General features: G+C 67.9%; 68 protein-coding genes, 3 pseudogenes and 1 riboswitch (2 of these 72 running past the window's edge). Of the genes and pseudogenes, 46 read left to right on the forward strand and 25 right to left on the reverse strand.

Annotated elements, in window-relative coordinates; all coding sequences use genetic code 11:
• From ACIQWR_RS19050 to ACIQWR_RS19080, 7 genes are all read right to left on the reverse strand, one after another.
• A protein-coding gene (locus ACIQWR_RS19050; RefSeq protein ID WP_404010619.1) for a hypothetical protein crosses the window boundary here: on the reverse strand, positions 1 to 460 show its 5' portion. 89 nt of this gene lie to the left of the window's left edge; the window shows 460 of its 549 coding nt (coding positions 1–460); it begins with the start codon at positions 458 to 460; its stop codon lies beyond the left edge, outside the window.
• A gap of 63 nt (positions 461 to 523) precedes the next feature.
• Positions 524 to 2,026 (reverse strand): phage portal protein, encoded by a 1,503-nt coding sequence (locus tag ACIQWR_RS19055; RefSeq protein ID WP_404010621.1) that lies wholly within the window; start codon positions 2,024 to 2,026, stop codon positions 524 to 526.
• 22 nt (positions 2,027 to 2,048) lie between these two features.
• Positions 2,049 to 3,059, reverse strand: a complete 1,011-nt coding sequence (locus tag ACIQWR_RS19060) for a hypothetical protein (RefSeq protein ID WP_404010624.1) — start codon at positions 3,057 to 3,059, stop codon at positions 2,049 to 2,051.
• Positions 3,060 to 3,095: 36 nt separating this feature from the next.
• The gene (locus tag ACIQWR_RS19065) at positions 3,096 to 3,659 is read right to left on the reverse strand and encodes a hypothetical protein (protein ID WP_404010627.1); all 564 of its coding nucleotides are present in this window, start codon (positions 3,657 to 3,659) and stop codon (positions 3,096 to 3,098) included.
• A gap of 34 nt (positions 3,660 to 3,693) precedes the next feature.
• Positions 3,694 to 4,131: a hypothetical protein gene (locus tag ACIQWR_RS19070; RefSeq protein ID WP_404010629.1), complete on the reverse strand. Its 438-nt coding sequence runs from the start codon at positions 4,129 to 4,131 to the stop codon at positions 3,694 to 3,696.
• The gene (locus ACIQWR_RS19075; RefSeq protein WP_404010630.1) at positions 4,131 to 4,316 is read right to left on the reverse strand and encodes a hypothetical protein; all 186 of its coding nucleotides are present in this window, start codon (positions 4,314 to 4,316) and stop codon (positions 4,131 to 4,133) included. Before ACIQWR_RS19075 ends, ACIQWR_RS19070 begins: the two co-directional genes overlap by 1 nt.
• Positions 4,317 to 4,349: 33 nt before the next feature.
• Positions 4,350 to 4,652 carry an HNH endonuclease gene (locus tag ACIQWR_RS19080; RefSeq protein WP_404010632.1) on the reverse strand — a complete coding sequence of 101 codons (303 nt, stop codon included), beginning with the start codon at positions 4,650 to 4,652 and terminating at the stop codon, positions 4,350 to 4,352.
• 699 nt (positions 4,653 to 5,351) lie between these two features.
• Between ACIQWR_RS19080 and ACIQWR_RS19085 the strand changes: the two genes are divergently transcribed.
• Entirely contained in the window at positions 5,352 to 5,837 is a 486-nt protein-coding gene (locus ACIQWR_RS19085) for a hypothetical protein (RefSeq protein ID WP_404010635.1), read from the forward strand.
• A 91-nt stretch (positions 5,838 to 5,928) separates the two neighbouring features.
• Here ACIQWR_RS19085 and ACIQWR_RS19090 read toward each other — a convergent pair whose 3' ends face one another.
• Together ACIQWR_RS19090 and ACIQWR_RS19095 are read right to left on the reverse strand one after the other, a co-directional pair.
• The gene (locus ACIQWR_RS19090; protein WP_404010638.1) at positions 5,929 to 6,333 is read right to left on the reverse strand and encodes an acyl-CoA thioesterase; all 405 of its coding nucleotides are present in this window, start codon (positions 6,331 to 6,333) and stop codon (positions 5,929 to 5,931) included.
• A gap of 31 nt (positions 6,334 to 6,364) precedes the next feature.
• Positions 6,365 to 7,213 carry a helix-turn-helix transcriptional regulator gene (locus ACIQWR_RS19095; protein ID WP_404010639.1) on the reverse strand — a complete coding sequence of 283 codons (849 nt, stop codon included), beginning with the start codon at positions 7,211 to 7,213 and terminating at the stop codon, positions 6,365 to 6,367.
• A 537-nt stretch (positions 7,214 to 7,750) separates the two neighbouring features.
• Here ACIQWR_RS19095 and ACIQWR_RS19100 point away from each other — a divergent pair.
• From ACIQWR_RS19100 to ACIQWR_RS19220, 25 genes and pseudogenes are all read left to right on the forward strand, one after another.
• Positions 7,751 to 8,095 (forward strand): hypothetical protein, encoded by a 345-nt coding sequence (locus ACIQWR_RS19100; protein ID WP_404010641.1) that lies wholly within the window; start codon positions 7,751 to 7,753, stop codon positions 8,093 to 8,095.
• Complete coding sequence (locus ACIQWR_RS19105; protein ID WP_404010644.1) at positions 8,092 to 8,934, forward strand: RecB family exonuclease; 843 nt, start codon at positions 8,092 to 8,094, stop codon at positions 8,932 to 8,934. Before ACIQWR_RS19100 ends, ACIQWR_RS19105 begins: the two co-directional genes overlap by 4 nt.
• A gap of 31 nt (positions 8,935 to 8,965) precedes the next feature.
• Positions 8,966 to 9,787, forward strand: a complete 822-nt coding sequence (locus ACIQWR_RS19110; protein WP_404010646.1) for an AAA family ATPase — start codon at positions 8,966 to 8,968, stop codon at positions 9,785 to 9,787.
• Between the two features lie 35 nt (positions 9,788 to 9,822).
• Complete coding sequence (locus ACIQWR_RS19115; protein WP_404010649.1) at positions 9,823 to 10,281, forward strand: endonuclease VII domain-containing protein; 459 nt, start codon at positions 9,823 to 9,825, stop codon at positions 10,279 to 10,281.
• Positions 10,278 to 10,526, forward strand: coding sequence for a hypothetical protein (locus tag ACIQWR_RS19120; RefSeq protein WP_404010652.1), 249 nt, complete (start codon positions 10,278 to 10,280; stop codon positions 10,524 to 10,526). Before ACIQWR_RS19115 ends, ACIQWR_RS19120 begins: the two co-directional genes overlap by 4 nt.
• 1 nt (position 10,527) lies before the next feature.
• A pseudogene (locus ACIQWR_RS19125) lies at positions 10,528 to 10,698 on the forward strand (CHC2 zinc finger domain-containing protein); the annotation flags it as partial.
• Between the two features lie 46 nt (positions 10,699 to 10,744).
• Positions 10,745 to 11,431, forward strand: a complete 687-nt coding sequence (locus ACIQWR_RS19130; protein WP_404010875.1) for a toprim domain-containing protein — start codon at positions 10,745 to 10,747, stop codon at positions 11,429 to 11,431.
• An 11-nt stretch (positions 11,432 to 11,442) separates the two neighbouring features.
• Entirely contained in the window at positions 11,443 to 11,694 is a 252-nt protein-coding gene (locus ACIQWR_RS19135) for a DUF3310 domain-containing protein (RefSeq protein WP_404010654.1), read from the forward strand.
• A 54-nt stretch (positions 11,695 to 11,748) separates the two neighbouring features.
• The gene (locus ACIQWR_RS19140; RefSeq protein WP_404010657.1) at positions 11,749 to 12,504 is read left to right on the forward strand and encodes a hypothetical protein; all 756 of its coding nucleotides are present in this window, start codon (positions 11,749 to 11,751) and stop codon (positions 12,502 to 12,504) included.
• A complete protein-coding gene (locus ACIQWR_RS19145) occupies positions 12,501 to 13,067 on the forward strand; it encodes a hypothetical protein (RefSeq protein ID WP_404010660.1) in 567 nt (188 codons plus the stop codon). Before ACIQWR_RS19140 ends, ACIQWR_RS19145 begins: the two co-directional genes overlap by 4 nt.
• Entirely contained in the window at positions 13,064 to 13,252 is a 189-nt protein-coding gene (locus ACIQWR_RS19150) for a hypothetical protein (protein WP_404010662.1), read from the forward strand. The genes ACIQWR_RS19145 and ACIQWR_RS19150 overlap by 4 nt, the downstream gene beginning before the upstream one ends.
• Before the next feature lie 10 nt (positions 13,253 to 13,262).
• Positions 13,263 to 15,266, forward strand: coding sequence for a ribonucleoside-triphosphate reductase, adenosylcobalamin-dependent (nrdJ, locus tag ACIQWR_RS19155; RefSeq protein ID WP_404010665.1), 2,004 nt, complete (start codon positions 13,263 to 13,265; stop codon positions 15,264 to 15,266).
• 58 nt (positions 15,267 to 15,324) lie between these two features.
• A complete protein-coding gene (locus tag ACIQWR_RS19160; RefSeq protein ID WP_404010667.1) occupies positions 15,325 to 15,846 on the forward strand; it encodes a hypothetical protein in 522 nt (173 codons plus the stop codon).
• 72 nt (positions 15,847 to 15,918) lie between these two features.
• Positions 15,919 to 16,059 (forward strand): hypothetical protein, encoded by a 141-nt coding sequence (locus ACIQWR_RS19165; RefSeq protein WP_404010669.1) that lies wholly within the window; start codon positions 15,919 to 15,921, stop codon positions 16,057 to 16,059.
• Between the two features lie 17 nt (positions 16,060 to 16,076).
• A complete protein-coding gene (gene thyX, locus ACIQWR_RS19170; protein WP_404010859.1) occupies positions 16,077 to 16,760 on the forward strand; it encodes an FAD-dependent thymidylate synthase in 684 nt (227 codons plus the stop codon).
• Positions 16,757 to 16,903, forward strand: a complete 147-nt coding sequence (locus tag ACIQWR_RS19175) for a hypothetical protein (RefSeq protein ID WP_404010671.1) — start codon at positions 16,757 to 16,759, stop codon at positions 16,901 to 16,903. The genes thyX and ACIQWR_RS19175 overlap by 4 nt, the downstream gene beginning before the upstream one ends.
• 133 nt (positions 16,904 to 17,036) lie before the next feature.
• Positions 17,037 to 17,471 (forward strand): hypothetical protein, encoded by a 435-nt coding sequence (locus ACIQWR_RS19180; protein ID WP_404010673.1) that lies wholly within the window; start codon positions 17,037 to 17,039, stop codon positions 17,469 to 17,471.
• Positions 17,461 to 17,589, forward strand: coding sequence for a hypothetical protein (locus ACIQWR_RS19185; RefSeq protein ID WP_404010676.1), 129 nt, complete (start codon positions 17,461 to 17,463; stop codon positions 17,587 to 17,589). The genes ACIQWR_RS19180 and ACIQWR_RS19185 overlap by 11 nt, the downstream gene beginning before the upstream one ends.
• A complete protein-coding gene (locus tag ACIQWR_RS19190; RefSeq protein ID WP_404010679.1) occupies positions 17,589 to 17,816 on the forward strand; it encodes a hypothetical protein in 228 nt (75 codons plus the stop codon). Before ACIQWR_RS19185 ends, ACIQWR_RS19190 begins: the two co-directional genes overlap by 1 nt.
• A gap of 36 nt (positions 17,817 to 17,852) precedes the next feature.
• Positions 17,853 to 19,676 (forward strand): DNA polymerase, encoded by a 1,824-nt coding sequence (locus ACIQWR_RS19195; protein WP_404010682.1) that lies wholly within the window; start codon positions 17,853 to 17,855, stop codon positions 19,674 to 19,676.
• A complete protein-coding gene (locus ACIQWR_RS19200; protein ID WP_404010684.1) occupies positions 19,673 to 19,906 on the forward strand; it encodes a hypothetical protein in 234 nt (77 codons plus the stop codon). The genes ACIQWR_RS19195 and ACIQWR_RS19200 overlap by 4 nt, the downstream gene beginning before the upstream one ends.
• Positions 19,903 to 20,091 (forward strand): hypothetical protein, encoded by a 189-nt coding sequence (locus tag ACIQWR_RS19205; RefSeq protein ID WP_404010687.1) that lies wholly within the window; start codon positions 19,903 to 19,905, stop codon positions 20,089 to 20,091. Before ACIQWR_RS19200 ends, ACIQWR_RS19205 begins: the two co-directional genes overlap by 4 nt.
• Positions 20,088 to 20,339, forward strand: a complete 252-nt coding sequence (locus ACIQWR_RS19210; RefSeq protein WP_404010690.1) for a thioredoxin family protein — start codon at positions 20,088 to 20,090, stop codon at positions 20,337 to 20,339. The genes ACIQWR_RS19205 and ACIQWR_RS19210 overlap by 4 nt, the downstream gene beginning before the upstream one ends.
• On the forward strand, positions 20,336 to 20,755 hold the full coding sequence (locus tag ACIQWR_RS19215) for a deoxycytidylate deaminase (RefSeq protein WP_404010693.1): 420 nt from the start codon (positions 20,336 to 20,338) through the stop codon (positions 20,753 to 20,755). The genes ACIQWR_RS19210 and ACIQWR_RS19215 overlap by 4 nt, the downstream gene beginning before the upstream one ends.
• 42 nt (positions 20,756 to 20,797) lie before the next feature.
• A complete protein-coding gene (locus ACIQWR_RS19220; protein ID WP_404010696.1) occupies positions 20,798 to 21,178 on the forward strand; it encodes a histone-like nucleoid-structuring protein Lsr2 in 381 nt (126 codons plus the stop codon).
• 60 nt (positions 21,179 to 21,238) lie between these two features.
• On the opposite strand, the gene tgmC is transcribed toward ACIQWR_RS19220, so the two are convergent.
• The 7 genes from tgmC to ACIQWR_RS19255 all read right to left on the reverse strand — a co-directional run bounded on the left by tgmC (position 21,239) and on the right by ACIQWR_RS19255 (position 24,838).
• Positions 21,239 to 22,369, reverse strand: a complete 1,131-nt coding sequence (tgmC, locus tag ACIQWR_RS19225; protein WP_404010699.1) for an ATP-grasp peptide maturase system methyltransferase — start codon at positions 22,367 to 22,369, stop codon at positions 21,239 to 21,241.
• A complete protein-coding gene (gene tgmB / locus ACIQWR_RS19230; RefSeq protein ID WP_404010702.1) occupies positions 22,366 to 23,316 on the reverse strand; it encodes an ATP-grasp ribosomal peptide maturase in 951 nt (316 codons plus the stop codon). Before tgmB ends, tgmC begins: the two co-directional genes overlap by 4 nt.
• Positions 23,313 to 23,612 carry a putative ATP-grasp-modified RiPP gene (tgmA, locus tag ACIQWR_RS19235; protein ID WP_404010705.1) on the reverse strand — a complete coding sequence of 100 codons (300 nt, stop codon included), beginning with the start codon at positions 23,610 to 23,612 and terminating at the stop codon, positions 23,313 to 23,315. The genes tgmB and tgmA overlap by 4 nt, the downstream gene beginning before the upstream one ends.
• 241 nt (positions 23,613 to 23,853) lie before the next feature.
• Positions 23,854 to 24,120 (reverse strand): hypothetical protein, encoded by a 267-nt coding sequence (locus tag ACIQWR_RS19240; RefSeq protein WP_404010707.1) that lies wholly within the window; start codon positions 24,118 to 24,120, stop codon positions 23,854 to 23,856.
• Between the two features lie 51 nt (positions 24,121 to 24,171).
• Positions 24,172 to 24,411: a hypothetical protein gene (locus ACIQWR_RS19245; protein WP_404010710.1), complete on the reverse strand. Its 240-nt coding sequence runs from the start codon at positions 24,409 to 24,411 to the stop codon at positions 24,172 to 24,174.
• Positions 24,408 to 24,602, reverse strand: a complete 195-nt coding sequence (locus ACIQWR_RS19250) for a hypothetical protein (RefSeq protein WP_404010712.1) — start codon at positions 24,600 to 24,602, stop codon at positions 24,408 to 24,410. The genes ACIQWR_RS19245 and ACIQWR_RS19250 overlap by 4 nt, the downstream gene beginning before the upstream one ends.
• A complete protein-coding gene (locus ACIQWR_RS19255) occupies positions 24,599 to 24,838 on the reverse strand; it encodes a hypothetical protein (RefSeq protein WP_404010714.1) in 240 nt (79 codons plus the stop codon). Before ACIQWR_RS19255 ends, ACIQWR_RS19250 begins: the two co-directional genes overlap by 4 nt.
• 56 nt (positions 24,839 to 24,894) lie before the next feature.
• Here ACIQWR_RS19255 and ACIQWR_RS19260 point away from each other — a divergent pair, with 56 nt between their 5' ends.
• Complete coding sequence (locus ACIQWR_RS19260; RefSeq protein WP_404010717.1) at positions 24,895 to 25,773, forward strand: helix-turn-helix transcriptional regulator; 879 nt, start codon at positions 24,895 to 24,897, stop codon at positions 25,771 to 25,773.
• Positions 25,770 to 25,958 (forward strand): DUF397 domain-containing protein, encoded by a 189-nt coding sequence (locus ACIQWR_RS19265; protein WP_404010720.1) that lies wholly within the window; start codon positions 25,770 to 25,772, stop codon positions 25,956 to 25,958. The genes ACIQWR_RS19260 and ACIQWR_RS19265 overlap by 4 nt, the downstream gene beginning before the upstream one ends.
• Before the next feature lie 272 nt (positions 25,959 to 26,230).
• On the opposite strand, the gene ACIQWR_RS19270 is transcribed toward ACIQWR_RS19265, so the two are convergent.
• The 3 genes and pseudogenes from ACIQWR_RS19270 to ACIQWR_RS19280 all read right to left on the reverse strand — a co-directional run bounded on the left by ACIQWR_RS19270 (position 26,231) and on the right by ACIQWR_RS19280 (position 29,653).
• Positions 26,231 to 28,012, reverse strand: a complete 1,782-nt coding sequence (locus ACIQWR_RS19270) for a recombinase family protein (RefSeq protein WP_404010723.1) — start codon at positions 28,010 to 28,012, stop codon at positions 26,231 to 26,233.
• Positions 28,013 to 28,089: 77 nt separating this feature from the next.
• Positions 28,090 to 28,251 (reverse strand): annotated as a pseudogene (locus ACIQWR_RS19275) (nitrate reductase); the annotation flags it as partial.
• A gap of 175 nt (positions 28,252 to 28,426) precedes the next feature.
• Entirely contained in the window at positions 28,427 to 29,653 is a 1,227-nt protein-coding gene (locus tag ACIQWR_RS19280; RefSeq protein ID WP_404010725.1) for an MFS transporter, read from the reverse strand.
• Between the two features lie 139 nt (positions 29,654 to 29,792).
• Between ACIQWR_RS19280 and ACIQWR_RS19285 the strand changes: the two genes are divergently transcribed.
• Positions 29,793 to 30,890, forward strand: a complete 1,098-nt coding sequence (locus tag ACIQWR_RS19285) for an ROK family transcriptional regulator (protein WP_404010862.1) — start codon at positions 29,793 to 29,795, stop codon at positions 30,888 to 30,890.
• Positions 30,891 to 31,005: 115 nt separating this feature from the next.
• Here ACIQWR_RS19285 and ACIQWR_RS19290 read toward each other — a convergent pair whose 3' ends face one another.
• Entirely contained in the window at positions 31,006 to 33,390 is a 2,385-nt protein-coding gene (locus tag ACIQWR_RS19290; RefSeq protein ID WP_404010728.1) for a chitinase C-terminal domain-containing protein, read from the reverse strand.
• A 256-nt stretch (positions 33,391 to 33,646) separates the two neighbouring features.
• Positions 33,647 to 33,777, forward strand: a riboswitch (FMN riboswitch).
• A 152-nt stretch (positions 33,778 to 33,929) separates the two neighbouring features.
• Here ACIQWR_RS19290 and ribD point away from each other — a divergent pair.
• The 10 genes from ribD (at position 33,930) to ACIQWR_RS19340 (ending at position 42,638) form a co-directional block, all read left to right on the forward strand.
• Positions 33,930 to 35,072, forward strand: coding sequence for a bifunctional diaminohydroxyphosphoribosylaminopyrimidine deaminase/5-amino-6-(5-phosphoribosylamino)uracil reductase RibD (ribD, locus tag ACIQWR_RS19295; RefSeq protein WP_404010730.1), 1,143 nt, complete (start codon positions 33,930 to 33,932; stop codon positions 35,070 to 35,072).
• A complete protein-coding gene (locus ACIQWR_RS19300; protein ID WP_354381556.1) occupies positions 35,073 to 35,717 on the forward strand; it encodes a riboflavin synthase in 645 nt (214 codons plus the stop codon).
• Positions 35,714 to 36,370 carry a nicotinamide riboside transporter PnuC gene (locus ACIQWR_RS19305; RefSeq protein WP_404010733.1) on the forward strand — a complete coding sequence of 219 codons (657 nt, stop codon included), beginning with the start codon at positions 35,714 to 35,716 and terminating at the stop codon, positions 36,368 to 36,370. Before ACIQWR_RS19300 ends, ACIQWR_RS19305 begins: the two co-directional genes overlap by 4 nt.
• Positions 36,367 to 37,656: a bifunctional 3,4-dihydroxy-2-butanone-4-phosphate synthase/GTP cyclohydrolase II gene (locus tag ACIQWR_RS19310; protein WP_404010735.1), complete on the forward strand. Its 1,290-nt coding sequence runs from the start codon at positions 36,367 to 36,369 to the stop codon at positions 37,654 to 37,656. Before ACIQWR_RS19305 ends, ACIQWR_RS19310 begins: the two co-directional genes overlap by 4 nt.
• Before the next feature lie 65 nt (positions 37,657 to 37,721).
• Entirely contained in the window at positions 37,722 to 38,207 is a 486-nt protein-coding gene (gene ribH / locus ACIQWR_RS19315; RefSeq protein ID WP_385777620.1) for a 6,7-dimethyl-8-ribityllumazine synthase, read from the forward strand.
• 35 nt (positions 38,208 to 38,242) lie between these two features.
• On the forward strand, positions 38,243 to 38,524 hold the full coding sequence (locus tag ACIQWR_RS19320) for a phosphoribosyl-ATP diphosphatase (RefSeq protein WP_399262395.1): 282 nt from the start codon (positions 38,243 to 38,245) through the stop codon (positions 38,522 to 38,524).
• Between the two features lie 75 nt (positions 38,525 to 38,599).
• Complete coding sequence (gene hisG, locus ACIQWR_RS19325; RefSeq protein ID WP_399262397.1) at positions 38,600 to 39,448, forward strand: ATP phosphoribosyltransferase; 849 nt, start codon at positions 38,600 to 38,602, stop codon at positions 39,446 to 39,448.
• Positions 39,449 to 39,530: 82 nt separating this feature from the next.
• On the forward strand, positions 39,531 to 39,995 hold the full coding sequence (locus ACIQWR_RS19330; protein ID WP_404010740.1) for a PH domain-containing protein: 465 nt from the start codon (positions 39,531 to 39,533) through the stop codon (positions 39,993 to 39,995).
• A gap of 178 nt (positions 39,996 to 40,173) precedes the next feature.
• Complete coding sequence (locus ACIQWR_RS19335; RefSeq protein ID WP_404010743.1) at positions 40,174 to 41,571, forward strand: hemolysin family protein; 1,398 nt, start codon at positions 40,174 to 40,176, stop codon at positions 41,569 to 41,571.
• Complete coding sequence (locus ACIQWR_RS19340) at positions 41,568 to 42,638, forward strand: hemolysin family protein (protein ID WP_404010746.1); 1,071 nt, start codon at positions 41,568 to 41,570, stop codon at positions 42,636 to 42,638. The genes ACIQWR_RS19335 and ACIQWR_RS19340 overlap by 4 nt, the downstream gene beginning before the upstream one ends.
• Before the next feature lie 35 nt (positions 42,639 to 42,673).
• On the opposite strand, the gene ACIQWR_RS19345 is transcribed toward ACIQWR_RS19340, so the two are convergent.
• Both ACIQWR_RS19345 and ACIQWR_RS19350 read right to left on the reverse strand, forming a co-directional pair.
• On the reverse strand, positions 42,674 to 44,629 hold the full coding sequence (locus ACIQWR_RS19345) for an AAA family ATPase (protein WP_404010749.1): 1,956 nt from the start codon (positions 44,627 to 44,629) through the stop codon (positions 42,674 to 42,676).
• 388 nt (positions 44,630 to 45,017) lie between these two features.
• A complete protein-coding gene (locus ACIQWR_RS19350) occupies positions 45,018 to 45,674 on the reverse strand; it encodes a uridine kinase (protein WP_404010864.1) in 657 nt (218 codons plus the stop codon).
• A gap of 213 nt (positions 45,675 to 45,887) precedes the next feature.
• On the opposite strand from ACIQWR_RS19350, the gene ACIQWR_RS19355 reads away from it, so the two are divergent.
• The 3 genes from ACIQWR_RS19355 (at position 45,888) to ACIQWR_RS19365 (ending at position 48,053) form a co-directional block, all read left to right on the forward strand.
• Positions 45,888 to 47,255 (forward strand): peptidase C39 family protein, encoded by a 1,368-nt coding sequence (locus ACIQWR_RS19355; protein WP_404010751.1) that lies wholly within the window; start codon positions 45,888 to 45,890, stop codon positions 47,253 to 47,255.
• Positions 47,256 to 47,337: 82 nt separating this feature from the next.
• Positions 47,338 to 47,772, forward strand: coding sequence for an SPW repeat protein (locus ACIQWR_RS19360; protein ID WP_404010753.1), 435 nt, complete (start codon positions 47,338 to 47,340; stop codon positions 47,770 to 47,772).
• A 128-nt stretch (positions 47,773 to 47,900) separates the two neighbouring features.
• Positions 47,901 to 48,053 carry an SCO1431 family membrane protein gene (locus tag ACIQWR_RS19365; RefSeq protein ID WP_385777647.1) on the forward strand — a complete coding sequence of 51 codons (153 nt, stop codon included), beginning with the start codon at positions 47,901 to 47,903 and terminating at the stop codon, positions 48,051 to 48,053.
• On the opposite strand, the gene ACIQWR_RS19370 is transcribed toward ACIQWR_RS19365, so the two are convergent.
• Genes ACIQWR_RS19370 through ACIQWR_RS19380 form a run of 3 tightly spaced genes read right to left on the reverse strand, consistent with a single transcriptional unit; the run spans position 48,031 to position 50,572 of the window.
• The gene (locus ACIQWR_RS19370; RefSeq protein ID WP_404010756.1) at positions 48,031 to 49,017 is read right to left on the reverse strand and encodes a hypothetical protein; all 987 of its coding nucleotides are present in this window, start codon (positions 49,015 to 49,017) and stop codon (positions 48,031 to 48,033) included. The genes ACIQWR_RS19365 and ACIQWR_RS19370 overlap by 23 nt on opposite strands.
• Entirely contained in the window at positions 49,014 to 49,922 is a 909-nt protein-coding gene (locus ACIQWR_RS19375) for a DUF6114 domain-containing protein (RefSeq protein WP_404010758.1), read from the reverse strand. Before ACIQWR_RS19375 ends, ACIQWR_RS19370 begins: the two co-directional genes overlap by 4 nt.
• A 35-nt stretch (positions 49,923 to 49,957) precedes the next feature.
• Complete coding sequence (locus ACIQWR_RS19380) at positions 49,958 to 50,572, reverse strand: DUF6230 family protein (protein WP_399262416.1); 615 nt, start codon at positions 50,570 to 50,572, stop codon at positions 49,958 to 49,960.
• A 113-nt stretch (positions 50,573 to 50,685) separates the two neighbouring features.
• Between ACIQWR_RS19380 and ACIQWR_RS19385 the strand changes: the two genes are divergently transcribed.
• The 4 genes and pseudogenes from ACIQWR_RS19385 to ACIQWR_RS19400 form a co-directional block, all read left to right on the forward strand.
• Positions 50,686 to 51,354: a TetR/AcrR family transcriptional regulator gene (locus ACIQWR_RS19385; protein ID WP_404010761.1), complete on the forward strand. Its 669-nt coding sequence runs from the start codon at positions 50,686 to 50,688 to the stop codon at positions 51,352 to 51,354.
• Between the two features lie 184 nt (positions 51,355 to 51,538).
• Complete coding sequence (locus tag ACIQWR_RS19390) at positions 51,539 to 52,711, forward strand: acyl-CoA dehydrogenase family protein (RefSeq protein WP_404010763.1); 1,173 nt, start codon at positions 51,539 to 51,541, stop codon at positions 52,709 to 52,711.
• Between the two features lie 80 nt (positions 52,712 to 52,791).
• A pseudogene (locus ACIQWR_RS19395) lies at positions 52,792 to 53,208 on the forward strand (GNAT family N-acetyltransferase); the annotation flags it as partial.
• A 6-nt stretch (positions 53,209 to 53,214) separates the two neighbouring features.
• Positions 53,215 to 53,552, forward strand: the 5' portion of a protein-coding gene (locus tag ACIQWR_RS19400) for a GNAT family N-acetyltransferase (protein WP_404010867.1). Its footprint extends 154 nt past the window's final position; the window shows 338 of its 492 coding nt (coding positions 1–338); the start codon lies at positions 53,215 to 53,217; its stop codon lies off the right edge, out of view.

Consider the following 53,552-nt stretch of genomic DNA (forward strand, 5'->3'; position numbering starts at 1 on the left):
GAGTGAGCTGGCCGGCGGCCGGGCTCCCCTGACGACCAAGGCCGAGATCCTGCGCGTAAGGCTGCGCGGTACTCGGCTTGGGAAGAGACGACACGAATGCCTCGATACGCGCCGGGTCCGGGTTTCCATCCTCGCCGAGGAATGAATCCAGGTTCAGATAGTCGGCGCCGGGAAGAGTGACGCCGGCCGCCGAGGAGGCCGCGCGAAGCTCTGCGCTGATGAGCTTGGTACTCACCTCGGAAAGAGCAGCGTTTCGGGCTTCCGCCCGAGCGGCCTGGATGGCCTTCTCCGTGTCGGACGTCTGGGACTGGCGGTATCCCTCAAGCTCTGTGGACGCCTGCTTAAAGCGCTCCTCATTCTTGCGGGACAGGGCCTTCCACTTGTCGATCTCAGCCTGAAACGCGCCGCCGCTTGTACCGGCGGGATCGGCGAGGCCCGGAGTCGTCTGGTCGTCGCTCATGTGATCATCCATTTCGGATAGGGGACAGTCGCCATTTCGGCAACGGTCGGTGGAACGTTTCTTCTACTTCTTCTCGAAGCGCTGACGATTCGCGTTACCGGAGTTGCCCTGCGCTGGCTTCATGGCACTCGCCTTGGCCTTCGCCCCCGAGACGGTCGACTTGTCGTCGGCGCCCTGCTGGGCGATGGCAAGCTCCTGCTTCTGAGCATCAGTCTGATACTTGTCGGCCCGTTCCATTTCGATCTTGGCTTCCTCTTCAAGGAGCTGATCAAAGCGCGAGATCTGAGAGGGGGTGTAACCGGCATCCTGCCAGAGCTGCTGCTTCGGAACGTTGAGCTGCTGGAGCTTGAGAAGAGCGTCAATGTGCTGAGCCTCGGTCCGGTTCTCCGGATCGCGCCAGATAACCTCCGCGGCCTCGTACTCCTCGCGTAGCTTTCCGCCGTTCTCGACGGCGATGGCGAGCCGCATGGTTCGCTCCCATGATTCACCGAAGTGAAGCATCCGCTCTCGGGTCTTCGACACCAGACCGGCTTCGGCCGAAGTGATCGCGTCGCCGCTGGGGGGCTGCCCGCCCTTGAGCATGTAATGGAATGGCACCCTCGCGATACTCGCCATGTGCATGGTCAGCATGTCCACGAGGTCGACATAGTTCGAGAGATTCGCGGCTTCGAATTGGCCGAAGCTGGCGGCTGGGTCCTCGGCCTGGAGGAGCTTGTCCACGGCGACCTTGAAAGGCTCGATCGGGTGGCCGTTCTCGTCTTCCTGAATCTCCAGACCGGTCACGTATCGCTGGGGCCAGGCAGCGTATTCAGATGCGACGAGAGAGTCTGAGACGGTCTTATTGATTGCATCCTGAATCGGTATGACCGTGGCCAGATCCGACATAGGTTCGCCAACGAGTCGAGCCCGGTTCTGGATGGGAACGACGGGTACGACGCCAAGCGGGTTCGGCTTGGCCGGCCCGTCGATGGTGTAGCCACCGATCTTCCAGTTGCCGACATGAACCGACTTCGCGAGCCACAGAGTGCAGAACTGGCGGCCCCAGTCATCGACGTAGAACTTCGCCGCGGCCTCGATCTCGTTGCGCGAGCCCGGCTTGTACTGCACTACGACGTGCTCAGCGGACTCGACGGAGATCACGGCCTTGCCGGCCTCGTCGCCCCAGATGACCGCGTAGGCGGCTCCCTGGATCATGGCGTCCAGGTGGGCGGAGTTGGATGCCGCGTCCATCCCGTTTCGCTGCCAGATCTCGCGGGCCAGGTCATCTTCGCCCGGTTCCTTCGAGAGCCGGAAGCCGTCGATGAACATGCGCTCGTTAACCGAGTCGATTACCAACCCGCAGAAGTTGTCGTTCCAGCGGTCGAAGACGTGGGCAAACTCAGTCCGATACTTCGACTGAGAGAAGAGCATTTTCTGATGCTTGCCGTCGTAATATTCCCCGAATCGTTTGAAGCGACCAGACCGGGAGGAAAGCTTCGATGACAGGTAGTCCATCCACATCTGCGGTGTGGACGGAGGCGACATGACGCCTTCCTGGCCTATCGACTTATCAAGAGCAGCTACCATCCGGGCCCCTTTCGAGCGGGGCTCAGAAACCGACTACTCGCCTCCGTTTGATCTGGAGACGTCCATCCGCAATCGCGTCCGCGCGTGCTTCAAGTGCAAGTACGGCGGCCACCGCGATATCGATTTTGCGTTTGGATCGAGGTGAGTCCTTGACGATCAGGTCACCTTGAGGAACTTCACGGACAACGGCGTTGAGGACATGGCGAGTCATTTCGGGATCGCCAACATGCGAGAGGTCGCTGACCATGACAGCGGTACGGAATCGCTCGACGGCCTGAACCATGCGGGTGGGCTTATTGGTCCAGAATTCGAAAACGAAATCGTCGCCCCACTCGACAGCCCAGCGGCCAATATTTTCCTGCCACCACGGAGGGTCGGCGTACATCCATTCCACGCGATACGTTTTGAAGGCCCGCTTGACGGCGGCCTCGACCGAGAGGACATCGACTTCCCAGTCGTCCTTCGCGTGCTCAGGGCGCAACCACTTGCCGAGGACGAACAGCTTGGCATCGCGCAATCTGACGCCGACCAAAGCAGTTCCGTCGCCTCGGACGCTCCCATCGAAACCGATTGCTATCTGTTCGCCAGCCTCGATGTCGTTCTCGGCTTCGCAGGCGTCCCACTCGGCCTTCGACATCCAACCGTCACTTGATTCGGCAATCTGGTTGAAGAAGAAGCGGAAGTATGTCGAATCGGGAGTCGTGCGGTCGTAGAGGATCGTCTTCGTCAGACCTTCGATATCAGCCCAGTGGGCATCTCCGTACGCTTCCCGCAGAGCTGCGGATATTTTCTCCCCGTCACGGATCTCTTCTACTTCGAGAGAGCCTTCGAGGCAGTCGTAGAGCCAGTAGCCCTTGGCCACCATGTCGGACTCGAAGATGATCTGCGCAACACTGTCTTCGTTCGGGTTGAACGCATTGGTCGTTGTCACCCAGCGGGAGCCGGCCTTCGTCGTCTTCTCGACGTTGCGCTTGAGGACCTGGTAGAAGTCAGGGCCGCCGTTCGAGGACACCCAGTGGTGTACCTCGTCCATAACGATGAATCACCCATCGTCCGGGCCCCAGCAGAATCAATCCACCGGGGCCCGGACAAAGGTTGGGCGATTTCCCTCGTTCGTGCGGCCACTGGTCGCCTTCGGGGTGATCGACCCCGGCTTGCCGGACTTGAACTGGACCATCGACTTCGAGATTTCCAGGCCGTATTCCTTCTCGGCCGGGGACTCGGACAGCATTCCTCGAATCATGTCGAGGGTCTGCTGTGTCTGGTCCAGCGCGGTCGCGCCGAGCTGCACGACGGGCAGGGGGACACGCTTACCGACAGGAAGACCGTGCTCGTCAAAGTGGCTGAACCGGCAGGGGCCGATGAACTCTACGATCGCCAACGCGGCGAGCAGGGGCGTCTTCCCCCACCCTTTTGCGCGTCGCAAGGTGCCCGCCGAGTACTTCCAGGTCCCGTCCGGGTTGATCGCGTAGAGCCAGAGGACGAAGCGGAGCTGTTCGTTCGTGAACTTCCAGCTCTCGCCCGCGCTCTCTCCATCGGGCTGCACGATGTAGGTCTGGGCCCACCGGATGATGCCGTAGCCGAGAGTTTCGTGAGGGGCCGGCACACCCTTGGGGAGGTTTCCGGTCTGCATCTGAACTCCTCTCGGGATCAGGGGAGAACTGTGCTCAACCCTCACTCAGGAGCTTGAACAGCTCCGCATCCATGTCTGCGTGCGAATCGGTCTCGGACGGCCCCGCGGCCTCGGCCTGGTCCTGCTTGTCGAAGGACATCCGGAGTCGGGCCCGGTCCTCGGTGGTGGCGCCCCACTTGCCCACGCGCTGACGGATCTCCCCGGCGAGCTTCATGTCTCCGAGGTAGAAGGCGTCCACGATTTTCGTGACGATCTCCAGCTCGGCCCAGTCGGTGTCCATCCAGTCCTCGGTCTGTGGAGCCGAGGCCCACGTCTTCCAGAAGCGCTTGGCACCGGAGGTGGTGATACCGAGGGCCTTGGGGAGTTCACGGCCTGTACCGGTCTGACCGGACAGCTTGCGCTCGCCCAGGGCGTGATCCGTGTTCCTTCGGGCGGAGCTGGGATTCGGGGCAGGCCCGCGCCGGGCCGGCATCAGATCGCCCCGTTCGCCACGTCGGGTGAGACCCCGTACAGCTCGCCGAGCTCGTTCAGTTCGGTCCTCGCGTCCTGGTGCCACCGCCGCTTCGCCGCGGCCTTCGAGGGCTGGTGTCCTCGGTACGGGGCGTACTCCTGGTCGCGGTCATCGGCCCAGGCGTCCCACGGTTGGGGGTCGGTCATCACATCACGGCTCCATGCATGAACTAACCGGGCTCAGCCTCGGTCTGCGTAGTAGGTCTTGAGCGCGTGGCAGCGGCCACACAGCGTCCAGAGGTTGTCCAGTTCCCAACTCCCGCCCCGAGAGACGGGGATGAGGTGGTCCACCTGGAGGTTTTCGCGCGTGCCGCACTTCTGACAGGTGAACCGGTCACGGGTCAGGACCTTCGCCCTGCGGGACGACCAGTCACCTGGACGGCTCTGGTTGCGGGCCGAAGGCCGGTCCCAACTCCTGCGAGCCGGGGGAGCATGGTCCTCACACCGTCCGGAACGGATGGTCACAGAGGTACACCCGCTCATGAGGCAAATCTGTTTGGCTCTCGGAATTGGTCCTCCTCTGTGAACTTGTATGGCGGTAGGGCGGATTTGAACCGCTGCCCCTTTCGGGGCCGCTCCCTTGCGAGGGCCTGACAACGCCGGGTTTCCCTGTCAGGACTCCGTACCGCTCGTGCGCTGGCCGGGAGTTGAACCCGGTCTTCCTATCGTCGGGGCTTTCAAAGCCCCTATTGTCGGGGTGCAGCCGTACACCACCACGCCGGCAAGGAGCTACCTTGCCTTGGCCGACTCAAGGCGATCACCCTCGGCCGGTTGAATGAGAGGCCCCGGAGGTTTCTGATCTGGCTCCGGGGCCAATGCCTTCCTGGATCTCTACTGGAAATATTCGACAGGAGATCCGACAGGAAGGAATCTCTCTCTGACTCTTGTAAGTCAGAGAGGATGTCTCTTATGGAGAATGAATCAGCTTTTACTAACTCTTCTTTCTTCTTCTCACTAACTATGTCGGTGTCCGGGAGGTGGCAAGCGGACACCGCCAAGTGGGGATGTGACACAAGGCACGTATTGTCGGACGTTCGGTCGAACGAACATTCGAGTTGGGATGTGACATGCCTCTCAGGTTGGAGTGTGATGCAACTTTCTGGCGCTTCGCGAGTCGATCCCAGTGTTACCTTCGATCATGTAAGCGCGTTCGGTGCACGTCACATGGAAGGAGCCGAGGCTGTGGAGAAGCTCCTGCCGGATCTCAACACCTTGATCCGTCTCTCGCAGCAGGGCTTGACCGACGAGCAGGTCGGGAAGCGCTACGGCGTCTCGGGCCAGGCCGTGAACAAGGCGCTCACCTTGGGCGGGTACTACCGGCGGCAGGTCTCCAAGACGGTCATCACAGAGCTGATCCCGTGGGACGTGCTGACGACCAAGGAGAAGGGCTCGCACCACAACACCTACTTGGCGAAGCAGCTTCGGGCCTACCTGCGGGCGGCGCTTGGTGACGACCAGCTCAACGAGAGCCATCTGTTGGCCGCGGCCCGCTTTGAGAAGAAGATCAGGGAGAAGAACCTGATCGTCACGTACGACCGCGAAGCGCCAGGCGGGTTCGTGCTGGAGCCCAGGACCGACGCGGATGGAGCGCTGATCGTGCGGTGGCCCAAGGACCGCGAGCTTCCCGAGGGTGACCACCTCAACGCGATCACCCTCGCCGACGAATAAGACGAGCCGGCCTTTAGGGACGGCAGCGGGCCCCCGGGTGTGTGCCGGGGGCCCGTTGGGTTTCTGCTCTGCCGTACAGCGGTGCAGTTAGTTAGTTCATGAACCGCTCAAGGGAGCGCCGCTCGGTGTCCGTCAGCCTTCGAACCCGGCCGGCCTTCGAGTCGAAGGCCGCCATGAGGGTGCTGGCCTTGACGTAGGTGGCCTCGGCATCGTGAATCTCGCAGTCGAGCGTGAAGGAGACGGCCTTCATCCCCGTTACCCGTGCGGTGATGGTGACGGGGGCCGTGCTGTAGACGAGCGGCCGGATGAACTTCATCGACTGCTCGCTGACGAAGAAGTTGGCTGCCAGACGCTCTTCCGGGTCCTCCGGTACTAGGTCCGCGAACATGTTCATACGGGTCTCTTCGAGGTACCGGGAGTAGACCGAGCTGTTCACGTGATTGTTCGCGTCCATGTCGGACCAGCGAATCTGGCACTGGAAGGTGAATGCATTCATTTCTACGGGCTCGCTTGTGTGTGAGTGAGGTTCAGCCGATGACGGGCGGGACCATGAAGCCGGTGGGGCTCTCCGCCTCGTGGGGCCAGGTGAGCAGGACCAGGCGCAGGTTCTCGAAGCGCGCGGGAATGAAGACCTGGGAGATGAGGTCGATCTCTCCGTCGAAGCGGGGGAGGCGGAGCCGGAAGTGATGGCCGTCCCGGTTGGCGACCACAGTCGTGTCCTCTGCCCAGTAGCCGCGGATCAGCGGGTCCTCAAGGGCCTGCTCCAAAATCTGGGGCAGAACGCTGGTGCTGCGGTTCCGGGCGAGTTCCAGGCGGATCATGCTGAGGTACACGCGGGCATGGCTCTCCCAGCTCACGAGCTGGGCGCGGGACTCGGGGTTGATCAGCCCCCAGTGCATCAGGTTGGCGCCCTCTTCCCGCACCCATGGGAACCAGTCACCCATGGGCCGGTTGTACGCGATGACATTCCAGTCGGCGTCGGAGACGTAGGCCGGCCGGGGGTCCTGCTGGTCCAGAACCAGCTGTATGGCCCTGTGCTCCGGAGAGTCGTGGATGGCCGTCACGCCTGCGGGCGGGGTGCAGCCCACGGTGTAGAGGAAGAGCGTCAATCGCTGGTCGGGCTCCAGGAGCAACGCGTCGGCCAGGCGCTCCATGGCCTCGCGGTCGGGCCGGGGCATGTAGCCCTTCTCCATGTCCCTGACCCACCGCTCACTCATGCCGCAGCGTTGGGCCACGAGAGCCTGCGGCATGGGCTTGTGGAGGCCCATCTTCTGACCTGCTGCCGCCCGCCATGCGCGCAAGAACCGTGGCAGACCAGAATTCTCGTCACCGAATTCAGAGTCGGTGTGAGAGTTCCCTGCCAAACCATCCTGCATTTGCTTTTTCTCCCGTGAGTCGCTTTTGCGTTTCTTTACCCAGACCCTACCGGAGCCGTCTGACAGTCAGGTCAGGATTTTTGGCCTCCGAGAGGGCAGGTTGAGGCCGCCGCGGAGTAGGCGTTTTAGCGAAGACGAGCGAGAGGGCGAGATGGTTGTGTGCTCAGCCGAAGGTGTAACGCAGGTAACTCATGGAGCGCGACTTCCGGAAACGTCGTTCCGGTTCGGCATGGGTAAGAATCAAGGAAGCGCCCCGGCGCCGTGCGGTTGACTCCCGTTCGGTGCATGGGGAGTTGCTGTCGGGGTGAGGGTCGGGCCGCATTGAGCGGCCGGCCCGCTATGGGGGTGCATGCCCCCGGGGGGAGAGATATGCGTCTGCGCTGCCGTGGGGATCGTCACACTGACGGATCGGTCGCATCGTTACGTGAAGGCGTGCGATTTGTGACTGTCAACACAGTTGGAGTGTGACACTCAGCTGACCTGCGCCTGTAGGGTTCAAGGCGTGGCGGCCGGTGCCGTCGGAAGTGAAAGAGGAGCATGGTGTTCGAAACCTTCGAAGGCGTGAAGGTCCATGTTCGGGCTGCTGAAATCGTCGCTGCCTTTGCGCAGTGCGAGCAGTGGTCGGGGCGGCCCGCGGAAACAACCGCGTCCGGAATCGTGACGGCGACCGCTGTCGCCTACGGAGAGATCACGACCGTGACCATCGGGAGCAACATGGGGGCCGCCGAGCAGCAGCAGCTTGCCCTCCTCGAAGCGAGGATGGGGCGGCCGTTGCAGGACTGCTTCATCGTCTACAGCGACATCTGTGAATGGCCCCATCCCAGGATGAAGGGGTCCACATCATTTATTCAGTTCGGAATCTTTCAGGAGGCGCACGCGTGACCGTAGAGGCGAACTATGAGCGCTGGGCGGGAATGCCCCGCTCGGTCAGTCAGGTCACCGAGTACGAGGAATGCCCGTACAAGGGCTGGCTCAAGCGGGCGGAGAAGGTGGAGCCCCGGCCCGCGGCCTGGAGTACCCACGGGACCTCCTTCCACACGGCCGCCGAAGAGTTCGAGAAGTCCGGGCGCGAGATGGCCGTAGACGACGTGGTGAGGGTCTTCCAGGACGAGTACTGCGACGGCATCAACCGGGACATGGGGAAGCTCAACGACATTGCGCGGTGGATGAGGGCCAACAAGGGAACCGCCGCTGACGACCTGGAGGAGCGTTACGAGGCGGGCTCACGCCAGACACGTGAGTACGTGGAGTACGTCCAGGAGAACGCGCCCGTGCTGTGGCATCCGAAGAAGCACAAGAGGGACGGTGTCTGGCAGGTGGCGGACGGCACGCCGGCCGTCGAGCTCTACTTCATGGCCGAGTTCGGGGGAGTGAAGGTCCGCGGCTTCATCGACCAGGTTCTCCTGAACGTGGACATGAGTCGACGCGTCCGGGACCTCAAGACCGGCTCCACCAAGAGCAAGTTCCAGCTCTGGGTCTACGGCCTCGCGGTGAACCAGCTCTACCCCGAGGAGGCTCCCGTCACGAACGGGGACTGGTACCTGGCCAAGACCGGCAAAGTCTCCCGGCCCGTCAAGCTGGCCGACGCCGACCCCGATGAGATCACCGAGCGCATCGTACGGATGGACCAAGGCGTGAAGGCCGGCGACTTCCCGCCCCAGCCCGGATTCGGCTGCCGGTTCTGCGACGTGTCGTACGCATGCGCGTTTTCGCGGCGCTGAAGTTGGAATGTGAGATTATGGAGGTGTTGAATTGTTCAGCCTGAACCAATCCATCCTGGTTCGCGGGGCGGCCGGCGAGCCCCTCAAGAACCCCTTCACCGGGCTCTCCAAACTCGAAGTGGAGTTCCGTCGCGGAGACTTCTCCGTCGTCTGCGCCGGAGGCGGTACGGGGAAGTCTCTCGCCGCCCTGTGGTTGGCCGTGTGGTCGAACGTCCCCACGATGTACTTCTCCGCCGACAGTACGGCGGCCACCCAGCTTTCCCGTGCGACGGCGATGATCACGGGCGACAACGCCCGGGACATCAAGAGGAAGCTCGTCGCCAACGACGGATCGTTCGCCGAGTACGAGGCCGCCCTCGCGAAGCGCTGGTGGCTGCGGTTCAACTATCAGGCCCGGCCGACTCCGAAGGAGATCGAGCTGCACCTTGAGTGCTACCGGGAAGTGTTCGGTATCTACCCGCACCTGGTGATCGTGGACAACATCACCAATGTAGACGGGGGCGGCTCCTTGAACGCCGAGGAGTACACCTTCGGTCTCGAAGGGCTCTGCGACTACTTCAACGAGATGGCGCGGGAGACTCACGCCCATGTCATGGCCATGCATCACGTCGTCGGCGAGTACAGCTCCGGACTCAAGCCGATCCCCCTCGATGGGGTCAAAGGCAAGATCGGCCGCGTACCCGCGCTTGTGTGCACCATCCATGCCGAGGTCGACGGGATGAACGGACGCACCTTGCACATGTCGCCCGTGAAGAATCGTGAGGGGTTCGCGGACCCCTCTGGCGAGACGTACGCCTCCTTCGAGGTCGATACGTCGAACCTTCAAATCTCCGACCTGAGTGACGAGTTCTAGATCACAGCCTCTCCGTTTGGTCGAAGAGTTGGAATGTGACACACTGGATGAAGAAGGGCGGGGGAATGAATCCTCCAAGGAAGGGCTACCGGAAGTGCGCGAAGTGCGACCGGAGTCGGGCGGAGAAGTTCTACACCTCCACGCGTGGCAAGGTGTGCGCGTCATGCAGGAAGCGCACTCGCAGCGCGAGTTCCCATGAGGCCCGGGTTCAGTCCACCTACGGACTTGGTCCGGGCGAATACTCGGCCCTCTTTCAGGAGCAGGGCGGCAAGTGCGCCATCTGTCGGCAGTCACGACAGCAGCGCCTGAGTGTCGACCACTGCCACAAGACCGGCCTGGTCCGCGGCCTCCTTTGTCGCCGCTGCAATAACCAGCTCATCGCCAAGGGGGCCCGCGACAGCCCAACCATCCTGCGCAGTGCGGCGACCTACCTCGAAGATCCGCCGGCCATCCGCATCATCGGCGAGCGATACCACAAGGAAGACGGGAAATGATCAGCTTCGACGGCGGCACCCTCTATGTCACTTTCACCCGCAAGACCAACCTGACCAAGCTCCTGCGGCTCCTGGAGGCCGAAGCCCAGCTCGGTCTTCACGAGCGGGCCGTGGCCATCTACAAGGGACGCCAGGCCGCCATGCGTCAGGAGATGGGGATTCCCGCCCTGGCCGAGCTGGTTCGTATCGAGGTGGACATCGTGGCCCAGCTCCGACTTGAGTCGGCCCTCAAGGTTGGAATGTGAGATGAGCAAGCCGGACATCATCGAGGTCTTCCGGCACTACTACCCCGAGGTGGACGTGAAGGGGAAGGGTGGCTGGGAAAAGATCCACTGCCCCGAGCATGCCGAGAGCAACCCCAGTGCGTCAGTTAGTTCATTCAAGAGCCGTTGGTCGTGCTTCGTCTGCGACATCAGTGAAGACGGCTACGACGTGATCATGAGGAAGGAAGGGATCGGGTTCCGTGCTGCTCAAGAGTTCGCCACCCTCCGCATCGCTGGTGGACATAGCCCAGAGCTACAGCCTGAGCTTCCCCGGAAGCCCGGCCGCGGAGTACATCAGGCACCGAGGTTTGGACAGCATCGCGACGCGGATGGGCCTCGGCTACGTGGAGCACCCCGCTACGGGTCATGAGAAGCAGGAGGGCCGGCTCGCGATTCCCTACCTCCGCCCCGCAGGCGGCGAGTACGGGGTGGCGACGATCCGGTTCCGTTGCATTACCGAGCGATGCGTCAAACATCCTGACGGAACCTGGCGGGACGTCGAGGACCACGAAGCGCACGGCAAGTACCAGAGCCTCCCCGGCTCGAAGCCCATGCTCTACAACACCCAGGCCCTCATCCGGCCGTCGCCGTACATCGGCATCAGCGAGGGCGAGTTCGACGGCATGGCGTCCGAGATCGCCGAGATACCCTGCCCCGGATCATCCGGTGTGTCCTCCTGGCGGGACCACTTCGACCCGGCCTTCCTCGGATACGAGAGAGTCTTCGGGTTCACCGACGGAGACGGTCCCGGGGAGCAGTTCATAGCCAAGCTCGCCGAACGCCTGCCCAACCTCGTCCCCATCTACTTCGAGAAGAAGTACGACGTGTGCCGATTCGTGAACGAGTTCGGACCCCAAGCACTCCGAGAGAAATGCGGTTTGTCATGAGTCCATCTTCCATGGCGGCGAAGTTGGAATGTGACATTTCTGATATTGATCATCCGCCGCACTACACCCAGGGCCGGTACGAAGTCATCGACATCATTCAGGCGTCGATGACCCACGAAGCCTTCCTCGGCTACCTCCTCGGCAATCAGATCAAGTACCTGATGCGCTGCCAGCACAAGCACCAGGACGGCGGAAGTGAGGACCTCCGAAAGCTCATCTGGTACGCGAACAAGTACATCGCCAACATCCGCGTGGAGAAGTGAATGAAGCGAATCGTTGTTCTGCCTGACGTTCAGGCACCCCTCGAAGACCCCCGCATGGTCCGGAACTGGATCGCCTTCGTCAAGGACTTCGAGCCGGACGAAGTCCTGGGGATAGGTGACACCTGTGACTTCACCGCCCCTTCTCGCTGGAACAAGGGAAGCCGCGGAGAGTTCGAGGACGACGTCTACGACCAGGCCGCCTACACCAAGCGGAAGGTGCTCGCCCCCGTGCGAGAGGTCTTCGACGGCCGGTTCGGAATCCTCCGCTCGAACCACGGCGACCGGCCGCGTGACTACCTTCGGAAGTACGCGCCGGCCCTCGCGAACACGGGCGCCTTCGATGAGCCGGAACTACTTGACTACCACGGGTTCGACATCACCGACCTGGGCGACTTCTACGACTTCGCGGACGGTTGGACGGCGACACACGGGCACCTCGGGTTCTCCTCCAGCAGGTACGCCGGAGGGTCCGCGATGTCGGCGGCTCGGGCCATGGGCAAGTCGGTGGTGATGGGCCACGTGCACAAGCTCGGACTCATCAACGAGAGCCGGGGCTACAAGGGCAACCTCCAGACGCTTACCGGCGTCGAGGTGGGTCACTTCATGGACATCAACAAGGCGACTTACTTGAAGCGCGGGGCGACGAATTGGCAGGCCGGCTTCACCGTGCTCTACATCGGCAAGTACGGCGACGTGACACCGGTCCTGGTCCCCATGGCCAGTGACGGGTCCTTCACGGTCGAGGGCCAGCGCTACGGGGCCCTGCGCCGCGGGGAGAACGGGCAGTTCGCCAGGAAGGCCGCCGCATGACCGAGCAGTCCGAACTCGACTGGGCCTACCTGGCAGATCTCGCAGGGAAGGTCGCCTACTCCATCGCGGAACGCTGGCACATCGTTGAGGCCGACGACGTGAAGCAGGCCATCCTGGAGCACGCCATCCGGGAACGGAAGAACGTCGCCCTGGCCGTCGATGACCAAGCCCTCCTCAAGCGGATCTTCTGGACGGCGGGCAAGCGGTACGCCGCCAAGGAACGGCTCTACCGCGACCTGGTGGACGGCGAGTACTTCTACACCGCCGACGAGGCCAAGACCGCCCTCCTGACCATGATCTACACCGCCGAAGAGTTCAGCGGACTCATCGGGAAGAAGGACGACCTCAACCACTGCACCGTGAGTGAAAACCTGCACACGGCCCGGCTGGACGCCGAGGACGCCATGAGGCGCATCAACGAGCGGTATCAGCGGCTCCTCCACAGCCGCTACGTCCTTGGTATCCCCCTCGCCTCCGACGCGGACCAGAAAGCCTGCCAGCGGGCAGTCATCGCCCTCTCCTACGAGATGAACCGCTCCCTGCGACGAAAGGTCCAGAAGTGATCGAGACCCGCCACACCTACGGCCGACACGACACCGCCTGCGACGTGATCTACGACTCCGGCACCCTCTCGCCCGTCTACCTCGGACTCCACAACGCAACGGACAGCGCGGAGTTCAACATCGACCGGCAGGACCTTCCCAAGGTCATCGAAATGCTGACCGCCGCACTCACGGCCAACCACTAAGGGATATCGCTTGTTCCAGACCGAAACCGCCGAAACCGTCTTCCTTCGCACCTACTCCCGCAAGAAGCCCGACGGGTCACAGGAGACCTGGCCCGAAACCGTCGCCCGTGTCGTGGACGGAAATCTGAGCCTGGTCGAGCCGCGATACATCGAGGCCGACGAGCGCCAGGCCCTCATCGACCTGATCCAGAACTTCAAGTTCCTGCCCGCGGGCCGGCACCTCAAGAGCAGCGGCGTGAACGATTTCGCGCTGAACAACTGCTGGGCCGCCGGATGGTCCGAGGACCCGGCCGAGCACTACACGTTCACCCTCCTGCGGCTGGCCGAGGGCGGGGGCGTCGGCAGCAACTACAGCAGTCGATACCTCGACCGCGCCCCGACCGTCGAGAACTGCGTGACCACGCACATCGTGTGCGACCCCGCCCACCCCGACTACGAGGACCTGGACAAGGCCGGACTCATCAGCACCGAGTACGACTACACATGGGCCGGGGCCTACTCGGTAGAGGACTCACGGGAAGGCTGGGCCTGGGCACTCGGTGACCTGATCCGCTCAGCCCACGAGCCGACGATGAAGCACCACAACCGGGTCTTCGACGTCAGCCGCGTCCGAGGCAAGGGAGCCCCGCTGCGCAGCTTCGGTGGGACGGCTTCGGGCCCCGAGCCATTCGCACAAATGATGATCGAGGTCGGCCGGATTCTCTCGGAGGCCGCTGGCTGGCCCCTCAACGGCATGGACGCCATGGCGATAGACCATCAGATCGCGATGGCCATCGTCGCGGGCGGAGTTCGCAGGTCGGCCCGCATGAGCATCATGCACTGGGCCGATTCCCTGATCGAGGAGTTCTTGACGTGCAAGTCTTCGGACACAGCGGCGATGTGGACGACGAACATCTCCGTCGAGATCGACGCATCCTTCATGAAGGCCCTGGACGAGAAGAACCCTCGCGCCCAGAAGATCATGAAGGCGATTTCCGAGGGGGCCCTTGGGAATGGGGAGCCTGGGTTCTGGAACTCGACGCTGACTGCCGAGGGTGAGGTGGACGGCACCTACACCACCAACCCCTGTGGAGAGGCGACCTTGAACCCGTGGGAGCCCTGCAACCTCGGATCGGTCAACCTCGGTAAGTTCGTTCATCGTGGGGAGGTCGACATCGCCGGACTCGAAGACGCCCACCGGCTTGCCACCCGCTACCTGATCCGAGCGACCTTCGCCGACGTGGCGGACCCCAAGTCCGCCCAGGCCATCAAGAAGTACCGGCGGATCGGAGTCGGTCACCTCGGCTTCGCCGACTACCTCTTCAAGCTGGGCGTCAAGTACAGCCGTGCCCCCTACAACCCCAGCGTCCGATTCGACCTGGAGCACTTCGCGGACACGGTGGACCTGGCCGCCGCGGAGTACGCCAACGAGCTGCGCATTCCCGTACCCATCAAGAAGAGGGTGATCGCGCCGACCGGGACCACGTCCAAGCTCGCCAGCGCATCGGGGGAGGGCATCCACCCGCCCTTCTCGGACTTCTTCCTGCGCCGCATCCGGTTCTCGTCCATCGAGCCCACGGAGAGGGCCCAGATCGAGGCGTACGAGAGGAAGGGCTACCGCACCGAACCCTGCGTGTACTCGGCCAACACGGTCGTGGTCGAAATCCCGACCGTTGATCCGCTCCTGCCCGACTATCCCGAGTGTGCGAACGCCTTCGAGCACTCGGGGGAGCTGACCCTTGACCAGATGCTCTCGGTCCAGCGGATGTACCAGGAGCTGTGGGCCGACCAGGCGGTGTCCTTCACGGCCTCGGTGAACCCGGAGACCTACACCGTCATGGACGTGTACGAGACGCTGCGAGGCTTCCTGCCGGTCCTCAAGGGGACCACCATCTTCCCGGAGATGAGCCGCCCGCAGTCCCCGTACGAGCGGATCTCCCAGGAGGAGTACGAGAAGCGCATGTTCGAAATCGGAGAAGTGGTGGCGGATACCGGATATGACGAGGTCTGCGCCTCTGGCGCCTGCCCTGTCTGAGAGTTAGATCACGCATCATCAAGTTGGAATGTGACACTGCGAATGAGAGGATGAAGGCATGAGCGAGAGCCCCTTCGGAAGCGGTTCCCCCTGGGATGAACCCACCGAGAACACCACCACGAACGAGACCATCACGGAGTCGCCTGTGACCACTGCTGCCCCCGCCTCGACCACCGCGCCCGAGGGCGTCACCGTCTCCTTCAAGGGCGGCCTCGGCTACGACGCCTCCCTGGCCGTGCTGCGGGCGCCGACCGTCACGGACATGGACAACCTCCTGGAAGAGGAGGGGCCGGCCATCGCCTCGATGCTCCGCAAGATGGCCAAGATCCAGTCCTTCAACACCGAGCTGAACGCGAAGGACAAGGGCGTCGCCGCCAAGGCCGCGGGCAAGAACAGCTTCTCCGGCGGCCGGGTCCAGCAGGAAGGCAGTAGCGCGGTCGTCGGCGACACCTGCGGCCACGGGCGTAAGCACTTCGCCAAGGGTGACTGGGAGGCGATGTTCTGCACCGAGCGCGAGAAGAACGACCAGTGCCCTCCGGCCTTCCTGGACAAGAAGACCGGCAAGTACGTCCAGAAGTAAGCGCCATCAAGGTTGGAATGTGAGAACTGGGGGCCGGGATTTCCGCCCGGCCCCCGTGCCCAAGGAGAGCAAGTGGACAACGACACCGAGCACGAACCGTGCTACGTGTGCGCCGCAACCTACCCGCCGGAAGACCTGGTGCCGGTGGACATCGACGGCGTGGAGGAACTGGCCTGCTACGGGTGCGCCCCGGACTACGAGGAGGCCGCGTGATCCAGTTCAAGAGCGTCATGGACGTAGAGCTCGTGCAGCAGCTCGCCACCGACGAGATGGTGTGCACGGCCGCCCGGGTCTCCACGGTTGGGGCCAAGGCCCAGTCCCACAGCTGCGACCAGGACGCGGGCCTGATCGAATTTCTGGTCCGGGACCGGCACGGCAGCCCCTTCGAGCACGGCACCTTCACCTTCCGGATCTCCGCCCCCATCTTTGTCGTCCGGGAGTTCATGAGGCACCGGGCCGGCATGAGCTACAACGAGGAATCCGGCCGCTACCGCGAGCTGGAGCCCGTCTTCTACGTCCCCGCAGGGGACCGGGCCTTGGTCCAGGTCGGCAAGGCCGGCGCGTACGACTACAAGCCCGGAACCTTCCGCCAGGCCCTCGTTGTCGGGGAGTCCCTGCGGATGGCCTACACCGAGGCGTGGACGCAGTACCAGGCCATGTTGGGCGAAGGCGTCGCCCGCGAGATCGCCCGCAGCGTCCTTCCGGTCGGAACGTTCTCCACCTTCTACGTCACCTGCAATCCGCGGAGCCTCATGCACTTCCTCTCACTCCGCACCAAGAGCGACCGCGCCGCGTACCCGAGCTTTCCCCAGGCCGAGATTGCGATGGTCGCGGACCGGATGGAAGAGCACTTCAAGGCCCACATGCCGATGACCCACGAGACCTTCGTACAGCACGGCCGGGTGGCGCCGTGAAGCTCGGAAGCGCATTGGCCGCGCTCCTGGTGGTGGTGGCCGCAGTTAGTTCATTCCTGATCTGGATCAAGGGTCCCTGCGGCCTGTGGACGCACGCGAAGGCCGGAGACACCCCGGTCCGGTGCGTCACCCACCTCCGCTGATGGCCGAGCTGGTGAGCCTCCTGGCCTTCTACCAGTGCCCCTGCGGAATGTCCTTCGTCCTGGACTACCCCGCTGATGAAACCCCCGAAGAACCCGCGGCCTGCACGGCTTGCGAGATACCTGGAGCCAACGAATGACCCTGTGGAGCGCCACCTACGAGCGCGAGAACTCTCAGATGGACCTGCTGAACGTCCCCCTCGACAAGGTGACGATCGAGGTCAAGGAGGAGAACACGGCGCTGATCACCTCCCTGCGAGACCAGCTCGCCCAGGCCGAGGCCAAGGTGAAGGAACTAACCGACGCCCGGAAGTACTGGACCCAGCGCTACGACGACGAGAAGCGCGTCTCGGTCGCCTGGCAGGGTCGCTTCGAGACCGAGCGGGCCCGGAAGGCCGAGGGGGCCGGCCACCGCTACGTGCAGCTCGTCAAGCACCTCTCGGACCGCAAGCGCGCCCTCGAAGGCGTTGCCGAGCGAGCACAGCGCGACAAGCGCTGGGCCGGAGCCGCGGACGCCCAGGCCCACCTTGACGAGATCCAGACCGCCCTGCGAGCTGCCGGTGTTCTTTGAGACCTGGGACGAAGTCCCTCTCCACGTCTACGTCCACAACAACATGAACGTCGAGCGGCGGGTGGGACCCCTCACCGAGGAGTCCGAGTTCCCGCCGGTCTTGGAGGGCACCTACTGATGTTCGGGACGAAGGCCGCCGCGCTACGGCAGGTGCAAGCGGAGCTGGCGCTGAGTCAGCGCGCGGCGATCAAGCACCAGCAGATCGCCAACCGGCTCGGCCTCTACGCAGACGAGCTGGAACGCGAACTCCACATCTCCGTACGCGAGTACAGCGAACTCGAAGCCCGCTACGACGCACTCGTGGCCGAGCGGGATCGACACCGAGGTAAGGAGCCGCCTCTTTAAGCGCTCAATGTTGGAATGTGACATTAGGGGAATCGCGTGAAGGTCATCGACTACAGCCTCAACGGCGACAGCATTCGAATCAACGTTGTCGAGACTGAGAAAGACCTCCCCGATTTCCGGCAGTTCATCGTCACCAACCGGCGAGTACTCGGATTCGACACCGAGACCGATGGCCTCTCCTGGTGGGAGGACGGTTTCCGAATACGGCTCGCCCAGTTCGGAAACGCTCACGAGAGCTACGTCCTCCCCGTGGAGAAGGGCGGCTTCTTTCAGGAAGACGCCATCAAGGCCGTGGGCTGGGTTCAGAAGCTCGTCATGCAGAACGGCACCTACGACATCCTCTGTATGGACCGCGTCTGGGGAGTCAAGGCCGAGACCGTCTTTCCGCGGCTCCTCGACAGCCGAATAATCGCCCACCTCGTTGACAGTCGCGGCCGGAAAGACGGTGGTGTCGGTCACTCGCTCGAAGAACTCACCCGCCACTATCTCTCCGCAGACGTGGCCGATGAAGTGAAGAGCAGCATGACCGGCATCGCCAAGGAGTTGAAGGTCAAGAAGGCCGAGGTGTGGCCTCTCGTCCCCCTGGAACATGAGGGATTCAACCTCTACGCAGGCATGGACCCCATCCTGGCCTTCCGCCTGGCCCGCAAGCTCAAGCCCCTCATACCGGCCTCGGCGCGGAAGCTCCTCGACTACGAACACCAGCTCGCCGCCGCATGCGCCTACATGGTCCGCACGGGCATCAAGGCCGACATCCCGTACATCGAGGCCCGCGCCAACGAACTGGCGCGTACGGAGGTCCACTTCAAGGAGGTGGCCGCCAAGCTCGGGCTGGAGAACATCAACTCTCCCAAGCAGGTGGGGGAGGCGATCATCGGCCGGGGAATCCGGCCTACCGGCAAGACCCCCACCGGACAGCCCAAGGTCGATGACCAGCTCCTCAAGGCCCATCTCCGTGACCCCCTGTGCGAGGCCATCTATCAGGGCAAGAAGGCCGCCAAGGCGAAGTCGACATGGTTCGACAACGCCTTGGCCAACCGCGACAGCAAAGATCGGTTGCATGCCTCGATAAATTCGGCCGGCGCCCGCACGGCCCGCATGTCGATTTCCGGGGCGATACCGGCCCAGACATTCCCGTCGAAGGATTCACTGGTCCGCCGCGGATTCGTCGCCGACCCCGGACACCTCGTCTGCGCGGTCGACTACAAGGCCCAGGAACTTCGCGTTCTGGCAGCCCTGTCGGGAGACAAGGCCATGAAGCGGGCTTTCAGGGAAGGGGCCGACCTTCACCAGATCACCGCAGACTCGGCGGGCGTCGATCGGGACACCGGAAAGATGGCCGGGTTCCTCACCGTCTACGGCGGAGGCTGGGCCGCCCTGGCCGCCCAGGCCGGAGTCAGCGAAGAGACAGCGCGCCGCGCCATCGACGGATTCTTCGACGCCTTCCCCAGAGTTCGCGAGTACTCCGACGAGCTACAGAAGGAAGCGCGCCGCACCGGCTACATCACCACCAACACGGGACGCCGGCTCCTGGTCGACAAGCGGCGCCCCTACGCCGCCCTGAACTACGCCGTGCAAAGCGCAAGCCGGGACGTGACCGGGCGGGCCATTCTGCGCCTCCAGAAGGCCGGGTACGGACCGTACTGCCTCCTTCCGGTCCACGATGAGGTGATCTTCCAGTTCCCGGAAGAGCACGCCCTGAAAGCCACTACCAAGGCCGCCCAGATCATGAAGGAAACCATGAACGGCGTCCTCATCGATACAGATGTATCGGTCTACGGAAAAAGCTGGGGATGCGGATACATGGCCGCCGGCCAGTACTGCGACCTCTGCGACACCATCCACAAGGAGAACGAATGAGCACCGAGCACGACCCCTTTGACGAACTCGTCGGCGGAATCAGCAAGGAAATCCACGAACGGGTCATCGAGAACACCGGGCTCGCGGCCATCAAGTCAGCCAGGATCGCCGGAACCGTCATCAAGGAAGCGAAGGACTGGGGCGTCCCGAAGGACCTGGCCGAAGTCATGGGCGCCGACGTCTGGCAGCTCCTCATGATCGGCACCCCCGCCGTGGAGGCGGCCGAATGAACACCGACCACTTCACCGTCGAAGGCATGGAAAACGGCGGCGTCGTCCTCTGGATGAAGGACCGAGACGACCCGATCGCCGAGGGCGGCTGCTCCTGCTGCGGCGACAACGACGTCACCCTCACCGACCTGATGAACGCGGCCAAGACCCACTGGGGCTACAAGGAGAAGGAGGCCGCGGAGTGACCTCCTACCTCCTCTTCTCCTCGCCGGCCTGCGTCCCCTGCCAGCGCATGAAGCCCCTCATCGCCCAGGAATCCATCACGGCCGACGTCACCGTGACCGACATCGTCACCCCCGACGACCTCTTCGAGGCCCTGGCCGTGACCGGCGTGCCGACCCTCCTGGCCATGAAGGACGGCCGCGAGGCCGGCCGCCTGACCGGCCTCAGGAGCCAGGCAGACCTCATCGTGTTCTTCGAGGAAACGAGTTGACGGATGACCGGCCGGACTGGAACACGTACTTCCTCGGAATTGCTACGGCTGTCGCTGCACGAGGTGATTGTCGCCGCAGCCGCGTCGGAGCTGTGGTGGTCGGCCCAGACCGGCGAATCCGCTCTACGGGATACAACGGATCATATCCAGGCGGCCCGTCGTGCAGCCGTGGAGAATGCCCGCGCTGCCTCTCGGACACCCCCTCCGGCACCTCATATCAGGACTGTGCTGAAACCCACGCCGAAGCGAATGCCCTCCTCTACGCGGACTGGGCGGGCTGCCAAGGTGCGGCAATCTATATAACGAGGTCACCATGCCGTGACTGTACGAAACTCATCCAGTCTGCTGGTATCGCGGAGGTTGTCTACCAGTCTGACGAAGGGGTAAGTCGTACTGTGATATGTGCGCTACCGTGACCGCGAGTTGATTTGTGAGATACAGCGGTTGGGAGACCCCGCATGAAGGTAGTTCAGCTTGTTCAGCTTGAGGTCGAGGGCGAGGAGTACGAGGGTCACGTCGAAGACCCGAAGGTCGTAGCCCAGATCCAGAAGGCGAGCGACGCCTACGAGAAGGCCCTCGAAGGACTCCACGCAGCCCTCGCCGAGGCAGGGGTGAACCGCGTCTACCGTGAGAACCCGGCTCCGAAGGTCACCGCGGCGGTCTCCAAGAAGAAGGCCGGCTCCGGCCCCGAAACGGCCGACGTCCGGACGTGGGCCAAGAGCGAGGGAGTGTCCGTTCCCGACCGCGGCCGTCTCAAGGACTGGCTGTACGAGGCGTACGAGAAGAAGGTGTCTGGCGCGGCTCTCAAGGCATTGGTGGCAGAGCACCAGAACGACTAGCAACTAGCGAGAACGCAAGGGCCCCCTCCGCGGAGGGGGCCCTTTCTGATCAGCCGCCGCTCAGGCGGCGAGCCAGGTGACCTTCTGGCCCTTGTCGTTGACTCTGATCTGGAATCGGTCCAACCCTGGAGCTCCGTCGTTGCGCCAGCGCGTGACGTGGTCTTCCACCGAGTCCCACAGCGGCTCGGGACCGCCCTGGCGTACCGTCCAGCGCTTGGCAGAGCTGGTGAGCGCCGCCCACGAGCCTGACTCCACGTCGACCAGAACGTGTTCGGTGTGCCCGTCGCGTTCCAGGGTGATGCGTTGGGCACGGGGTGCGCCGAGCTGGGCCACGAACCTGGTGTCCCAGTCGTTGAGGATGTCGGCCCCGAGGGAGGCGGCTCGCTCGTCTCCTTGGTCGAGGTCGGGGAGTACCCCGAGCGGCGGGGGACTCTGCGGCCGGGCGAGCATGAAAGAGATTCGCCCCCCGAGGAAGCTTCCCGAGGCAGTACCGTCGTCGTGGACCGTTAGCCGTGCGAGTTCCGAGGAGTACATCCACCCGGACAGGGTGGCCAGGATGATGCCTCCGGGCTTCGTCTGGTAGATCCACTCCTTTGGAAGGTCAACGATTCCGCACGTGGCAATCACGCGGTCGTACGGCCCCCCGTCAGGGTCTCCCAGGAGCCCATCCCCGACGATCAGGTTCGGGTGGAACCCACACTGGGCGAGCGCCGTTCCGGCTCTCCCTGAGACTTCTGCGTCGACTTCGATCGAAGTCACCAGGTCGTCTTCGCCTAGGCGGTGACACAGGAGGCTGGTGGAGTATCCGGTGCCCGTGCCGATCTCCATGACGCGCTGGCCGGCACTCACCTGGAGGTCTTCGAGCATGCGGACGACCAGGCTCGGCATGGTGCTGGAAGACGTAGGCGGGCGCATGATCTCGCCGCGCAGATCGCCAGGGACAATGGTTCCGGCGATCTGCGTGACTAGAGAGTCATCCTCATAGCACTGCTCCAGCCACGTCGGGTCGGAGGGCAAGACGGGGGTCCACGCGGTCGGGCCGTTGCCGTCGCGCCTCTCGAAGAAGCCTCCCCGAAGAAAGTTGTGGCGTGGTACGGATTCGACTGCCTGACGCCAGGGCCTCGTGCGAAGGTGGCCGCTGTCGCTCAGTCGCTTGGAGAGCTGCAACCGCAGCTCCTCTTCGTCGCTCACTCGCTCTTCCTCTCCAGCAGGTCTGCCATGGCTGCCACCATGGGTAGGCCCGTCTCCGGCTCCATCCAGGCCCACTGGCCGGACGGGTTGCATTCCAGGAACCACCATTGCCCAACGGTGTCGATCGCGAAGTCGAATGCTCCGAAGACGAGACCGAAGTGGTCGAGGTATGCACGGATCGCCTCGGGGATGCCCGGGGGCGGCTCGACTACGGCGTAGGTCAGCTTGGAGTAGTCGGTACGCCAGTCCAGCAACTCGGAGTCGATTCGGACGTAGAACTTCTTGTCGCCTATGACCGTCACGCGGACATCAGCGATCTTGTCGACCCGGTGTTGAAACAGGTGCGCGGTACCGGAGACGGAATCGTCAATCTCTTCGGCGGTTACCTCTCGAACCTCGACGGTCGAGGAAACTCCATCGATCCGGTACAGGGGTGTCGATAGAGGCTTGAAGATCACCGCACCGTACTGCTTGATGAACGCGCGCACGGTATCCGGGGCCGATGTGATCAGGGTGGCAGGAACCTTGAAGCCGCTTGCGATGGCCTCCGCGAGACCGGAAGGCTTGAACTCAGCGTCTCCGATCCGGTGGGGGTGGTTGACGTACAGGCAGTCGGGAAGCGACGCGATGACGCCACCCAGGCCGTAGCGCGCCTGTGAGACAGCGAATCGCGCATCCTGGTCTCCCAGGTGAGGGAAGGAGAAGCCGGAAGGTCTCCGGTAGTACAGGGACCGGACGTGGGCGAGGTCCGCCGTGCGGGTCGGCGTAGTCAGCGATCCCTGAATTCCGTGAGGCGTGAAGTGTGCCGCGAAGGACAAGGTGGTGGGGAAGTCCCCGGAGTCGAACCGCACGACCGGGACGCCCCGGTCGTGCAGCTCGTCTATCACCAGGTCCGACGTGGGGTCGTCCAGGTTGGTGACGACCAAGACCGGACCGTCGTGGGTCACTGGTCGGTGTCGTTGCCCGTGTCGGAGTCCCCGCCGCCCTGCTGCCCGTCAGACGGGTTGCCCGTGTTCGTGGACGGGTTGGTACCCGAGCTGGTGCCGTGGCCCGGCATCATCAGCGGCTTGCCGTCGTGATCGAAGTAGCGGCCTGTCTGCGTCTCCGGGTCCAGCTCCACCTTCGTGTAGTCCGGGGCGAAGGCCGGGTAGGGAGCCATGCGACGCAGACCCCACGGTGCCGGGGTGCTGATCCCGTTGGGCAGCGGCGTGCCCTGCGGAAGTCGATCCGAGTGAACGAACATCTCTACCTCCATGGTCAGTGGTGGGTGAGGCTAAGCGGGGGCCCGACTACAGGGAGAGGTGCAGTAGCCGGACCCCTGACTCCCAATCCACAAGGGGGGAAGTGGATGCTGACGAGGGAGCCAACCCCACGCGGCCGGAGGATCGCGCGGGGTGTACTTGGGTGGGTCCGGCGGCCCCAGCCGCCGGACCCGTTCTCCCGCCAGAGCGATCCGCAGCCCTGGGGGAAGTCTGGGTGCCGGCCTACTGCCGGGCCTTCCTGGCGGCCTCGTACTTGGCCGTCTGGCGGTGCAGCTTCACGAGGGCCGCGTAGCGGCGCATCTGGTCGTCGGTGGGCCGCGCCACGCGGACCTTCCGAGCCGTCCACTTGCTCCCGTAAGGGCTCTGAAGTTCCACGAGACCGGATTCTCCGAGGTGTGAAACGATGCCCACACGGTCCTCGGTGGGGTCGTACAGGGTCATGCCCATCTGCAAGCGAACGAGCTTGACGTTCTCTTGCACTTCGGCCACTCGCCGGTACGTTCTCGTGGTCGCCATCGACTTCCCTGTCCGCTGTGGGGGCTAGTTTCCTGTTCCTTTTGCGACTATCAGAGCGACGATGGCAAACCACACAATCGCACCGACAGTTACTAGAAGTGCTTCGGCCTTGCTGGCTTTCCGGTGTTCCTCTTCGGACTCGTCGGAGTCCTCGTCTTTCTTGCTGACTTCCCTCTGCGGAGGTCTCCCCCAGGTGTTCCACCCGCGTCGGCTTCCCGCGTCCCATCTCGCCCAAGCGCGCTTCCTGCGCTCCTCGTAGCTCACAGCCCCATACTCAGCTTCGAGTGGGAGGGGCCGGCCTTGTGGTTCTCCATGGCCTGGTTGAGCGCGGCCACGCGGCCCCAGTCCCTGTCCGCGCGGGCTTCCTCGCGCTTCCAGGCGAGCCGGGCGCATCCGTCACAGCCTTCGACCGGCGTGGGCTCCAGGTGGCTCCTCTGGGCGAGGTCGGGGTTCACGCCTGCCTCCCCCGGGTCAGCAGCTCCGCGAAGCGGATCATGTCGAGGATGGACAGATTGTCCCAGTGGTACTCGATGACCTTGTCCGTCTGGCCGATCCCGTACGGGGTGAAGACGGTGTGCGACATGTTGCCGTCCGGAAGGCCGTTCATCAGCAGCTCCTGACGGACCTTGGCCTCCACGTACAGGATCTCTCTGTCCGTGATCGCTCCGTTGTGTTCGTGCAGCCAGGCCACGTGTTCTACCTCCTCTCCCCCCGGCTTCTACCTTCTGGACACAACCCTGGCCCTGGATGGCTACCCTGGCCAGGGGGTTCAATCTGAACTCTCGTCAAGCTAGGAAATACGGAGGGTTGTTGGTGGGCAGGCCGCGAAAGGACCTGGACACGTCGACAGCCCCTGGGCTGATGGGCGCCAAGATCCGCAAGTTACGGGACATCAAGGGCTGGAAGCCTGGCGAGCTAGCTAAGGCTCTTTGGGTATCCCAGGGCCGAGTCGATCAGATGGAGCTAGGAATCGACCCGCCCAACTTGGAGATGGTCCTTCGCCTGGAGGATGTCCTCGATGCCGGCGAGGAACTGTTGGAGCTGTACCCGCTTCTCAGGAACGAGTCCTTCAAGGACTATGCCCGGTCGTTCTTGGTCAAGCAGGCGAAGTCCAAGACCATACGGGAGTACTCGCTTCGGGTGCCTGGACTACTCCAGACCAAGGCGTACGCCACCGCCCTGATGAGTCTCGGAGACCCCGGGGCCAACCCTGCCTCCCTGGCGGCCGATGCCGAGCGTAGGTGCGAGCGCCAGGAGGTCTTGGAGGGGCCCGATGCTCCGTGGCTCTACGTCGTACTCGATGTTGCTGCGCTATACAAGGTGATCGGATCACCCGCGGTCATGCGGGAGCAGTTGGAACACCTGCTCAAAATGACCATGAAGCCGAACATCCATGTTCAGATACTGCTGACGGAGGCCCCCTCGGTGGGCGGCTCCATTAGCATTCTCACCTCCCGCTCCGGCGAGGCTTCTGCCTACACCGAAGGCTTCGACACCGGTCGGTACATGCAGGATGCGGAGGACGTAGAGCGGTTTCAGAGGATCTATGATCAGGTCCACGCTGAGGCCGAATCGCCCAGCAGCTCCGAACAGTTGATCCGGGAAGCACTGAGGAAGCACACATGACTGAGCAGCAGCCCAACTGGCACAAGTCCACCTTCAGCGGTCAGAACGACAACTGCGTCGAGGTCGCCGGGACCGCTTCCGTCGTCCTCGTGCGTGACACCAAGGATCACAGCAAGGGTCTGCTGGCCACGTCGCCCGCGGCTTGGTCTGCCTTCGTCGGTCATGCCAAGGACGACAAGCTCTAGGTTCCCAGGTCTGCATGAACGAACTAACCCCCTCGCGGCGCTGGCTGCTGAGGGGGTTAGTTCATGACCGCAAGTTGGAATGTGACATTTATGGTACGGTCGTGAAAGCACGGAGGCCCCTCCTGGAGGAGGGGCCTCGCTTGGCGCTCGAAGTTGGGATGTGACATCGTGGGTGACCGGGGCAAGGTCATGACTCAGGAAGACTGCCTGGACGCCTTCTGGCAGACCGTTGCCGAGCTGACGATTAAGTATGCCGCCCGTCTCGCCGAGGGCTAGGCCGCCAGCCTTTGGTTCTTCTTGACCGGCTTCGGCGGCGGCGGGACCCACATGGGCCAGATTGTGCACTTGGTTGTGAGCTTCCGGCCACGGTTGACACGTATCTCCCGCACCAAGGTTTTGATCAGTTTTCGCTGGTCGGCCACATCTGCCACTTCCAGCAGCTTCATGACCGTCGCGAAGTCCTCGATCTGGGGCTCCGGCGTGATTACCGGGGCGTCCTTGATCTTCTTTTTGAGGGTCGTCTGCTCCTCCTTGAGGCGGTACTTCGCGCTGTCGTACTCCGCCCGGCGGCGCCGAGCCGCCTCGTCGGAGATCAGCTCGTTGAGAACGGCATCCGTCAGCTTGTCTTCCTGACTCCGCAGCTCTGTCAGCTCCCGCGTGATCTGATCCAAACGAATCGTCTCCTCGGTAGCCTTCTCCTTGATCCGCTGCGCCTGGAGCTGAGCGACGCGGGCCGGCACACTGTCGGCGCCCTGAGGATCTTCCTCAATGCGCGTTGACAGCCAGTCCTTCACGATTGTCATGACCGTCTCCAAGGAGACGTAGACACCCCCACCAGGGCAGTCCTTGAACTTCATCTGTCGTGTGCACCGGAACAGCACGTCAAAGGGGTCGGGCTTCCCGTCCCTCCAGGGCCGCTGAACCTTCTTGGCGCGGAGCATGGCATGCATGTTGTTGCCGCAGCCCGAGCACGTCAGGGCTCCCGAAACCTCGTACTTGGCCGAGTGGTCGTGGGCCTTGTCGTCGTCCCGTTTGCCCTTGAGGCGACGCTCTACGTACGCATCCCAGACCCTCTCGCAGTACACGGGGTCGTCCCAGATCGCCTGATGCTTGCCTTTGTAGTAGAGGTACGACGTGATGTCCCTATGTGCGCTCTTGCGCCTCTTCTTGGTCGTGCCATCGTCGCGTGTGATCACGACGTGAAGTTCCTCCGGCAACGTGTACCGAACGAAGCCCAGGCCGAAGCCCGAATCCAAGATTGAGTAGAGGTCCCCGGCATCGATCTCCCGGCCCGTCCAGTGGACGATGCCCTTCTTGCGCAGCCACAGGACCATGGAGCGCGCCGATTTTCCTGCAATGGCGTCAAGGTATAGCTGGCCGTAGATGGGATTGGTGACCCGGTCGCGCTTGAGGACGCCGTCCTTACAGTTTGGGCATTTGTCCATCGGCTGACCAGGCTCAGGGGTGGGGCAGGTGTCGCAGCGGTAGTAGCCGAACTTTCCGCGGCCTGCTGAGCCGTGAGGCAAACCGTGATTCTTCCGGCGCTCGATGGTCGCCTTCCACATGTCCGACTTCTGGTTGGAGTCCAGCTCGGCAATGTTGAGCATCTGGGCGATGGCGAAGCGGCCGATCGTTGTTTTGCCGTCGAAGTCCTCGTGTGCTGCCCGCACCTCGATCCCGTAGGCCAGAAGATCGTCAAGGTGTTGCAGTGACTCGCGCAGGTTGCGACCGAAGCGGGACCAGATCCAGAGGATCAGGACATCGAATTCCTTGTTCCGGGCCATCTCCTTGATCTCGGAGATCTTTCGGTCCTCGAACTCTCGACCAGACTCACCGAGGTCCATGATCGGTTCGAGGGATACTTCGATGTCGTTCGCGTTGGCCAGCGTCATGCCGTGGCCGACTTGAAGTTCCGGGCTGATCATGTCCGGCCGTGCTTGCGACACGCGGACGTAAATGATTCCGCGCTTTTTGCGTCGGAATGCTGCGGGCAGGCCAGCGTCCTCGACGGGGCGAAGTCTGATGGGGGCAGGTGCGGGAACCACGGTCGTCACGTTCTCCAACGATAGGTGATGGATACACCCGTCGCTGACGCACCAACCCGCCCAAGCAGTACCTAGGACCCGTGATGCACAGTCGGAGCGACGAAACTCGCGCCGAACATGGCGACCACGTGCTGGGCTCCGAGCCCCGCGGTGCGCGGCCACGTGAGCCGCTCGTCCGGCCGGACGACCGCGCCGGGCGCGGGTGTCCGGCCGTCGCCGTGCAGGGTCCAGCGCACGCCGAGGCCCATGGTGAAACTCCGTTTCGCGATGCGGCAGCCGCAGGCGCCGACCGGGTGGGTGCCGACCGGGGGGTCGAACGTGCCGAGTATGCCGACTGTGCCGCGTGTGGGGGGATCGATGACCGGGCCGAAGGACGGCCGAGGTCATATTACGGCTGCATAGCGGCAGGTTCGTCCCGATTGCCTACTGCGGGGCCGCCGCCCGGTCCTGCGCGGGGTCCGTACCGGGCGCCGCCGGGGCCGCTCCCGCGCCGAGCTTCGGGCGCAGTACGGTCGCCCCCGCGACCAGCGCCAGGGCCAGCAGCGTGACCAGTCCGAAGGACACCACCAGCGAGGTCGCGTCGGCGACCGCGCCGATCGCGGAGGGGGCGACCAGCCCCGACGTGTAGGTGATCGTCGCCACCCCGGCGAGGGCCTGGGCCGGGGCCGGGCCGCTGCGGGCGGCGGCCGCGAAGGCCAGCGGGACCACCACCGCGATGCCGAGCCCGATCAGGCCGAAGCCCGCGAGCGCACCCGCGGGATGCCGGACGAGGACCACCAGCAGGCCGCCCGCCGTGGCCAGCAGGCCGCCCGCCCGTACGGTGCGCACGGGGCCGAAGCGGTCCACCACCCTGTCGCCCGCGAGCCGGGCCACCGCCATGGTGAGCGCGAACATCGTGGTGGAGGCGGCGGCGAGACCGGCATCGGTGTGCAGCACGTCCCGGAAGTAGACCGCCGACCAGTCCATGCTCGCGCCCTCCGCGAAGACCGCGCAGAAGCCGACCGCCCCGATGACCAGCGCCGATTTGGGCGGCAGCGCGAAGCGCGGCGGCGCTTCCTCCTCCTCGCCGCCCCGGAGGTCGAGCACGCCGCGCACCGCGACCAGGGCGACGGCGGTCAGGGCGAGCGCCGCGAACAGGTGGTGCACCCGGGCGTCGGCCCCGGCGTGCGCCGCGACCGTACCGGCGGCCGAGCCGACGAGGGCGCCCACGCTCCACATGCCGTGCAGCGAGGACATGATCGAGCGGCCCAGTCGGTTCTCGGTCTCGACGCCGAGCGCGTTCATCGCCACGTCCGACATGCCCGCGCTCGCGCCGTAGACGAGGAGCAGCAGGCACAGGGAGAGGAGGTCGGGGGCGAGGCTCGGCAGGATGAGGGACAGGGTCCACATCGCGATCAGCCCGCGCAGCGCGTTGCGCGCGCCGAAGCGGTGGTTGATCCGCCCGGCCAGCGGCATCGCGATCGCCGCGCCGACCGCGGGGAAGGCGAGCGCCATGCCGAGGGTGCCCGCGCTGAGCTGGGCGTGTTCCTGGATCCAGGGGATCCGGGTGGCGAAGCTGCCGGTGACCGCGCCGTGGGCGCAGAAGACGGCGGCTATGGCGATGCGTGCGCGGCGCAGGCGGCGCGGTGTCAGCTCTGTTTCCCCGGTCATGGCCGCCAAACTATCAGGAACCCTGCCTGATGAATAAGTCCCCGGTTCCTCCTAGGATGGCCGGGTGACTTCCGCACCCGCATCCGCGGCTCCCCCGGCCGCCGCTCCCTCACCCGCCTCGCCGAGCACGGCCCGGGCGATGAACGACCGGCTGGCGCTCCGGCTCCTGCAGGAGGAGGGGCCGCTCACCGCGACCCAGCTCAAGAAGCTGACCGGGCTCTCCCGCCCCTCCGTCGCCGACCTCGTCGAGCGCCTGACCGGCGCCGGGCTGATCGAGGTCGTCGGCGAATCGGGCGAACAGCGGCGCGGACCGAACGCCCGGCTCTACGGGATCGTCGCCCGCCTCGCCCACCTCGCCGCGCTGGACGTGCGCACCGACGGGGTGACCGCGGTGATCACCGACCTGCTCGGTCGGCCGCTGGCCCAGGCGCGCCTGCCCGCCGACGCGGTCGAGGAGGCGGTGACCCGGCTGGAGGAGCTGGCCCGCGAGGCGGGCGCGGCGCCGCTGCACACCGTGGTGGTCGGCGCGCCCGGGCTGGTCGTCCCGGCCAGCGGCGAACTGCGCACCCTGCGCGGCCTGCCCTCCTGGCACCGGGACCTGGTGGCCGCGCTCCAGCGACGGCTGCCCGCCGTGGTCGTCGTGGAGAACGAGACCAACCTCGCCGCGCTGGCCGAGCAGCGCCTGGGCGCGGCCCGCGACGTGGACTCCTTCGTGCTGCTGTGGCTGGGCGCCGGGGTGGGCGCGGCCGTGGTCCTGGACGGGCGGCTGCGCCGCGGGGCCTCCGGGGGCGCGGGCGAGATCGGCTTCCTGCCGGTGCCGGGCACGGTGGGGCTGCCCTCCGCGACGGACTGCGGCGGAGGTTTCCACGGGCTGGTCGGGCGCGAGGCGGTGGCCGCGCTCGCCGCCGCGCACGGATACGCGGGGCCGGTGGAGGAAGCCGCCGCCGGGGCCGCGGGGGAGGGCTTCCTCGACGCCTTCGCCGAGCGGCTCGCCCTGGGCGCGGCCGCGGTGACGGCGGTGCTGGACCCCGGCTGCGTGGTCCTCGGGGGCGAGCTGGGCCGGGCGGGCGGCGCGGTCCTGGCGGCCAGGGTCGCGGACCGGCTGGCCCGGCTGACCCCGGTGGCCACGGAGGTCCGCGCCACCACCCTCGGCGATCCGGCGGTGCTCCAGGGCGCCCGGCTGGCCGCCCGGGACAGCGCCCAGGACGCCCTGTTCGGCGCTCCCGTGGCCCCGTAGCCCCTCCGGCGCCGGCGGATCGGGGGCGGGGCGGACGCGCGAGGACCCGGTGGCCGCCGGGCCACCGGGTCCTCACGCGCTCAGGTGCTCATCGGGGCCACTGGGGCCCGCGGGGTCAGCAGGCCCCCTGGTCCTTCCAGACGCCCCAGTCACCGGTGGTGCCGGGCTCTTCGTTCTGCGTCCACCACTGGGCCTTCCAGTTGTGGCCCTTGTGCGAGACGACCGTCCCGCCGGTGTACGTGTTGCCCGCGACGTACGCCGGGTTGGCGCAGGTCCCGCCCGGGGGCGTGGTGGGCGGCGTCGTCGGAGGCGTGGTCGGGGGAGTCGTCGGCGGGGTGGTGGGCGGCGTCGTCGGGGGAGTCGTCGGCGGCGTGGTCGGGCCCCCCGGCTCGACCACGGTGGTGCCGCGCGCCAGGTCCCCGGCGATGCCGTAGGTCTTGCCGCCGAAGGTCACGGTCCAGTTGGACGGGGTGGAGGTCGGCAGGTAGTAGACGAAGTCCAGCTCCACCGAGGCCCCCGGGGCCAGTGTCTGCCAGGCCGGCAGCTTCAGGGAGACCCGGTTGTAGTCGCCCTTGAGGCCGCCCACGTTGGTGCCCGAGTGGTCGCTGCGGATCACCGTGGTGCCCCAGCCGGACTGGTCCTTGGCGTTGCTCGGGGCGGAGGAGGAGTAGTCGAACTGGAACTCCGTGCCGCCGGGCAGGGCGGCCGTGGTGTTGTTGGTGATCTTCAGCTTGGGGCTGATCGGGTAGTTCGAGTCGCCGAGCGGGAACTGGCCGAACTCGGTGTCCACCTTGATCGCCTCGGTCGGCATCGTGATGGTGGCGCGCTTGGCGCCGTACGGGGCGGCCGCCTTGAACTTGTCGTACATCGCCGTGGTGAGCGTGTTGCCCATCTCGTACTGGCCCTTGGCGGCGTTGTAGGAGTAGTCGCCCGCCAGCTCCCAGACCATCGTGCCGCCGATGCCCTTGTTGACCACGTAGTCGGCCTTGGCGTTCACCGACTGCTCGTCCTCGGTGGAGAGGAACACCTTCTTCTGGGCGTTCCACAGCCACGGCGCGACCAGGGTCGAGTCGTACTTGCGGACGTAGGTGCCGGTCAGGGTGGTGTTCGCCGGGAAGCCGTACTTGGTGACGTAGTCGCCGACGACGCCCTTCTCCAGGTTCTTGGCGTGCCACATCGGGTTGGAGCCGGCCGGGGCCTCGACCCCGTTGGAGTCCAGGTCGTGCCACAGGTTGTCGATGCCGACCGCGCCGTCACCGCACTTGGTCAGCCCCGCGCCCGCCGGGCAGTTGGTGGCCGGGGCCTTGCCCCACAGGCCGTCCGTGCCGCCCTGGACGTTCTTGAAGCCGCGGGTGTAGTACGGCAGGCCCATGTTGATCCGGCCGGCCGGCATGGAGCCGCGGAAGTAGTGGTAGGCCCAGTCGGAGTTCAGGTAGCCGATGCCGCCGTACTGGGAGGTCGAGTAGACGCCCGCGGAGGCCAGTTCGGCGTCCTTGCCGTCGTCGAAGAGCGAGGCGTTGGGACCGACGTACTCGTTCCAGGCGCCGTGCAGGTCGTAGGACATGATGTTGACGTAGTCCAGGTACTTCTGCATCTGGAACGTCTCCATGCCCCGCAGCAGGTAGCCGGAGGAGGGGGCGGCGACGGAGAGCAGGTAGTGCTTGCCGTCGGTGGCGCCCGCGCGGTCGAGCTTCTCGCGCAGCGACTTCATGAGCGCGGCGTAGCCCTTGACCAGGCCCGCGCGGCGGGCGTTGGAGAGCTGCCAGTCGAGCGGGTTGCCCGCGTCCTTCATGGTGGTGGGGTACTCGTAGTCGATGTCGACGCCGTTGAACCCGTACTTGCGGATGAAGTCCACGGAGGAGTTCGCGAAGGTGTCGATGCCGGCCTGGTTGACCGAGCCGTCGGCGTTGGTGGCCATGGAGTAGAAGCCGCCGGAGTTCACCCGGTTGCCGTCGTCGCCGAAGTAGCCGCCCGTCTCCGCCCAGCCGCCGACCGAGATCAGCGTCTTGACGTTCGGGTACTGCTTCTTGAACTTGGTCAGCTGGTTGAAGTGGCCCTTGTAGGGGAGCGAGGGGTCCATCTCCGCGCCCGCCACGCCCGGCCAGGTCATCCCGGTGGCGGCGTTGTTCGGGCCGTCCGAACCGACCGAGAGCTTGTTGTCGGAACCGACGTGTCCGAAGGCGTAGTTGAGGTGGGTGACCTTGTCCCACGGGATGTTGTTGGCCAGGTAGGCGGGGGTGCCGTCCTTGCCGGTGCGCCAGCCGGTGAAGTAGCCGATCACCCGTCGCTGGTGATCGGCGCCCATCTTCTCGCGGCCCTCGGTGTCGTAGACCGAGCAGTAGGGGACGTCGACGCCCGGGGTCTTGTAGAGCCCGTCGGGTCGACAGCTCTCGTTGTCGGCGGCGTGCGAGACGCCCGCCGAGAGGCCGCCGATGAGCAGGCCCGCGATGGCGGCACCGGATCCGAGGAGCATGGCTCTGGTGCGCGTGGGGGACGGCATTGTGCCTCCTGGGGAGGGGAGGTGACAGGACACAACGTGCGTAAAGGTGGCGCTGATTGGCCCGTGACGTGCGCACATCGGCGGGCCGGCTCCCGGGGAAGATGAAGGGAACGTTAAGAGGACTAGACCAACCCGTCAATAGGTCTGGACCAAAGCCGAACCCTCGGAAAGTTGCGCCGAACGTGTGAGCCAGGCCACAAGTACTTGCGTGCATGGCTTCCGATCACCCGTGGCACACTGGCCCTAGTACCAGTAGCAGCGCACTCCGGGGTCGGTGTAATTCCGAACCGGCGGTTATAGTCCGCGACCCGTCCGCATCCAGCGGCCGGTTGACCAGGTGAAATTCCTGGACCGACGGTTAAAGTCCGGATGGGAGGCAGTGCGCGGCGGGCCAGTCACCGGTACGCCGCCGTCGGCGGTTCGTCGGCGTAACCCCCAGGGGATACGTCTCGGACGGATCGTGATGTCGACCTCGGCGTCCCCGCGTGTGCTACCCGCTTCATCTGTCGTATCCCGACAGGCCCCGGAGTCCGTGCCCGATGAGGCAGGAGGACCCGGTGGCGACACACGCCGACGCGAACGACGCACGTGCCATGCGGCGTGCCATCGAGCTGGCCGCCCGCGGCCTCGGCTTCACCAGCCCCAACCCGGCCGTCGGCTGCGTCATCGCCGACGCCTCCGGCCGGATCGTCGGCGAGGGCTGGCACGAGCGGGCCGGCGGCCCGCACGCCGAGGTGCACGCCCTGCGCGCGGCGGGGGACGCCGCCCGCGGCGCCACCGCCTACGTCACCCTCGAACCCTGCAACCACACCGGCCGCACGGGCCCCTGCGCCCGGGCCCTCGTCGAGGCCGGGATCACCCGCGTGCTCTACGCCGTACCCGACCCGAACCCGCAGGCCAGCGGTGGCGCGGCCACCCTGCGCGACGCCGGGATCGAGGTCCGGGAAGGGCTGCTGCGGGCCGAGGCCGAGGCCGGCAACGAGCCCTGGCTGACCTCCGTACGCCTGGGCCGCCCCTACGTCCTGTGGAAGTACGCCGCCACCCTGGACGGCCGGGTCGCCGCCGCCGACGGCACCAGCCGCTGGATCAGCGGCCCCGAGTCCCGCGCCGACGTCCACCGGCTGCGCGCCGAGGCCGACGCGGTCGTCGTCGGCTCGGGCACCCTGCGCGCCGATGACCCGCACCTCGCGGTCCGCGGCGTCGAGGGCGCCCGCCAACCCCTGCGCGTGGTCCTCGACACCCGGGCCACCGTCCGGCCCGGCGCCCGGATCCTCGACGACGACGCCCCCACCCTGGTGGCCGTCGCCGAGGACGCCGACACCCGCCACCTGGCGGGCGTCGAGGTGGCCCGGCTGCCCCACGACGGGCACGGCCTCTCCGTGGACGCGCTCCTCGCCGAGCTGTTCGCCCGCGGGGTGCGCTCCGTCCTGGTCGAGGGCGGGCCGACCCTGGCCGGCGCCTTCGTCGCCGCCGGAGCCGTCGACAAGATCGTCGGCTACCTCGCCCCGGTCCTCCTCGGCGCGGGCCCGAACGCCCTCGCCGACGCCGGGATCACCACCCTCACCCAGGCCCTGCGCCTGGAGATCACCGAGGTGCTCCGCCTCGGTCCCGATCTGCGCGTGACGGCCGTTCCCGCGGTCGCCGCCGTCCCCGCCGCCCCCACCGTCCTCAAGGAGCACTGAGTGTTCACCGGAATCGTCGAAGAACTGGGCGAGGTCACCGCCGTAGAGCAGCTCGCGGAGGCCTCCCGCTTCCGCCTCCGCGGCCCCGTCGTCACCGAAGGTGCCAAGCACGGCGACTCGATCGCCGTCAACGGCGTCTGTCTGACGGTCGTGGAGACGGGGGACGGCGAGTTCACCGCCGACGTGATGCAGGAGACCCTCAACCGCTCCAGCCTGGGCGCCCTGACCAAGGGCTCCCGGGTCAACCTGGAGCGCCCGATGGCCCTCGGCGGACGCCTCGGCGGACACCTGGTCCAGGGCCACGTGGACGGCACCGGCCGGATCGTCTCCCGCACCCCCTCCGAGCACTGGGAGATCGTCAAGGTCTCGCTGCCCGAACGGCTCGCCCGGTACGTCGTCGAGAAGGGCTCCATCACGGTCGACGGCGTCAGCCTCACCGTGGTCGACGCCGCGGCCGACCACTTCACCATCAGCCTCATCCCCACCACGCTGAACCTGACCACGCTCGGCATCAAGGAGCCCGGCGACCCGGTCAACCTGGAGGTCGACGTCCTCGCGAAGTACGTCGAGCGCCTCCTGGCCGCCGGTGTCGACCCGCTGACCACCGTGGCACCCGCCGCCGACCCGAAGGAGACGGACCGATGAGCGCGCTCTCCTGGCTCAACACCGAGGCCTTCGTGGTCTTCGACCAGAAGGTCATCTGGTCCGACATGATCGGCAACCTGATGGGCCTGGCGGCCCTCGCCCTCGGCTGGCGCCGCTCCATATGGACCTGGCCCGCCCAGCTGCTGTCCGGGCTCATCCTGGTCGGCGCCTACGCCACCGCCCACCTCGCGGGCGGCGTCGGCAAGCAGCTCCTGGTCATCGTCGTGGCCCTGTGGGGCTGGCGCGCCTGGCAGCGCGGGAAGCAGCAGGCCCAGGACGGCTCCATCGCCGTGCGCACGGCCACCTGGACCGAGCGCGGCGTGCTCCTGGCGGGCGCGGTCCTCGGCACCCTCGCGGTCGGCGGGCTCTTCACCCTCGTCCCCTCGCTCTCCTGGAGCCCGTGGGCCGACGCCTACATCTTCGTCGGCACGATCGTGGCGATGGTCGCCCAGGCCCGCGGTCTGGTCGAGTTCTGGTTCGCCTGGTTGCTCGTAGACCTCGTCGGCGTTCCGCTCGCATTCCAGAGCGGTCTGGTCTTCTCGGGCCTCGTCTACGTCGTCTACTTCGCCCTCGTCCTGTGGGGCGCCTACGACTGGTACCAGCGCTCGCGCACGACCACCGACGCCCCGGCCCTGGAAGGAGCAACGGCATGACCCTCACGCCCGTGCCCACCGAGAGCGACATCGAGTCCTTCCGGCTCGACCCCGTCGAGCAGGCCATCCGCGACATCGCGGCGGGTCGCCCGGTCGTCGTGGTGGACGACGAGAACCGCGAGAACGAGGGCGACCTCGTCATCGCCGCCGAAATGGCCACCCCCGAGATCATCGCCTTCATGATGAGCGAGTGCCGCGGCCTGATCTGCGCCCCGATGGAGGGTCCCGAGCTGGACCGTCTCGACCTGCCGCAGATGGTCACGCACAACACCGAGTCGATGCAGACCGCCTTCACGGTCTCCGTCGACGCCAGTGCCGTGCACGGCGTCACCACCGGCATCTCCGCCGCCGACCGCGCCACCACGCTGCGGCTGCTGGCCAACGGCACCAGCACCGCGGGCGACTTCGTCCGGCCGGGCCACGTCTTCCCGCTGCGCGCCAAGCCCGGCGGCGTCCTGGTCCGCAACGGCCACACCGAGGCCGCCGTCGACCTCGCCCGGCTCGCGGGCCTGCGCCCGGCCGGCGCGATCGTCGAGATCGCCGGTGAGGACGGGGTCATGCTCCGGCTGCCCGAGCTGATCCCCTTCGCCCGCAAGCACGGGCTGACGATCATCTCCATCGAGGACCTGGTCGCCTACCGGCGCTCCGCCGAGCCGACCGTGCGCCGCGGGGCCGAGGTCAGCCTGCCGACCACCTTCGGCTCCTTCACCGCCTACGGCTACCGCTCCATCGCCGACGGGGTCGAGCACATCGCCCTGGTCCACGGCGACATCGGCGACGGCCGCGACGTCCTGGCCCGGATGCACTCCGAGTGCCTGACCGGCGACATCTTCCAGTCCCAGCGCTGCGACTGCGGCCCCCAGCTCCAGGCCTCCATGCAGCGCATCGCGGCCGAGGGCCGCGGGGTCGTCGTCTACCTGCGCGGACACGAGGGCCGGGGCATCGGCCTGCTGGCCAAGCTGCGCGCGTACGAACTCCAGGAGCGCGGGCGCGACACCCTCGACGCCAACCTGGAGCTGGGCCTGCCCGCCGACGCCCGCGACTACGGGGCGGGCGCGCAGATCCTCGCCGACCTCGGGGTCCACAGCACCCGCCTGATGACCAACAACCCGCAGAAGGCGGCGGCCCTGGTCCGGCACGGCATCGAGGTCGTCAGCCGGGAGGCCATGCCGACCGAGACCGGCGAGCACAACCTGCGGTACCTGCGCACCAAGCGGGACCGGATGGGGCACGACCTGCCCTGGCTGGACGGCGTGGCGTCCGTCTCGGCCTGCGGCAACCAGTAACACCTGCGACAACCTGACATCAGACACGCAACGCAAGCGAAGAGCACGACGCACCGAGGAGAGCTGTGAGCGGCAAGGGCGCACCCGAACTGAGTGTGAAGAACTGCGGAGACCTGCGGGTGGCCGTGATCGCGGCCCAGTGGCACGAGAAGGTCATGGACGGCCTCGTCGACGGCGCCCTGCGCGCCCTGCACGAGCTGGGCATCGACGAGCCCACCCTGCTGCGCGTCCCGGGCAGCTTCGAGCTCCCGGTGGTGGCGAAGGTACTGGCCGGTCGCGGATACGATGCGATCGTCGCCCTCGGCGTGGTCATCCGCGGCGGCACCCCGCACTTCGACTACGTGTGCCAAGGCGTCACCCAGGGCCTGGTGCAGGTATCGCTCGACACCGGAGTCCCCGTCGGCTTCGGCGTACTGACCTGCGACAACGACGAGCAGGCGCTGGACCGCGCCGGACTCGAAGGGTCGAACGAGGACAAGGGGCACGAAGCGGTCACCGCCGCCGTCGCCACCGCCATGACCCTACGCACCGTCAGCGAACCCTGGCGCTAATCGACAGGGGCGGACCCTTTATTCTGAGGACCATCATGGCGAACGAATCCCCCAAGACCTTCGAGCAGCTCTTCACCGAGCTCCAGCTCAAGGCCGCCAACGGCGACCCCAGCACCTCCCGGACCGCCGAACTGGTCGGCAAGGGAGTCCATGCCATCGGCAAGAAGGTCGTCGAGGAGGCCGCCGAAGTCTGGATGGCCGCCGAGTACGAGGGCAAGGAAGCCGCCGCCGAGGAGATCTCCCAGCTGCTCTACCACGTCCAGGTGATGATGGTCGCGCGCGGGATCTCCCTCGACGACGTCTACGCCCACCTCTGAGCCGCCGGGCCGACGGACCCCCGAGCACGCACCGCACGCACACCCCTTTCGCACCTACGCACCAAAGGAAGCCCCATGCTGCGCATCGCCGTCCCCAACAAGGGTTCTCTCTCCGGACCGGCGTCGGCGATGCTCCATGAGGCCGGCTACCGGATGCGCAAGGAGTCCAAGGAGCTCGTGGTCGTCGACCCCGAGAACGAGGTGGAGTTCTTCTACCTCCGTCCCAAGGACATCGCGATCTACGTGTCGTCGGGCAAGCTCGACATCGGCATCACCGGCCGTGACCTGCTGCTCGACTCCGGAGCCAGCGCCGAGGAGATCCTGCCGCTGAACTTCGGCCGGTCCACCTTCCGCTACGCCACCATCCCCGGCACGGCGAAGGGCCCGCAGGACTTCACCGGGATGACGATCGCCACCTCCTACGAGGGGATCGTCGCCAAGCACCTCGCCGAGCAGGGCATCGACGCCTCCGTCGTGCACCTCGACGGCGCGGTCGAGACCGCCATCCAGCTCGGCGTCGCCCAGATCATCGCGGACGTCGTCGAGACCGGCACCAGCCTGCGCAACGCGGGCCTGGAGGTCATCGGCGAGCCGATCCTGACCTCCGAAGCGGTCGTGATCCGCGGCAACTCCAGCGACCCGGACGACCCGCGGGCCCAGCAGTTCCTGCGCCGCCTCCAGGGCGTCCTGGTGGCCCGCAGCTACGTGATGATGGACTACGACTGCCGCGCCGAGCACCTGGAGCGCGCGGTGGCCCTCACCCCGGGCCTGGAGTCGCCGACGATCTCCCCGCTGCACAACGAGGGCTGGGTCGCCGTCCGCGCCATGGTTCCGGCCAAGGAGGCCCAGCGGATCATGGACGACCTGTACGAGCTGGGCGCGCGCGCGATCCTCACCACCTCGATCCACGCCTGCCGGCTCTGACCGGTCCGCCCGCCCCTTCCCGGGGTGGGCGCCGTCACCCGATGAGCCCCTCCGTACGTCCTTTCGTAGAACCGAGCACCCCATGAGCGAGTCCGCCGCCCAGCCCGTACTGCCCGCCCTGCCGGTCACCTTCCGGCCGACCCGCACCCGGGTGGTGCTGCTGGGCGTCGGGCTCGTCATGTTCGTCACCATCTCGGCGATCGGGCTGCTCCTGAAGGACCTCGGCGGCGGCGAACGGCTCAGCTTCGTCTTCACGGCCGCCCTCTTCGCCTCCGTCCTGCTGCTGCTCAGCCGCCCCAAGGTGGTCGCGGACGAGGGCGGCGTCACCGTCGTCAACCTCACGACCACCCGACGGCTTGAATGGGCGCAGATCCTGCGCGTCAACCTCCGGCCGGGCGACCCGTGGGTCTTCCTCGACCTCAACGACGGCACCAGCCTGCCCGCCCTCGGGATCCAGCCCGGCGTGGCCAAGGAGCAGGCGATCGGCGACGCGAGGGCGCTGCGCGCGCTGGCCGAGAACCACGGAAGCGGCCCGCGCGAGAGCTGAGTGCCATTGCGGCCTCGTTCTCAATGACTACCCTGGTGGCGGGGCGCACGTTCGCGCCCTCCCACCGGCCCCGGGACAACGCGGCCCGTGGGTACCTGCGACTTGAGGAGTGACTCCCTCCAGCAATGGACGGATCGTCCGGTAGTACCCGCGCCGCCCTCCCCCCGGAGGCGGCGGCATGACCACCCCGCTACTCCTGCTCGTGGCGGCATTCGCCCTGATCCTCGCCAACGGTTTCTTCGTGGCGGCCGAATTCGGCCTCGTCACGGTGGAGAGACCCGAGGCCGAACGCGCCGCCGCCGACGGCGACAAACGCGCCCGTACGGTCGTCAAGGCCCTGCGGGAGCTGTCGTTCCAGCTCTCCGGAACCCAGCTCGGCATCACCCTCACCTCCCTCGTGGTCGGCATGCTCGCCGAACCCGCCCTCGCCGGGCTGCTCACCGGGCCGCTCACCGCGACCGGACTGCCCCGCGGGGCGGTCACCGGGATCGCCGTCGTGACCGGCATGCTGCTCGCCTCCGCCGTCCAGATGGTCGTCGGCGAGCTGGTCCCGAAGAACTGGGCGGTCTCCCGGCCGCTCCAGGTCGCCCGCATCGTGGCCGGCCCCCAGGACGTCTTCTCCCGCGCCTTCCGGCCGGTCATCGCCGGCCTCAACGCCGTCGCCAACCGGCTGGTGCGGGCGCTGGGCGTGGAACCGACCGACGAGATGGCCTCCGCCCGCACCCCGGGCGAACTGGTCTCGCTGGTCCGCCATTCGGCCCAGGCGGGCGCCCTGGAACAGGACACCGCCGACCTCTTCGTGCGGACCCTCTCGCTCGGCGAGCTGACGGCCCAGCACGTCATGACCCCCCGGGTGAAGGTCAGCGCCCTCCAGCACACCGCCACCGCGGCCGACGTGCTCAACCTGACCCGGGCCACCGGCCTGTCCCGCTTCCCGGTCTACCGCGAGCGCATCGACGAGGTCACCGGGGTGGTCCACCTCAAGGACGCCCTCGCCGTGCCCGAGTCCGAGCGCGCCCGCACCACCGTGGGCCGGATCTGCGTCGCCCCGCTGCTGGTGCCCGGCTCCCTGCCGGTGCAGCCGCTGCTGGAACGGCTGCGCAGCGAACAGCCGATGGCCGTGGTCGTCGACGAGTACGGCGGCACCGCCGGGGTCGTCACCCTGGAGGACATCGTGGAGGAACTCGTCGGCGAGGTCCGCGACGAGCACGACCTCGCCGAGGACGACGGCCCGGAGCTGGCCGCCGTGGCCGCCGAGGACGGCCGCCCCTCCTGGGAGGCCGACGGCAGCTGCCGGGTGCACACCCTGCGCCGCATAGGCCTCGAAGTCCCCGAAGGGCCCTACGAGACCGTCGCCGGCCTCGTCGCCGACCTGCTCGGCCGCATCCCCGCCCCCGGGGACCGGGCCGAACTCCCCGGCTGGAAGCTCTCCGTCCGTCAGGTCGGCCGCTACCGCGCCGAACGGGTCCGCCTGGTCCGTACGGCCGACAGCGCGACCGGTACGGACCCCGACACCGGGACCTCCGGCGGCGACTCCGCCGCCGGCGGCCGGCGCGAGATGGCGGTCCTGCGGTGAACGCCCTCCAACTGCTCTTCGCCCTGCTCCTCGTCCTGGCCAACGGCTTCTTCGTCGGCGCCGAGTTCGCGCTCGTCTCCGTCCGCCGCAGCCAGATCGAGCCCCTGGCGGCCTCCTCCAAGCGGGCCCGCCAGGTGCTGCACGGGCTGGAGAACCTGCCCCGGATGATGGCCGCGGCCCAGTTCGGCATCACCGTCTGCTCCCTCACCCTGGGAGCCGTCGCCGAACCCACCGTGGCCCGCCTCCTGGAGCCGCTCTTCGAGGCCGCGCGGGTGCCGCACGGCCTGGTCCACCCCCTCGGGTACGCCTTCGCGCTGGCCGCGGTGGTCTTCCTGCACCTGGTCATCGGCGAGATGGTCCCCAAGAACCTCGCCATGGCCGCCCCGGAGAAGACCGCCCTGTGGTTCAGCCCCGGACTGGTGGCCTTCGCCCGGGTCTGCGGGCCGGTCACCACGGCGCTGGGAGCCTGCGCGACCCTGGTCCTGCGCCTGTTCAAGGTGGAGCCCAAGGACGAGGTCGAGGCCGTCTACACCAGGGCCCAGCTCGGCCGGCTCGTCGAGGACTCCCGGCAGGCCGGGCTCCTCGCACCGGCCGAGCAGGAGCGCCTGGAGGACGCCCTGGAGCTGGGCAGCCTCCCGGTCACCGACGTGCTCCTCGCCCGCGACCGGCTGGTCACGGTCACCCCCTCGGTGACCCCGCGCGAGATCGAGCAGCTGACCGTGCGCACCGGGTACTCGCGCTTCCCGGTCCGCTCCGACACCGGCACCTTCATGGGGTACGTCCACGTCAAGGACGTGCTCGACCTGGAACACCGGGAGGGCGCCGTCCCCCAGCGGGTCTGGCGGCGGATGACCACCCTGTGCTCCACCCTCCCGCTGGACGACGCGCTGAGCGTCATGCGGCGGGACGCCACCCACCTGGCGCAGGTCGCGGACCCCGCCGGGCGCGTGCTCGGTCTGGTCGCGCTGGAGGACGTACTGGAGAAGCTGGTCGGCGAGGTGCGCGATCCCGCGCACCGCACGGTCGCCCCGCCGGCCCGGCGCCCCGAACAGGCGCTGACCCGCTAGCGGGCCCCGGTCCACCGGCCCCGCCCGCCGCCCCGCTACATCGGGGGCGGCGGGTCCGGGCGGCCGCGGTCCTGCGGGCCGCGGCCCGACAGGACCTCGCCGTACGCCTGCATCAGGTCCGCCAGGCGCAGGGTGCAGAGGTCCTCCCGGGACGGGGTCAGGGCGTAACCGGCCAGCCTGAGGTCCCGGTAGGCGCAGCTCTTCTCGTACAGCGTGCGCAGGAAGCGGCCGTTGCCCAACTCGTCGATCCAGCCCTGTTCCACCACGTGCCCGCTGATGCTGCGCAGCTCCTCGACCGCCTCCTCGTCCCAGCGGTCCCCGTTCGCGTCCGCCAGCACCCCGCCGATCGCGGTGAGTTCCAGCGGACGGTAGCTCGGGAAGTCCACCCGGGTGGTGAACCGCGAGGACAGCCCCGGATTGGTCGCGAGCAGCCGGTCCATGCCCGCCGGATAGCCCGCCAGGATCACCACCAGGTGGTCCCGGTTGTCCTCGGCCCGCTTGAGCAGCACCTGGAGCGCCTCGTCGCCGTAGGCGTCGCCCTTGCTGTAGCCCGAGTTGGACAGGCTGTAGGCCTCGTCCACGAAGAGGACCCCGCCGATCGCCGAATCGATCAGCTCATTGGCCTTCACCGCCGTCTGGCCGAGGAACTCGCCCACCAGGTCCGCCCGCTGGGCCTCCACCAGGTGGTCGCCGCCGAGCAGCCCGAGGGCGTAGAACACCCGGCCCAGGATCCGGGCCACGGTCGTCTTGCCGGTGCCGGAAGGGCCGGAGAAGACGAAGTGCCGTTTCGGCGGCTGCACCGGCAAGCCCTGACCCGCCCGCAGCCGGGCCATGTGCATTTGCGCCGAGAGCGCCTTGACCTGCCGTTTGACCGGCTCCAGCCCCACCATCCGCTCCAGTTCCGCGAGCGCCTCGGCGAGCAGGGCCGGATCGGCGGGCCCGGCCGGCAGCTCCGCGGGCCCGGACTGCGGCGGCACCCCCGCCCGGTGCCGTACGCCGTCCGCGGGCCCGCCGGCACCGGGCCCCGGCCCCACCGGAGCGCCCGGCGCGCCGGAACCGGGGCCGAAGCGGGTCTCCGGCGGCTCGGCCGGAGGCAGCTGGTCCGCCTCGACCTGCCCGTCCGCCGAGACGTCCTGCCCGAGCCCGCCGCCCAGCGCCACGGCGGCGAAGTCCCCGCCCGCCGCGCCCAGTCCGTAGCCGTCCACGCCGCCCAGCCCGTCGAGGCCGTCGCTCTCGGAGATCGCGGTCAGCCGGGCCGCGGTGTCCATGAAGGCCGGGTCCACCCGGTGCACCGCCCGGTACAGCGGCAGCGCCGCCGCGCTGCGCCCGGTGCCCTCGTGCGCCCGGGCCAGCCAGTAGCGCAGCTCCTTGCGCTGCGGCTGCTCGCTGCGGCAGCGCATCAGCGCGGCCGACAGCATGGGCTCCGCCTGCCCGTACATCTCCAGGCGGACCCGGGCCATCCCGCCGAAGAGGCCCGCCTCGATGCCGAGCAGCGGATCGTCCACGAGCGGCTCGGTGTGGCGCACCAACTGGTCCCAGTCCTTGACCAGATAGGCCCGGCAGGCGTGCAGGAAGCGCACCTGCGGGTCGGTGTCCACCGGCGGCAGCGCGGCCAGCGCCCGGTCCAGTTCGGGCACGTGGCGGCCGTCCAGCCAGTGCGAGGCGTGGGCGAGCAGCAGGTCGCGCTTGCTCTCCAGTACGGGCTGCACCCACCAGCCGAGCCAGTACCAGGAGTTGAGCGTGCGCCGGTGCCGCGCGCGCTGCTCCCCGAAGCGGTCCCGGTGCGCGTGCATGCGCAGCAGGGCGTTGGTCGTGTCGACCCGTAACGCGTGCAGACCCAGCCAGGCGTCGGCCATCGAGGGGTCGAGCAGCACGGCCGACCGGAACTCCTCCTCGGCCTGCGGATAGGCGCCCATCATGCAGGCGTCCACTCCGCGCAGCCAGGCGAGTTCGGCCGGGGCGTAGGCGCTGCCCGGCATGCCGAAGTCCATCACATCCCCCACAAGCCTGCCCCCGTGGAGCGCGGCAACCCCCGTGCGGTGTACGCGAGTTGTCCCTGCGCCGATGAAATCAGGGTGGCATCGTACCTGCGGTCCCGGGCCATACGTAGGGTGCGGTGGACACGTGTCGGTGGGGCGTCCCGGACGCAAGTGTGCACGGAGAGTGAAGGTTTGCGAGGGGATCGGCGGCCGAAGGGTCCGCCCGGGAGCCGCCGGAGGGCAGAACGAAGCCCCCGGTCACGGGGGAACAACCGGGGGCTTCGCGTCCTTGGCGGTCCTGAAAACCGCTCATTCAGAACGTAATGCCGCGACGGGCACCCGGTCAAGCGGTCCGGGAGGGCGCCCCGGCGGGGTGATCGGCGCCCCGGCGGGGCTCGGGTCAGGACCCGGCCGGTTCGTCACTCCCGGTGACGGAATCGGCTCGCAGGGCGGTCGCATCCGCCCCGGAAGACCACTCGTATCCCGTACCGCTCTGTCGCACCAACGTGTGCGCGAAGGGGCGCGAAGGGTCGTCCGCGAAGTGCGCGCGCTCCGCGCGCTCCCATCCGTCCCAGAAGAGCGACAGTTCGCGCCCGTCCCGGTTCCGCCCGCGCCCCCAGGACTGCTCCCGGGGCATTTCCATCCACATCAGGCGCGCCAGGAACGGCCGCAGCGCCCGGCGGCCCGCGCCGACGCCCTCGATCAGCAGCACCGGAGCCGGGTCCAGGACCCGCTCGGGCCCGAACCGGCGCGCCACCCAGTCGTACGGCGCCCAGTGCGCCGCCCGGCCGGCCGCCAGCGGGTCGAGCACCTGGGCGCGCAGCCGCTCGGTCCAGGCGAACAGCTCCTCGTGCGTGGCCACGTCGTCGAGGTGCAGGACGGGGGCGCCGCCGAGGGCTTCGGCGAGGCGCCCGGCGAAGGTGCTCTTGCCGGATCCCGCGTGCCCGTCGACGCCGATCACCCGTACGGGGCCCAGCGAGGGCGGCAGGGCGAGGAGCGCGCCGGCCAGCGGGGCGAGGGACGCGGGCGGGTCGGGAGGGGTGGGCGGGATCTGCAGTTCCACTCCGACAGCCTACGGCGGCGCGCGACACGGCCCACCGCCCTGGCCCCGGCCGCCCGCGAGCTGGGAGGCTGGCCGGACGCGCACCGCCGGGCGCGCGCGAAGGCCCGGCCCCCGCACCGCCCCATCCGCCCCGCACCGCCCGCCCCGACCCGCACCGCCCGACCCGCACGGCACGCCTGCCGGACCGCACCACTGGGGGTTCCGCCCATGACCGCATCCACCCCGCGCCGGGCCGTCCTCGCGGCGGCCCTCGCCGCCGCCACGGCCGCCACCGTCCCCGCCACCCCGTCCGCGGCCGCGCCCGCCCCCAAGGGCGCCGGGGGAGCCCCGACCGGGGGCAAGGAGGTGGACAACCGGTTCTGGTACGCGTACGCCCACTGGCAGGCCGGGACCCACCGGGGGACCGTCGCGAACGCCGGCGCGCGCCCCGGGCTGGCGATCGCCGTCCCCGTCGGGCGCACCGCGTACGCCGACCCGCACACCGGGAAGAAGAGCACCTGGGAGTACGCGACCTGGACCTCCCCGGTGCACCGCCCCGCCGTGCCCGCCACCGAGGCCATCGCCTCCTGGAACGCCCGTACCCCCGCCGGGACCTGGATCCAGGTCGAACTGCGCGCCACCTACACCAACGGGGTCGCCGGTCCCTGGTACGTGATGGGCCGCTGGGCCTCGGGCGACGGCGACGTCCGGCGCACCTCGGTGGACGGGCAGACCGACGGCACCTCCACCGTCTGGACCGACACCCTCGCCCTCGACGGCGCCGCGCGCACGAGCGGCCTGCGGATCAGGACATGGCAGCTGCGGCTGACCCTGTACCGCCGCCCCGGCGCCCCGCTCGGGCCGGTGGTCTGGCTGGCGGGGGCGATGGCCTCCGACGTCCCCGACCGCTTCACGGTCCCCGCCTCGGCGCCCGGCGCGGGCGCCGAGCTGGCCGTCCCGCGCTACTCGCAGGAGGTCCACGCGGGCCAGTACCCCGAGTACGACAACGGCGGCGAGGCCTGGTGCAGCCCCACCTCCTCGCAGATGATCATCGAGTACTGGGGTCGCAAGCCCAGCGCGGCGGCCCTGGCCTGGGTCAAGAAGGAGTACCCCGACCCGCAGGTCTGCCACGCGGCGCGCGCCACCTACGACGCCGCCTACAAGGGCTGCGGCAACTGGCCCTTCAACGCCGCGTACGCCGCCACCTATCCCGGGCTCGCGGGCGTGGTGACCCGGCTCGGCTCGCTCACCGACGTGGAGACGCTGGTCGCGGCGGGCGTCCCGGTCATCACCTCCCAGTCCTTCCGGGCGGGGGAGATCACCGGCGCGGGCTACGGCACGGCGGGCCACCTGATGACGGTGGTCGGCTTCACCGCCGCCGGGGACGTCGTCGCCAACGACCCCAACTCGCCCTCGAACGCGACCGTCCGCCGGGTCTACGCGCGCCGCGAGTGGGAGAACGTCTGGCTGCGGACCAAGCGCTACCACGCCTCCGGCAAGGTCGTCTCCGGCAGCGGCGGGATCTGCTACCTCTACGCGCCGTGCGCCCCGAACGCGGCCCAGCTGCGCGCGCTGCGGACGGTCGGAGTGCTCTGAGGGCGGCGCGTTTCCGATGCCCGCGAGCGGGCACATACTGGGTTAAAGGGTACATAAAGGCTCCCGTAGGAGGCTGCCCGCCATGACCACCCACCCGAACATCGAACTCCACCCCGACCTCGCCGAGATGCGCACCCGCTTCGAGCGGGTCACCACCACCCCGCGCGCGCAGGCCGTGGAAGCACTGGCCCTGGTCACGGGCCTGTACATCGCCGCCTCGCCCTGGATCGCGGGGTTCAGCGGACTGTCCGCGCTGGCGATCACGAACCTGATCGCGGGCCTGGCCTACTGCCTGTGCATGGGCGGCCTCGGCTCCGCCTACGAACGCACCCACGCGATGGCCTGGACAGCCGTCGTCATCGCCGCTTTCACGATCGTCGCCCCCTGGCTGGTCTCCGGCGCGGTCGACACCACCCGGACCGTCGTGAGCAACTGCATCGCGGGCGGCGTCGCCCTGCTGCTGGCCCTCGCGATGGCGAGCATGGCCGGACGGGAGCGCCCGACGCGCTCCGGCTGAGGCCGCTCCCAGGCCCCGCGGACCCGGGTCCCGACCGCACGGGCGGCCGGGGCCCGGCCGCGTGACGAGCGCCACCAGTGACCATCGTCTCTACCGCGGGGGCGCGGAACGCTGTCACATTGGACGGCATGACCGCACACACCGCCGCTCTGACCGCCCGTGCCCGCGACCTCGTCCGCACCGGTGGACCCAAGGACGATTCCGCCTGGCTGGAGCACGTGCTCGGCTGGACCCTGGTGGTCGTCGTCGCGATGCTCGTCACCCAGATCGGCTGGCTCTGACCGCGCTCCCGGCGGCCCCCGGGCCCGATCCGGCCCCCGGATCCGGCTCGCCCTCCGGGTCCGGTTCCACCCGCCAGTGCCGGTGCGGAACCCCCACCAGGCCGTAGAGCCGGCGCACCGGTGACCACCGGGGCAGCAGCACCGCCCCGGCCAGCGCCGCGAAGAGGCCGGCCCCCGGGGCCCAGCCCAGCAGCCGTACGAGGACGCTCGCACCCAGCGCCCCGGCGAGCGGCAGCCCGTACACCCCGGCCCCCGCGATCACCACGGCCAGCGGCCGCGACACCTTGAGGTCCGCCGCCGCGCCCGGCAGCCGCCACCCCTCCGCCAGCCAGCCGATCTCGACCAGCAGCATCACCCCGAGCACCGCCGCGCCCAGCACCAGCAGGGCGAGGAAGGTCCCGGAGGTGACGAAGTGCAGACAGTGGTTGACGAACGCCCGGACGCCGTCAGTGTCCGCCCCGCCCCCGGCGCCCGCCCCGCCCGCGGACCACTCGGCGTAGCTGCGCGCGTCGGGGCTCAGCAGGCGCCGGTAGCCCGTGCCGTCCCACCCGTGGACCAGGGTGAAGAAGGTCAGGAAGTATCCGGCGACGGCCTGGAGGTACCCCCAGTACCCCGCCCCCACCAGCACGAACAGCCGCGCCGCCAGGAAGCCGAGCAGCGCCCCGACCACCACCGAGCCGGTCTGGAAGAGCGCGAAGCCGGCCCACACCCCGCGGTGGTCGTGCGCCACCTGCATCGTCGCCCAGGCCGGGTCCTGCCACAGCAGGTACGCCCCGCTCGGCGCGAGCAGCAGCGCCGCGTACAGCACCGTGAGCGCGAGGTAGGGGTGGGCCGCGCGGCTGCGCGTGCGCACCCCCTCGCCGCGCACCGAGCGCTCCCACCACTGGAGCTGGCGCCCGGCGGCGACCGCGAAGGTCGCGCCGATCCCGTAGGCCCACAGCGGCGCGGCCTGGACGGGGATCACGAGGCCTCCAGTCGGAGCCCGTCGGTGACGATCAGGTCGGAGGTGACCAGGGCCTGTTCGGCGCGGACGTTCGTCATGAAGACGAAGGGCGGGATGATCGGCGGCGCGGGCAGCCCGTCGGGCGTGAAGGTGACGCACAGCAGCCCCTCGATGCAGCCGCTGAACCTGGTCAGGTACAAGGTCACGTCGCCGCTCAGGTCGAGGGTCCGGGCGGTGAGCCCGTACTCCTCGCGGCCGTCCCGGGTCCGCAGCCGGTAGTCGAAGAGCTTGGCCGCCCGCATCTTCAGCACCAGCACCTTGAGCGGCCCGTCGACCGTGGGCACCTGGGTGACCCCGGCGAGGGTGAACCCCTGCGGGGCGAAGAGCGAGGTGGTGACGGTCGGGGGCGTGCGCGGGGCCGTCGGCGGACCGGCGCCGGCCGCGGCCCGGGCCGGGGGAGCGCCGGTCGCCAGCGCGGCCAGGAGCACCACCGGCAGCGCGGCGGCCAGGGTGCGCGGGCCGCCGCGCTCCGGCGCCCTCCGGTACGGGCCCTCCTCGGCCCCGTCCGGATCGGGCAGCGGGGTCCAGCCGAAGGCCAGGGCGCTGCCGGTGATCCCGAGCAGCATGCCGAGCAGGAACCCGCCCAGGTTGGTCGCCACGAAGGACAGCACCGACAGGAGCAGCGCGTGGATGCTGACGTACGCACGGGCCTGCGGCAGGAACCAGAGGAAGAGGCCCGCCGCGATCAGCGCGAGCCCGATCCCGATCGCGGCGATCCCGCCGAGGCCCAGACTGACCAGGATGGTCAGCGGGGAGAGCGGGACCAGCAACAGCTCGGTCCCGCCCAGCACCAGCAGCAGCCCGCCCCAGAACGGCCGGCTCCGGCGCCAGGCCCGCAGCCGGGCCCGGCGGGCGGGCCAGGGCAACCGTCGCTCCAGCCACCCCGGGGTCGGCCGGACCCTCAGAAGCACTGCTTGCCGTCCAGGGCCACGTCCAGCTTGAGCCCCTTGAGCCGGAAGTCGCCGCCGGTCGCCGACCACGCGTGCGAGCGCACGCCCGCGACCTCGATGTCCCCGGCCTGGAGACCGAACTTCCCGGCCTCGCCCTTGACCCCGGGCACCTGGTCCAGGGTCGAGGCGTCGCGGCCGATCTGGGCGGTGCCGAAGCGGGCGTCGCCGCTCAGGTCCTCGCCGTCGATGATCAGGTTGTTCGCGGTGACGTTGCCGGCCGGGCCGCCCGCGGTCAGTTTGAAGACGACCTTGCCGACCGGGGTGTCGACCGAGGCGGACTGGCAGATGTCGGTGAGCGTCGCCTCCCCGATGCCGAGGAGGGCGACGGGGTGTCCCTTGCCGTCGACGGAGCGGTCCGTCTGCACGTAGGAGGACAGTCCCTTGCTGCTGAGGTTGGAGGAGGAGACCTGGAAGCTGGTGCCGGAGACGGCGAAGGACGCGGCGAGCGCGCCCTGGGCCATCACCATCGCCATCGCGCCGACCGCGACGAACGCGGGGAGCGCGGCGACGGCCGTCTTCTTCCAGTTGACCCGGCCCTCGGGCGGGTTGCGGTCTGCGGTGCTCATGGCGGTGGGGCCTCCCGTACGTCGTCCGGTGCGCAGGGGAAGTGCGAAGGAGCGGGCCGGGCAGGTCTGCCATACTGCGGGCATCCTGTGGCAGTTCGAGGCTAGGGCTGAATTTGAATAATAGTCAACAGCGCGGCAAGACCGAGCGATCGCAGGTTCGGCGGGCCGAACTCATAGCGACCGGCCGGAAGTTGTTCGCCGACACCTCGTACGACGCACTGTCGATGGACGACATCGCCAAGCAGGCCGGGGTCGCCAAGGGGCTGATCTACTACTACTTCACGAGCAAGCGCGGCTACTACCTCGCCATCGTCGAGGACTCCGTCAACGAACTCGTCGCCCGGGCCGGCGGGGAGACCGAACTGCCCGCGGCCGAGCGGGTCCGCCGCACCATCGACGGCTACCTCCACTACGCGGAGCAGCACCACGCGGCCTACCGGACGATCGTCACCGGCGGCGTCGGCTCCGACGCCGAGGTGCTCGCCATCCGCGACGCGGTCCGCGCCGAGCTGGTCGCCACCATCGCCGAGGGCGCCTACGGCCACCGCGCCCTTCCCCCGCTCGCCCGGCTGGCCCTCATCGGCTGGCTCTCCGGCGTCGAGGGCGCCACCCTCGAATGGATCGGCACCGAGGACGAACCGGACCACCCCGACCGTCCCACCTTCGGCGCCCTCCTCGTACGGCAGTTGCGCACGACGCTGATGGTGATCGGGGAGTTCCTCCCGCAGTACCCGGCCCCGCCGCCCGCGGACGACCCCGCCGGGCCGGTCCGGGCCGAGTGAGTGACGCCTCGCACCCGTGACGGAACGCGCCTGATCGGGCATACTCAAGCCGCCACAGCCGCTGGCCAGGCCCTTCTGTGATCCGGGAGGGCAACATCGGCTGCAAGAGCACCGAGACCCGGCGGCGCGTTCCACCCCTTTTCGCGCGCCGCCGCCGTGCCCGATGAAGGAGGAGAGCGCCGCCATGACCGACCGCGCCCCGCAGCCGGTGGACCGTCAGCTGCCCACCGAGGAGTCCCGCGACCTGATCGCGCTCGTGCGCGAGATCGCGCAGCGGGAGATCCGTCCCCGGGCCGCCGAGGAGGAGGACGCCGGCCGGTTCCCCCGTGAGGTGTTCACCCTCCTCTCCGAGTCCGGGCTGCTGGGCCTCCCGTACCCGGGCGAGGTCGGTGGCGGCGACCAGCCGTACGAGGTCTACCTCCAGGTGCTCGAAGAGCTCGCGGCGGCCCGGCTGACCGTGGGCCTCGGCGTCAGCGTGCACTCGCTCGCCTGCCACGGCCTGGCCGGGTACGGCACCAAGGAACAGCAGGGCGAGCACCTGCCCGCGATGCTCGGTGGCGGGCTGCTCGGCGCCTACTGCCTCTCCGAGCCGGCCGCCGGTTCGGACGCCGCCTCGCTGGCCACCAAGGCCGTCCGCGAGGGCGACAACTGGATACTGACCGGCACCAAGGCGTGGATCACCCACGGCGGGATCGCCGACTTCTACACGGTCCTCGCGCGCACCGGCGTGCCCGGGCCCAAGGGGATCACCGCCTTCCTGGTGCCCGGCGACGCACCCGGCCTGACGGCGGCCGTCCCCGAGAAGAAGATGGGCATGAAGGGCTCGCCCACCGCCCAGCTGCACTTCGACGGGGTACGGGTTTCCGACGCCCGCCGCATCGGCGAGGAGGGCCAGGGCTTCAGCATCGCGCTGGCCGCCCTGGACGCGGGCCGCCTCGGCATCGCCGCCTGCGCGATCGGCGTCGCCCAGGCGGCGCTGGACGAGGCCCTGGCGTACGCCCTGGACCGCAAGCAGTTCGGGCACCCCATCGCCGACTTCCAGGGCCTGCGCTTCATGCTGGCCGACATGGCCACCAAGATCGAGGCGGGCCGCGCGCTGTACCTGGCGGCGGCGCGGCTGCGCGACGCGGGCAAGCCGTTCTCCCGGCAGGCGGCGATGGCGAAGCTCTTCTGCACCGACGCGGCCATGGCCGTCACCACGGACGCGGTCCAGGTCCTCGGCGGGTACGGCTACACCGCCGACTTCCCGGTCGAGCGCCTGATGCGCGAGGCCAAGGTGCTCCAGATCGTCGAGGGCACCAACCAGATCCAGCGGATGGTCATCGCCCGCCACCTCGCGGGCCCCGAGTCCCGCTGAGCCCCGGAGGACCGCGCCCGAGGGAAACCCGGGTGCGGTCCGCACGGGCGCTCTGGTAGCCATCGGTCATGGATGACGTGATGACGGAGCGCCTCGTGCTCCACCCCCTCAGCCCCGCCGAAGCCGAGCGGATCCTCGCCGGAGAGGGCGCCGACGCGGCGCCGTGGGCGCCGGGATACCCGTCGGCCGGCGACCTGGGGGTGCTGCGGCGGTTCCTGCGGACCTGCGCGGACACCGGCGACCCCCGGCCCTTCGGCCCGTACGAGATCCGGCTGCGGGACGGCGGGTCCGTGGTGGGCGGGGTCGGCTTCCACGGAGCGCCGGGCGCGAGCGGCGAGGTCACCGTCGGCTACGGCCTCGTCCCCGACGCCCGGGGCCGCGGCCACGCCGCGGAGGCGCTGCGCGCCCTGCTCGCCCTGGCGCGCTCCCGGGGCGTCGCCGCCGTGGTGGGCGACGCCGACCTCGACAACGCGGCCTCGCGCCGGGTCATGGTCGCGGCCGGGATGCGGCCCTGCGCCGAGGACGAGCGGCTGGCGCACTACCGGACCGACTGGGACGACGCGGCGGCCGCGGGCGAGGGCCCCGACTGGGAGATCTCCACGGATCCGGCGCGCCTCGACGCGGAGCGGATCCACGACTGGCTCTCGCGGGACGCCTACTGGGCGCTCGGCCGCTCGCGCGAGAAGCAGGACCTGGCCATCGCCAACTCCCTCAACTTCGGCGCCTACGACCGCACCTCGGGCCGTCAACTCGGCTACGCCCGGGTACTGACCGACCGGGCCACCTTCGCCTGGCTCTGCGACGTCTACGTCGACCCCGCCGCCCGCGGCGGCGGCCTCGG

It is taken from the genome of Streptomyces sp. NPDC098789, from assembly GCF_044759975.1.
In the GTDB taxonomy this organism is placed as follows: Bacteria; Actinomycetota; Actinomycetes; order Streptomycetales; family Streptomycetaceae; genus Streptomyces.

Coding starts and splice junctions, on each gene's coding strand:
- ribD (WP_404010730.1), top strand. CDS start 33,930: ATGAGGCAGGAGGACCCGGTGGCGACACACGCCGACGCGAACGACGCA.
- ACIQWR_RS19355 (WP_404010751.1), top strand. CDS start 45,888: ATGACCGCATCCACCCCGCGCCGGGCCGTCCTCGCGGCGGCCCTCGCC.
- ACIQWR_RS19135 (WP_404010654.1), top strand. CDS start 11,443: ATGGCGGCGAAGTTGGAATGTGACATTTCTGATATTGATCATCCGCCG.
- ACIQWR_RS19280 (WP_404010725.1), bottom strand. CDS start 29,653: ATGACCGGGGAAACAGAGCTGACACCGCGCCGCCTGCGCCGCGCACGC.
- ACIQWR_RS19265 (WP_404010720.1), top strand. CDS start 25,770: ATGACTGAGCAGCAGCCCAACTGGCACAAGTCCACCTTCAGCGGTCAG.
- ACIQWR_RS19180 (WP_404010673.1), top strand. CDS start 17,037: ATGACCCTGTGGAGCGCCACCTACGAGCGCGAGAACTCTCAGATGGAC.
- ACIQWR_RS19060 (WP_404010624.1), bottom strand. CDS start 3,059: ATGGACGAGGTACACCACTGGGTGTCCTCGAACGGCGGCCCTGACTTC.
- ACIQWR_RS19070 (WP_404010629.1), bottom strand. CDS start 4,131: ATGCCGGCCCGGCGCGGGCCTGCCCCGAATCCCAGCTCCGCCCGAAGG.
- ACIQWR_RS19075 (WP_404010630.1), bottom strand. CDS start 4,316: ATGACCGACCCCCAACCGTGGGACGCCTGGGCCGATGACCGCGACCAG.
- thyX (WP_404010859.1), top strand. CDS start 16,077: ATGGACGTAGAGCTCGTGCAGCAGCTCGCCACCGACGAGATGGTGTGC.
- ACIQWR_RS19335 (WP_404010743.1), top strand. CDS start 40,174: ATGACCACCCCGCTACTCCTGCTCGTGGCGGCATTCGCCCTGATCCTC.
- ACIQWR_RS19200 (WP_404010684.1), top strand. CDS start 19,673: ATGAGCACCGAGCACGACCCCTTTGACGAACTCGTCGGCGGAATCAGC.
- hisG (WP_399262397.1), top strand. CDS start 38,600: ATGCTGCGCATCGCCGTCCCCAACAAGGGTTCTCTCTCCGGACCGGCG.
- ACIQWR_RS19380 (WP_399262416.1), bottom strand. CDS start 50,572: ATGAGCACCGCAGACCGCAACCCGCCCGAGGGCCGGGTCAACTGGAAG.
- ACIQWR_RS19160 (WP_404010667.1), top strand. CDS start 15,325: ATGAGCGAGAGCCCCTTCGGAAGCGGTTCCCCCTGGGATGAACCCACC.
- ACIQWR_RS19290 (WP_404010728.1), bottom strand. CDS start 33,390: ATGCCGTCCCCCACGCGCACCAGAGCCATGCTCCTCGGATCCGGTGCC.
- ACIQWR_RS19285 (WP_404010862.1), top strand. CDS start 29,793: ATGAACGACCGGCTGGCGCTCCGGCTCCTGCAGGAGGAGGGGCCGCTC.
- ACIQWR_RS19305 (WP_404010733.1), top strand. CDS start 35,714: ATGAGCGCGCTCTCCTGGCTCAACACCGAGGCCTTCGTGGTCTTCGAC.
- ACIQWR_RS19080 (WP_404010632.1), bottom strand. CDS start 4,652: ATGAGCGGGTGTACCTCTGTGACCATCCGTTCCGGACGGTGTGAGGAC.
- ACIQWR_RS19055 (WP_404010621.1), bottom strand. CDS start 2,026: ATGGTAGCTGCTCTTGATAAGTCGATAGGCCAGGAAGGCGTCATGTCG.
- ACIQWR_RS19140 (WP_404010657.1), top strand. CDS start 11,749: ATGGTCCGGAACTGGATCGCCTTCGTCAAGGACTTCGAGCCGGACGAA.
- ACIQWR_RS19360 (WP_404010753.1), top strand. CDS start 47,338: ATGACCACCCACCCGAACATCGAACTCCACCCCGACCTCGCCGAGATG.
- ACIQWR_RS19205 (WP_404010687.1), top strand. CDS start 19,903: ATGAACACCGACCACTTCACCGTCGAAGGCATGGAAAACGGCGGCGTC.
- ACIQWR_RS19220 (WP_404010696.1), top strand. CDS start 20,798: ATGAAGGTAGTTCAGCTTGTTCAGCTTGAGGTCGAGGGCGAGGAGTAC.
- ACIQWR_RS19095 (WP_404010639.1), bottom strand. CDS start 7,213: ATGCAGGATGGTTTGGCAGGGAACTCTCACACCGACTCTGAATTCGGT.
- ACIQWR_RS19345 (WP_404010749.1), bottom strand. CDS start 44,629: ATGGACTTCGGCATGCCGGGCAGCGCCTACGCCCCGGCCGAACTCGCC.
- ACIQWR_RS19100 (WP_404010641.1), top strand. CDS start 7,751: ATGGTGTTCGAAACCTTCGAAGGCGTGAAGGTCCATGTTCGGGCTGCT.
- ACIQWR_RS19330 (WP_404010740.1), top strand. CDS start 39,531: ATGAGCGAGTCCGCCGCCCAGCCCGTACTGCCCGCCCTGCCGGTCACC.
- ACIQWR_RS19145 (WP_404010660.1), top strand. CDS start 12,501: ATGACCGAGCAGTCCGAACTCGACTGGGCCTACCTGGCAGATCTCGCA.
- ACIQWR_RS19320 (WP_399262395.1), top strand. CDS start 38,243: ATGGCGAACGAATCCCCCAAGACCTTCGAGCAGCTCTTCACCGAGCTC.
- ACIQWR_RS19090 (WP_404010638.1), bottom strand. CDS start 6,333: ATGAATGCATTCACCTTCCAGTGCCAGATTCGCTGGTCCGACATGGAC.
- ACIQWR_RS19310 (WP_404010735.1), top strand. CDS start 36,367: ATGACCCTCACGCCCGTGCCCACCGAGAGCGACATCGAGTCCTTCCGG.
- ACIQWR_RS19065 (WP_404010627.1), bottom strand. CDS start 3,659: ATGCAGACCGGAAACCTCCCCAAGGGTGTGCCGGCCCCTCACGAAACT.
- ACIQWR_RS19120 (WP_404010652.1), top strand. CDS start 10,278: ATGATCAGCTTCGACGGCGGCACCCTCTATGTCACTTTCACCCGCAAG.
- tgmA (WP_404010705.1), bottom strand. CDS start 23,612: ATGTTCGTTCACTCGGATCGACTTCCGCAGGGCACGCCGCTGCCCAAC.
- ACIQWR_RS19260 (WP_404010717.1), top strand. CDS start 24,895: ATGGCTACCCTGGCCAGGGGGTTCAATCTGAACTCTCGTCAAGCTAGG.
- ACIQWR_RS19190 (WP_404010679.1), top strand. CDS start 17,589: ATGTTCGGGACGAAGGCCGCCGCGCTACGGCAGGTGCAAGCGGAGCTG.
- ACIQWR_RS19390 (WP_404010763.1), top strand. CDS start 51,539: ATGACCGACCGCGCCCCGCAGCCGGTGGACCGTCAGCTGCCCACCGAG.
- ACIQWR_RS19365 (WP_385777647.1), top strand. CDS start 47,901: ATGACCGCACACACCGCCGCTCTGACCGCCCGTGCCCGCGACCTCGTC.